Origin of the sequence: Vibrio sp. 1F263 (assembly GCF_041439035.1) — a bacterium.
In the GTDB taxonomy this organism is placed as follows: Bacteria; Pseudomonadota; Gammaproteobacteria; order Enterobacterales; family Vibrionaceae; genus Vibrio; species Vibrio tasmaniensis_A.
In genome coordinates, this window is the sequence record NZ_JBGONI010000019.1 from 34,799 (window position 1) to 85,596 (window position 50,798).

Here is a 50,798-nt window from a genome sequence, read left to right on the forward strand (position 1 = left end):
AGAGCCAGAGCCAGAGCCAGAGCCAGAGCCAGAGCCAGAGCCAGAGCCAGAGCCACAATTAACGACAAGTCATTATTCAAGCTACGCCGAAATACGCGCTGCAGAATTTGAAGTGCCGAATCTTGAGGATGTTCAGAAACTTCTGAGTCGTTTAGAAGCGACTAATGTTGTCGATGAGCTGAATCTAGATGAGTTGATGGATCGGAACACACAGCAAATTGCTCAGCAGGCAGACATGCAAATGTTTGACGCTGCAGTAGAGTCTGTTCAAGTGTCTGTAGATCCTGAAATTCAAGATTGGGATCTTCCAGAACCTGATTTATCAATTGCTGTAGAGCCACCTGTTGAATCGCAGCAAATTGAAGAGTTACAAGCTGAATCGCTGGAGACGGAGCAAGTAGAAGTTAAGGCTACTGAACCCGATCTTGAATCTCCTCAAATTGAGCCATTTACCGAACTTGAAACTCAAGCTGGTGGAGCCGGTCAGTTTACATCATGGGAAACGACGGCTAGAACTGAAGATTTTCAAGTGCTGTATTTTGATGTGAACGGTGTGACGTTTGCTGTGCCACTTGATGAGCTCGGGGGTATTCATCGCCTTGAAGAGTTAAGTCATATTATTGGCAAACCTGCTTGGTATTTGGGGTTGCAAACTAATCGAGATAGTAAGCTAGACGTGGTTGATACCGCCAAATGGGTGATGCCTGAAAAGCTATTATGTGATGATTATAAAGAAAATTATCAATATATAGTCATGCTTGGCGAAAGCTTGTGGGGGCTTGCGAGCACAGAGCTTAAAGGTACCGAGCTGCTTAATACAGATAAAGTACGCTGGCGAGAAACGGCAGGGAAACGGCCATGGCTCGCTGGTATGGTAAAAGAAAAAATGTGTGCTTTGATCCATGTTGAAGCATTAACCGCCATGCTAAATGCAGGGCTAGACGTAAAAGCATTGGGCTAGTACTACGATTGGTACAATATAAGCATCAAGTTAACAACAGTGGTCGGTAACGACGGCAAGAGGATTATCTATGTCTCATATGAGTGAAGTTGAAGTAAGAAAAGATCAAACAAATGATGAAGTACTTCAATGGGTGACATTTCAACTAGAAGAAGAAACTTACGGCATCAATGTAATGCAAGTACGTGAAGTATTGCGTTACAGCGAGATTGCTCCAGTACCGGGTGCTCCAGACTACGTTTTAGGTATTATCAACCTGCGTGGTAACGTTGTTACTGTTATTGACACTCGTTCTCGTTTTGGTTTGATGCAAGGTGAAATCACTGATAACACACGCATTATTGTTATTGAGTCTGAGCGTCAAGTTATTGGCATTTTAGTAGATAGCGTTGCTGAAGTTGTTTACCTGCGTTCTTCTGAAATCGACACGACACCAAGTGTTGGTACTGATGAAAGTGCTAAGTTCATCCAAGGTGTTAGTAACCGTGATGGCAAGCTTCTTATCTTAGTCGATCTGAACAAGCTGTTAAGTGAAGACGAATGGGATGAGATGGCTCACCTGTAATGTTTGAAGCGCTTCCTTTAAACCCTATTGCTCTGATAGTCGGAGTTGGGGTTTTTACGTTATTCATCGTGATTTTGATTAGCAAAGTAAAAAGTGCAATTCAAAAGCAGATCGATACGTCACGCCTGCAAGTTCGTAACTTGGACAAAGAGCTTCAAAAATCGAGTAAGCAATTACTTGAAGTTCGCTCTGTTGTGGTTGGCCTTGGTCAGAAAGTGACGGAACAGCAAGATCTGATAAAACACTTGAATGAACGTATTGTTGAGTTGGAACATGCGGACACCGATGGGCGTTTGTATACACGTGCAACTAAAATGGTTCAGCTTGGTGCTGGGATAAACGAACTGATCGAAGAGTGTGAATTACCTAAGGCAGAAGCTGAGCTGATGATGTCTCTGCAGAATAAGCTCGCAGGTAAGGAAAAAATCCCTTCGTTAAGAAGTAACCCTTCATCGTATGATGAACAACCTGCATCCTCTCGTGATCGCAGAGACCCGACTCGACGTCGTTAAATTTAGCGCTTACTGCGTAATGAGCAATTGATGTTCATCACGCACACCTCTTAAAAGAAGCTTCGGCTTCTTTTTTTGTGCCTGTTATACCTATATAGAACGATGTTTATAAGTATTTGTATCTAATGCAATATCTTGTTTGTTGATGAAAATGTGTAAATTGTGATGCGGTGGTAACAGTTTCTTACGGAGTTTGTTCTTTCGAAAACGCCTAGTCCTGTTTTGTCACCTTATTGGTGTGCTACTATAGCCCTCTCATTACTCGACTAAATTTACCTATGCTAGAAGTCTCAAATTTAACTGCTATTCGTGACGACAGGGTTCTGTTTGAATCGTTGTCTTTTCAATTGAAACCCGGTGAGCTGGTTCAAGTTGAAGGTCGTAACGGTACTGGGAAAACGACACTCCTTAGGATTATCACCGGCTTAGGTGATCGTGATGAAGGCACTATCTCTTGGGATGGTGAGTCCATTGAAACGAGTCGAGATGTGTATCACCAAAATTTGCTTTTTCTTGGTCACCAAACTGGCGTAAAACGCGAGCTTAGTGCCTATGAAAACCTGAGCTTCTATCAATCGATTCACAGCAGTGGAACGAGTAAGGAAGAACTTTACAATGCATTGGCTCAAGTCGGCCTTGCTGGACGAGAAGATGTGCCTGCAGGTCAACTTTCGGCGGGTCAACAGCGCCGTGTAGCATTGGCTCGTCTGTGGTTAAGTAAGCAAATGTTATGGATTCTAGACGAACCGCTGACTGCAATAGACAAGCAGGGTGTTAAGGTTTTGGAGTCTCTTTTTTCTCAGCATGCAGATAACGGTGGCATTGTGTTATTAACCACACACCAAGATATGTTTGCTGATAGCCCGAAACTAAGAAAAATAAAGTTGGGTGAGTAATATGATCTCTTCAATGACAACGATCATCCGACGTGAGCTATTGATCGCATTTCGTCGCCAAGCCGATATCTTTAACCCTCTGTGGTTTTTTATTATTGTCATCACCCTTTTCCCATTGAGTATCGGCCCTGAGCCAAACCTACTTGCACGTATTGCTGCAGGTATTGTTTGGGTAGCGGCTTTGCTTTCTGCATTGCTCTCTTTAGAGCGTTTGTTTCGTGATGATTTTCAAGATGGCGCGCTTGAGCAGATGATGTTGATGCCCATCCCGTTGCAGTTGGTAGTCTTGTCCAAGGTCATAGCGCACTGGTTATTGACAGGGTTACCATTAATATTGATCAGTCCGTTGTTGGCGGTACTGCTGTCCTTGGATTTCGATACTTGGTTATCGGTAGTCTTAACGTTATCGGTCGGTACGCCTGCATTAAGCTTTATTGGTGCGATTGGTGTGGCTTTAACGGTTGGGTTACAAAAAGGTGGTGTGCTGTTAAGTCTGCTTATTTTGCCGTTGTATATCCCAATTCTTATATTTGCTACATCAGCGATTGATGCCGCAGCGTTAGGCGTTGCGTATAACGGACAATTAGCGGTGTTAGGGGCAATGTTAATGGGCGCGATGACGCTCACCCCATTTGCCATCAGTGCAGCACTGAGAGTGAGTGTTAACTAGTTAATGACCTGGTTAAGATTAACTACGCACTCACCAGCACTTTGCATGTTCAAAGTGAACTATTTAAAGCCTTCAAACTCCTAGAGTCACTGAAAGAAGCTGTAAGCCAAATAAATTATAATAATTATAGCTGTGATAGCTGTAAGCAATATGAAGTAAGAGTGAGATTACAACATGTGGAAATGGCTCCATCCCTACGCCAAAGCAGAAACCTCTTATCAGCTTGCTGGTAAACTTCTGCCATGGTTTTCGATCCTAGCGCTATTGTGTCTATCCGCCGGTACTGTATGGGGGCTTGCATTTGCCCCTTCTGATTACCAGCAAGGCGATAGCTTCCGAATTATCTATATCCATGTTCCGTCTGCAATTTGGTCTATGGGTGTATACATGTCGATGGCAATTGCCGCCTTTATCGGTTTGGTATGGCAGGTAAGGCTGTCAGACATGGCTGCGTTGGCTATGGCGCCTATCGGTGCTGTATTTACCTTTATTGCGTTACTAACTGGCGCTGTTTGGGGTAAACCAATGTGGGGTGCTTGGTGGGTTTGGGATGCACGTTTAACCTCAGAGCTGATTCTTCTATTCCTATATTTAGGTGTTATTGCACTGCACCATGCGTTTGATGACCAAAAAACCGCAGCAAAAGCAGCCGGTATTTTGGCCATCGTTGGTGTCATCAACCTACCTATCATTCACTTTTCAGTAGAGTGGTGGAACACACTCCACCAAGGCGCAACAATTACTAAGTTTGATAAGCCTTCTATTTCAAGTGACATGCTATGGCCGCTTCTTCTTAACATCTTCGGTTTTGCCTTTTTCTTTGGTGCTGTGACTATGGTTCGTTTTAGAAACGAAATCATCAGTAAAGAGAGTCACCGTCCATGGGTTCGCAAGCTAGCGGCTAATAAAGCGTAGTAGGGTAGGTAATTATGTATTTTGAATCTCTGAGTGATTTCTTTGCCATGGGTGGCTACGCCTCATATGTATGGAGTGCATTTGGAATCACATTCCTCGCGATGATCATTTTACTGGTCGTAAGCGTTCGTCGTGGTAAGCAATTATTAAATGAAGTACAAGCTAAGATTGACCGTCAAGCTCGTATTGATGCAGCAAAAAATATGGAGAACACTCTATGAACCCAAGACGCAAAAAGAGGCTAGGCATTATCTTAGCGATCTTTTTTGGTATTAGTGCAACTGTTGGATTGATGGTTTATGCACTTAACCAGAACATGGATCTGTTCTACACGCCAACTGAGCTCGTCAACGGCAAAGATGGTAAAAAACCTGAAGTGGGTCAACGCTTACGTATTGGTGGCATGGTTGTAGTCGGCTCTGTAAGCCGTGACAATGAATCATTGCGTGTAAGCTTCGATTTGGCTGATGTAGGCCCTAAAGTGACGATTCTATATGATGGCATCCTTCCTGATCTTTTCCGTGAAGGCCAAGGTATTGTTGCTCAAGGTGTCCTTAAGGATGCAACGACAATTGAAGCGTTTGAGGTGTTGGCAAAGCACGATGAAGAATATATGCCTTCTGAAGTTGCTGAAGCAATGAAGAAAACTCATGAGCCTTTGCAATACACGACTGAACAAAAAGAAGGAAATGCTCAATGATAGCCGAGATCGGCCATTTTGCGATGATCCTGTCTTTGGGACTTGCACTGCTGCTAAGCGTGCTCCCACTGTATGGAGCCGCTCGAAATAACACATTATTGATGAACAGTGCACGACCGCTGTCGTGGGGTATGTTCGGATTCCTAGCGATTTCGTTCTTTATCTTGTGTTACGCGTTCTACACAAATGATTTTACGATTCAATACGTAGCAAGTAACTCGAATAGCCAACTGCCTTGGTACTACCGAATTACCGCGGTTTGGGGGGCTCATGAAGGCTCACTACTGCTTTGGGTTCTAATCCAAGCGGGTTGGACGGTAGCAGTTGCAACGTTTAGTCGTGGTATGCCTCAAGAGTCTGTGGCTCGCGTACTGGCGATTATGGGTTTAATTACTGTCGGCTTCTTGCTGTTCATTATCGTAACGTCTAACCCGTTTTTACGTACATTGCCTTTCTTCCCTGTTGATGGCCGTGACTTGAACCCACTACTGCAAGATCCGGGTTTGATTATTCACCCGCCAATGCTTTACATGGGTTATGTAGGTTTCTCGGTAGCGTTCTCTTTTGCAATCGCTTCTCTAATGAGCGGTCGTTTAGATACGGCATGGGCTCGTTGGTCTCGTCCTTGGACAATCGCTGCTTGGTTATTCCTAACAGTAGGTATCGCACTTGGTTCATGGTGGGCTTACTACGAACTTGGCTGGGGTGGCTGGTGGTTCTGGGATCCAGTAGAAAACGCTTCATTCATGCCTTGGTTAGCTGGTACTGCTCTAATGCACTCACTAGCGGTAACCGAAAAGCGTGGCACATTTAAAGCTTGGACAGTCTTGCTGGCTATCTCTGCATTCTCACTAAGCTTACTAGGTACATTCTTAGTTCGTTCGGGCATCTTGGTATCGGTTCACGCATTCGCGTCGGATCCTGCCCGTGGTATGTTTATTCTAGGTTTCTTAGTGTTCGTTATCGGTGGTTCACTGTTGTTGTTTGCTGTTAAAGGCGCATCGGTTCGTGTACGTGGTAACTTCGATTTGGTTTCTCGTGAAAACGCGCTACTCGGCAACAACATCCTATTGATTGCTGCACTTGTGGTTGTGTTAGTTGGTACCTTGCTGCCATTAGTTCATAAACAGTTAGGCTTGGGCTCGGTATCTATCGGTGCACCATTCTTTGATATGTTGTTCTTCTGGTTAATGATCCCGTTCTCGTTCTTACTTGGTATCGGTCCTCTGATCCGTTGGAAACGTGACAACCTATCTAAGCTCGTTAAACCTATGCTGATCTCAGGTGTATTCTCACTGGGCTTAAGTGCGCTAATGGTTACGATTTTGGCTGACCGTTTCAGCGGTACCGCTTTTGCTGGTTGGGTAATGGCATTCTGGATTATCTTCATGCATGGCTTTGAGCTTCATGAACGTGCGACACACCGTCATACATTCCTGAAAGGCCTGACTAAGCTACCTCGTAGCCACTGGGCGATGATGTGTGGTCACATTGGTTTGGCCGTGACAGTGATTGGTATTGCGATGGTGCAAAACTACAGCATCGAACGTGACGTACGCTTAGCACCAGGTGAAAGCTACCAACTTGAAGAGTACAGCTTCCTGTTTACAGGAGTTCGTGACAAAGATGGCCCTAACTACGATGGTTACATTGCTGACTTTGAAATTACCAAAGAAGGCAAATACATCAACACGCTTCACGCTGAAAAACGTTTCTACACAACCGCTAAGTCGATGATGACAGAAGCGGCGATTGATCGTGGCGTAACGCGCGACCTTTACATCGCAATGGGTGAGCGTTTAGACGACAATAAATCTTGGGCTGTGCGTATCTACTACAAACCATTTGTACGTTGGATCTGGGCTGGTTCTCTGATTATGTCGATTGGTGGTGTTATTGCTATCAGTGACCGTCGTTACCGCTTCCGTAAGCCAACGAAAAAGTCTACTAAAGAGCAGGAGGCATAATTCGAATGAACAAGAAGATTTTATTCATTCCATTGATTGCGTTCATGGTTCTAGCTGGAATCTTTGCGACTCAATTGATGCGTAACCAGTCGGGTGATGACCCGACTAAACTTGAATCGGTATTGATTGGTAAGCCAGTACCTGAGTTCGGTTTAGAAGACTTAGAGCAACCGGGTAAGTTCCATGATCAAGCTATCTTTAAAGGTGAGCCACTGCTTCTAAATGTGTGGGCGACTTGGTGTCCTACTTGTTATGCAGAGCACTCTTACTTGAATAAGTTAGCGGGTCAAGGCGTTAAGATTATTGGCCTTAACTACAAAGATGATCGCAATAAAGCGGTAGGTTGGTTAAAAGAGCTGGGCAATCCATACTTGATCAGCCTGTTCGATGGTAACGGCATGCTAGGTCTTGACCTTGGTGTGTATGGCGCTCCAGAGACTTTCCTCATTGATGCTAACGGCGTAGTTCGTTATCGCCATGTTGGTGACGTGAACCCAACTAACTGGGCATCGACGCTTGAGCCGATGTACCAAGAGTTGTTGGAGGAAGCGAAATGATTAAGAAGACACTGATTGCTCTATTCGCTACATTTGCTATTTCGGCGACTGTTTCTGCTGCGCCTATCGAATTTCATGAATTTGATACCGTTGATCAAGAGCAGCAGTTCAAAGAGCTAAGCAACACGCTGCGTTGCCCTAAATGTCAGAACAACACCATTGGTGATTCGAACGCAGAGCTTGCGGTTGATTTACGCCAAAAAGTGTATGAAATGACAAAAGATGGCAAGTCGAAGCAAGACATCATTGATTACATGATTGCTCGCTACGGTAACTTTGTTACTTACAACCCACCACTCACATTAGCCACATCAATCCTTTGGGTTGGTCCGTTTGCGGTAGTCGTGTTTGGTTTCGGTTTGATCATTTTACGAAGCCGAAAGTCAAAGTCGAAAGCAGTAGAGTCAGATAAAGACTGGGATGCAGACAAAGAAGCTCGTTTAAAAGCGTTACTCGATGAAGAGAACGACGGAGATAAGAAGTAATGACTCTATTTTGGATTTCTACCATTATCCTTTCGCTAGCAGCTATTTTCTTAATTGTTCTGCCCTTCATAAATAAGAAGGCGAACAATGATGAAATGCTTCGCGACGAGTTGAACAAAGCATTCTATAAAGATCGTCTCGTTGAGCTCGAAGTAGAAGCAGAAGAAGGCCTTGTTGATAACCAACAAGAGCTGATCGCTGATTTGAAACAGTCTCTACTTGATGATGTACCTGCGCAGAAAGAGATGAAGAAGACCCAAATCTCAACATTGGGCGTCGTAGTACCATCTATTGTCCTAGTCGTGGTTGTTACATATGGTATGTACTTTCAGTTTGGTGCTCTGGATAAAGTCCAACACTGGCAAGAAGTGAGTTCAAACCTTCCTGAGTTGTCTAAAAAGCTAATGTCATCGGAAGGTGGTGCATTAACGGATGATGAACTAGAAGATTTGACTCTGGCACTTCGTACTCGTCTGCACTATCAACCAAAAGATTCGACAGGTTGGTTACTATTAGGTCGTATTGCATTGGCTAACCGCGACGCGGAAACTGCGAAAGATTCGATGCAAAGAGCTTACAAGCTTGAGCCAAAGAATGAAGATGTTCAGCTAGGTTATGCACAAGCATTGATGCTTTCACCTGATGATGCGGATCAAAACCAAGCTCGTTTAATTTTGAGCCGTTTGATTCAAAACGACTATGTTGATCTTCGTGTGTTCTCGTTGCTAGCGTTTGATGCGTTTGAGCGTCAAGACTACCCAGGTGCTGTTAAGTACTGGAGCATCATGCAACAGATGATTGGTCCACAAGACAGTCGCTATGAAATGTTGTCGCGCAGTATTGAAAGTGCACAGAAGAAAATGGGCAATGCTATGGGCGTTGACCAAGGTAAAACTGTTGCTGTAACGCTTGAATTATCTGGTGATGTGAATGCTGCCCCTAGTTCAGTGTTAGTTGTATCAGTGCACAGAGCTGACGGCTCACCAATGCCGATTGCTGCGGCTCGTTATCCGCTAGGAACTTTCCCTCGTACTGTCGTTCTTGATGATGGCAACAGCATGTTGGAAGGGCAGAAGCTGTCCAGCCTTGAAACTCTAATGGTTAGAGCTAGGCTTGATACAGATGGTAACGTTTCAACTCGAGACGGTGATTGGTACGGTGAAAGTGAAGTGGTTGAACTGGGTGCCCCAGTTACCATTGATATCAATAAGCAATATTAATCATTACTTTGCATAGGTGTTAGCTATTCCGATTTATTAAAAAACGGTATAGACTTACGCAACCAATTGAGGCCAGCGATTGCTGGCCTTTTTTATTATTCCTTATGGAAAAGGTGATATGTCTATCAGTGTTTTAAGACTTTCGAGTTTACTCTTCATCGCAAGCTTAACGGTAGGTTGTTCGAGCGTACCAGATGAAAGCAATGGCGGTGATAATTTCGAAACCTCTGAATATGTCGAAGAGTCCCATCCGAACGACCCTTTTGAAGGTTTCAACCGAGCGATGTGGGATATCAACTACGAGTATCTCGACCCTTATTTGGTTCGACCTGTTTCTCTTGCCTATGTTGACTATACCCCTGTACCAATTCGCTCTGGTATTTCCAATTTTTTAGCCAACTTAGATGAGCCATCAAGTATGCTCAATAATCTCATTATGGGTAATGGTGGGAAAGCGCTTGATCATTTCAATCGTTTTTGGATTAACTCTACCTTTGGTCTTCTTGGTCTGATTGATATTGCTAGCGAAGCGGGGATCACCAAATATGACGAAAAGTCGTTTTCTGATGCGATTGGTCATTATGGGGTAGGGAATGGACCGTATTTTATGCTGCCGGGATATGGCCCTGTGACGACCCGACAAGTAACAGAGCAAGTGGATAGCTTATATGTACCTTTGTCTCTGTTTACCTTTTGGGCAAAGTTAGGGAAGTGGGCCTTTGAAGGTATGGAAACACGTGCTCAGTTGGCCTCGCAAGAAGCCTTATTAGATGACTCTCCAGATCCATATGCTCTGACTCGTGATATTTACATCCAACGTCAAGATTTTAAAGCTGAGATCGAGCCAGAAGAGGTTGATCTTGAGGAGGAAGATTTCATTGATGAGTATCTCGAAGATTACTAAATACAAAGCTTAGATAAGCAGATAAGAAAAAGGCTCGATGTTAATTCAACATCGAGCCTTTTTAATGCTTTCTACTTTTCTACTTTTCTACCTTTCGGTAAGAAGGTAAGTAGGTAATTAGGTAACCAGTCTAGAAGCGGTAGTTAGCTTGGATACCGACTAACCAGATGCTGCCTGTCACTTCGCCTTCGAAGCTACCACCAAAGTAATCTGCTTTTGGATCTTTTTCATGCATTTTCGCGTCTTTCGCTAGAATGTAAGTGAAGCCAGCATCCAGAGTTAGCTGCTCAGACCATTGGTAGCCCGCACCAATACTTAACCAAGTGCGGTCTGTTTCTGGGATCGTCGCAGTACGGTGTTCTTCGCTTACCGCTGAAGTATCGTAGGCAATACCAGAACGCAGTGCTAGTTTAGGTGTCATTTGGTAAGTCGTACCGATTGCAAAACGGTAGTTGTCTTCCCAGTTCTCTTGCTTGATCTCTACGCTTTTCTCGCCAGGGAAATCAGCAACAAGTTCTTTAAAGCTGCTCCAGTTCGTCCAGTTAATACTTGCGTGAACCGCTACAGTGTCTGTCAGCTGGTGGAAGCTAGCAAGTTCAGCTGTTGCCGGAAGAGCGAGGTCCATTGAACCACTTTTGTGTGCTTCTGGTTTTGTTGGGTTGAAACCAAAGCCTTTCGCATAGCCTTCTAAAGTCAGGTCAACTTCTGATTTGTAGGTAAAGCCAAGGCGGTTGTCTTCATTAATGTCCCAAGCGGTACCAACTTGCCAACCCCATGCTGTATCATCACCTTCCATGTATTTCAGAGTTGTTCCCACAGGTAAAGTAGAAGCAGCAGTCGCACCAAAGCTACCTTCAGCCATGATGTAACGTACACCACCACCAATAGAAACACTCTCTAGCACTTGGTATGCAGCATTCAGGTTCAGCTCCATAGTAGTCACACTTGCTTCGTTACCATGGTTTGCACCGCCGAAGTCTTTACCTAGGTCCGTTGCCATACCGTAGTTTGTGCCTGCAGCAAAACCCAACGCAAATTTTTCGTTGTACTTATGAGAAGCATAAAAGTTTGGAATAAAAGCACTGTGCGCGAAGTCACTAGAGTTTGATGCTGTTGTACCACTGCGAGTTGTAGAAGTCCCTTCAATATCAATATTTGGGTCAACGTAGATACCACCAACAGAAACCTGTGTGCCTTCTAGGTAAGTCAGCATAGCAGGGTTACGCCATTGCGCGTCTGCACCGTCAGCCATTGCTGCTTCACCAGCGTAAGCACGGCCTAAGCCTGTTGCTGAGTATTCTGCTAGTTGAAAACCTGCCGCGTTAGTTACGGTAGAAGTCGAAAGTAATCCAACTGCCACTGCAGCAGATAGAAGAGTTTTATTCATTTTCATTATTATGTTCACTGAATCATAAGTATTTAGTGGCGTGATTCTACTTTTAGAGTTATTACTTTAAAAATGAAATTCGAATAAAACAGTGTTTTAGGGATTAAATGAGCAAATGTGTTTAATTATTAGAGAAATCATCTAAATGTTTCGGCTGTGTTGCGAAGTTTGAGCGTACACCTGTAGCTGTATATTTGCTCTGCAGGCTACAGTTGTAAGCTTAAATTTAGGTTGGTCAGTGGTTTAGGAAAACAAAAAAGGGTCGCACAATGCGACCCTTTGGGATTATAGCTAACTTTATATTAGAAGCTGCGGCTGTACTGAAGACCTAATAGGATTGCATCAGCATGTGTCGTCGCTGTTAGTGGTGTACCTGAAGAGGTTTCTGAAACCTTCACATCGTCACCTAACAAGTATGTAAAGCCGAAGTCTACGTTTGAAGCGGTATCAATGTGGTAAGTGAAACCAGCAGAGAACCACTGACGGTCTGAATCCGGAACAGAGATAGATGTCAGTTCGTCTTGCGCACTGGTGTCATACATGTAACCGGTACGTAGTGTCCACGTATCGTTTAGGTAGTAAGTACCACCAATTGCGTAGTGCCAACCATCTTGCCATTTGTATTCTTTATTGTAGCTACCATTTGCCCCACCAACTGGTGATGTTGCTAGATCTAAGTTTCTAAATTCGATCTGGTCGAAGTCACCCCAGCCGATCCATTGTACAGAGTAGTGAACTGCGAACTTAGTATCTTCAATTTTGTGGAAACCAGAGAATTCAGCGATGTCTGGTAGTGGTAGCGTGATTTCTTGGCCCTTGTCATCTTTAGCGGTGATTTCAGGGCTATAACGGTACGCTATACCAAAACGGTTGTTTTCATCTAGCTCATAAACAGTACCAACGTTAAAGCCAACAGCCCAACCATCAGCTTTGTCGACGTTTAATAAAGAGGTGCCTGCCGGTGGAATTCCCTTAGATGGATTTCCTTTACCAAAACCAGCACCAGCGGTACGTTTCATCGTACCTTGACCATAAATAAGGTCTAAACCTGCACCGAAGCTCCATTGGTCGTCTAGTCGGTAAGAACCTGCAAGACCAAAGTTGACGCTCTTAACATCCGTTAAGCCACCGTATTCAGCTGCCGGGTAGTTGTCGTCAAACTCTGTTTTAGTACCGAAGTTTGAGTAGGCATTGATACCCCAAGCAAATTTATCATTTACTGGAACGATTAAGTGGATGTTAGGCGCGATAGATGTATCACCTACATCATCAGTATTATTTACTGGCACTTGACCACCAACGTAGTTAACGTCGTTGACTTCAATCATTGAAGTGATGCTTTCAAAACCAAGAGATAGCTCAGTTTTATCAAATAGTGCCATTGCTGCAGGGTTACGTGCCATTACTGACGCGTTATCTGCGATTACTGCATCACCAGCAAAAGCACGGCCGATGCCGGTTGCTGATTGTGCGTTAAGTTGGAAACCTGCTGCCATCGCTTGCGAAGATGCCAGTGTGATTGTTACTGCTAAAAGAGACTTTTTAAACAGACGCGTGTTGTTGGTAGTCATTCATTTATTCCTTTATATATCCGCCTCTACAGGGCGATTAATTTGAGCAATTGCTCAATGTTGGCTGATCCTATTCGGAAGTATACGATATACAAATCCGACCATTGGAAATTTTGAGGGTAAAATTATGGAAATGACGCCTATCTGGCACGAAAATGGAGAGAAATGCTGTTTTTTAGAGTTTTAACTCTAGAGGTATTGGTGTGGTGAATGGCTTTGCGATTTATTGATAAGTAAAGCCCAGCAATATCAGTGATATACTTGCTGGGCCTTTTGTTACGGGGCTTTGAGAGCAAATTAGCTCATTGGTTTGATCATTTTTGTCAGCTTTTCGGCGATTTTAGAGACATCCTCGCCATCTTCCCCTACAAGGATCAAACTGCTGCCATCGATCGGTGTTACCGAGCCTGACATGCCTTTTTCATCAAAGTCGATAGACTTGTCAGTCGGAATGCCAGTTAAAAACAGCGTGACTTTGCCTTTTTCGCCTTGGAAAACCATGTGCATTGCGTTGGATTTGCCAAAACCACAGTGGTTCAGGTAATAGACGTGGTAAGGGAAGGCTTCATCAAACTGAAAAGCAAACGGGTTCATTTTTGCGTTGATTTGTTGAGATGATACATTTTCATCAAGTGCACTAACGAAGCTCTTTTCATCAACAACATGTTTCATTGCAGTATCCGCCAAGCTTGCTTGAGCTGGAGATACCAACGCGTTGCCCCAGTTGACTTGACCAACCAATAAACCTGCAACGAATGCCACAGAAGCAGCCATTGCCATCGCTCGTCGAGCAAACGTAGGCCTTACTACTTTGCTCTCTTCGCTTGAGGTCTGATTGAATAGGATACGATCTGCCAGATCGTCTGGCACATCCACATTCAATGCTGAATGGATTTGCTTATCAAGTGATAGTACATCGTCTAAGAAATTACTATTGGCTTCACTATTCGCTGCTGCATCAATAATGTCTTGTGTACGTTGCTTAGGTTCCGACAATACACGACGACGAAATTCCAAATCATCCATTATGTTGCCCCCTTTCTGCCTCTTCTGTATCCAGCATCTCTTTCAACTGATTTCGAGCTCTGAATAAACGTGTCATCACCGTATTTTTGTTAAGATCGAGAATATCGGCGATCTCATCACCACTAAAACCACCAATCACTTGTAAGAAGAGGGGTTCACGGTATTCGATTTCAAGTTTCATGATCTGCGCTTGCAACCATTGGTGTTGATGATGTGGGTCATCACTGATGCTAGCATCGTTACCATGATCGTCGATATCAACCAGATCAAATTGTTTGCGTTCAAAACGTCGAGCATTCTCGCGGCGCAAGATAGTAATCAGCCATGACTTTGCGGCTTTTTCATCTTGTAGGCTATCGAGTGACTTCCATGCACGAAGGCAAGTTTCTTGAACTAAATCTTCGGCAATGCTTTTGTCTTTGCATAGCCAATAGGCATAGCGAAAGAGGTCACGATGATAGGCGCGCACGAGTGCTTCGTATTTTCTTTGTTTGTCCATATCAGAGTTGACCGGACGCTTGGCTGTTTTCTTTCCAAACATTTTTATTATTGACACACGAGCCTCCATAATTGCTCTGCGTATAGCTGTCTTCTATACGTTGTGCTTCGTTATATATGCTGTTTCGTTTTTAGGGCTAACGTCGGCAGGAAGTCGTAAAATCACATTAAAATTGATCTACTTCAAAATTTAAGCCCTCGAAAACGCTATAGTACACCTTGTCGTCTAGTTAGTCATTCGTGGCTAGCATGTTGAGCAAGACGACACTTCCTTTTGAAGGCTGACTTTACTTTCTCCTAATCAGGAAACTGATTATTTCAATTGGCGTTAAGTTAATTGCTTTATATACATTCCGACCACACAGTTTTGTGTGGTTTTTTTTTGCCTTAAGAAAAACATCCCTTACATAGCGATAACAGCTTTGCTTGCAATAGTTTAGTATCTTACGACAACCTTTCCCTCAAAAAAGTTCGCCTGAATGTTCAGTTAGATTTTCAAGCAGTGGGATACTCGTATCACGTTTATTTAAACGCCTGTTTGATTTAATTAACAACTTGTTTACAATGCTTCAGGTCAGACCTCTTAACCTTAAGGAGAAACCATGGGCAAACAGGAAGTCAAAACGCGTTCTGGAGAACGTGTTGCCGTTGTCGCTGGACTACGAACCCCATTCGCTCGTCAGAGCACAGAATTTAGCCAAGTGCCTGCGGTTGACCTAGGCAAAATGGTGGTGAGCGAAATGCTTGCAAGAACTGATGTCGATCCTGCGCTTATCGAACAAGTCGTGTTCGGCCAAGTAGTGCAAATGCCAGAAGCACCGAACATTGCACGTGAAATCGTGTTGGGTACAGGTATGGACATTAATACTGATGCCTACAGTGTGACGCGAGCATGTGCGACTAGCTTCCAAGCTGCAGTCAACGTGACCGAGAGCATTATGGCTGGCACGATTGATGTTGGTATTGCGGGCGGCGCGGATTCTTCTTCTGTATTGCCAATCGGTGTTTCGAAAAAGTTAGCGGCGAATTTATTAGCACTGAGTAAAACGAAAACCATAGGTCAAAAACTGAAGATTCTTAAAACATTTTCAGTCAAAGATTTGATGCCAGTACCACCAGCAGTCGCAGAATACTCGACAGGTTTGTCTATGGGACAAACTGCTGAGCAGATGGCTAAGACACATAGTATTACTCGCGAAGCTCAAGATGCACTTGCTCACCGTTCTCACTCTTTGGCTTCTCAAGCATGGAAAGAAGGCAAGATTAAAGACGAAGTGATGACGGCATTCCCCGCGCCTTATAAAAAGTACTTAGCAGAAGACAACAACATTCGCCACGACTCGACGGTTGAAGGTTACGCTAAATTGCGCCCTGCATTCGACAGACAATACGGCAGTGTAACGGCAGCCAATGCCACGCCTCTCACCGATGGCGGTGCCGCAGTGATGTTGATGCGCGAAGGAAAAGCGAAAGAGCTAGGCTTAGAAGTGCTTGGTTACATTCGTGGTTACGCGTTCTCAGCGATTGGTGTTGAAACGGATATGCTGATGGGGCCGACGTACGCGACCTCTCAAGTATTGAAGAACACAGGACTAGAATTATCAGACCTAACACTTATCGAGATGCATGAAGCGTTTGCAGCTCAAGTTCTGGCTAACGTCAAAATGTTCGCAAGCGATGAATTTGCTCAGAAGAATCTTGGCCGTGACAAAGCGATCGGTGAGATTGATATGGAGAAGTTCAACGTGTTGGGTAGCTCAATTGCTTACGGACACCCGTTTGCAGCGACTGGCGCGCGTATGATGACTCAGACACTGCGTGAACTTAAACGTCGTGGTGGTGGCCTAGCATTGAATACTGCTTGTGCGGCTGGTGGCTTAGGTGCAGCAATGATCTTGGAGGTGGAATAATGTCTACGACTCTTGATGTGAAAAAAGAAAAGAAAGCAGTCAAAAAAACGGATTCAAAGCCAGTGACTGTATCTAAAAGTGATAAGACGGTTTCAAACGATGAAGCCGTAAAACCGGCGACCGCGTTTTCTTTAACTATCGATGACCAAGATATTGCATGGCTTGCGATCGATGTACCAAACGAAAAAATGAACACGCTACAAGCGGCGTTTGCCGAAGAAATGAAAGCAATCTTCGAGCAGTTGAAGGAAAAGCAAAGCCGAGTTAAAGGCTTAATCGTTCATTCATTGAAGCCAGATAATTTTATTGCTGGCGCTGATGTTCGAATGCTTGATGCCTGCAAAACGGCTGATGAAGCACAATCTCTCGCTCGTCAGGGGCAAGAGATGTTCCAAGCGCTTTCTGATTTACCTTATCCTGTTGTCGCAGCGATTCACGGCCCATGTTTAGGTGGTGGCTTAGAGCTGGCACTATCGTGTGATTACCGCGTATGTACAGACTCAGACAAGACTCGTCTTGGCTTGCCAGAAGTTCAGCTTGGTCTGTTACCCGGCTCTGGTGGTACGCAACGTCTTCCTCGTCTTATCGGTTTACTGCCTTCTCTTGACCTTATTCTTACGGGTAAGCAACTGCGCGCTAAAAAAGCGAAATCGCTAGGTGTCGTGGATGCTTGTGTGCCAGAAACTATCTTGCTGGAAGTTGCTAAGAGCTTTGTTGAAAAGAACTCAGGCGGGAAAAAAGGTAAGCGCTTGGCGTCTAAAAGCCAAGCTTCGGCCAAAGAAAAACTAATTTCACGTACGGGTCTTGGTCGCAAGGTTATTTTTGAACAGGCTTCAAAGAAGACCAATCAGAAAACACGCGGCAATTACCCAGCCGCTGATGCGATTCTTGATGTGATTCGTTATGGCTTAGAGAACGGCTTTGATAAAGGTCTTCAGTACGAAGCGAAGCGTTTCTCTGAATTGGTGATGACCGCAGAATCCAAAGCCCTTCGTTCGATTTTCTTTGCAACGACTGAAATGAAAAAAGAGCACGGCGCAGACGCAGAACCGAAAGCGGTTAAGCGTGTTGGTGTATTGGGCGGTGGTCTTATGGGCGCTGGTATCAGCCACGTCAGTGTTGCTAAAGCGAAAGTCCCGGTTCGTATTAAAGATGTGTCTAATGAAGGTGTGCTCAATGCGCTTAACTACAACTACAAGTTGTTCGATAAGCAGCGTAAACGTCGTATTCTGAGCCGAGCTGGCCTTGAAAGTAAGATGCTTCAGCTTTCTGGTGGCATCGACTTTACAAGCTTTAACCATACTGATGTTGTGATTGAAGCGGTATTTGAAGATCTCGACCTTAAGCAATCAATGGTTGCAGACATTGAAGCCAATGCCAAGTCAGAGACTATCTTTGCGACGAATACATCTTCATTGCCAATCCACAAAATTGCAGAGAAGGCGCAGCGACCAGAAAACGTGGTCGGTCTTCACTACTTCAGCCCGGCAGAAAAAATGCCACTAGTAGAAGTCATCCCTCATGAAACAACGTCAGAAGAGACGATTTCGACGGTGGTTGCATTAGCGAAGAAGCAAGGTAAAACGCCGATTGTTGTTAAAGACACGGCAGGTTTCTACGTGAACCGTATCCTTGCTCCGTACATGAATGAAGCGGCGCATCTGTTATTGGCAAATGAGCCGATTGAAAAGCTCGACAGCACATTGTTGGATTTCGGTTTCCCGGTAGGCCCAATTACTTTGTTAGACGAGGTGGGTGTTGATATCGGTGCGAAGATCATCCCGATTCTGGTCAATGAATTAGGCGAACGTTTCCAAGGCCCTGATGTGTTCGACATTCTTTTGAATGACAACCGTAAAGGCCGTAAGACAGGCAAAGGTTTCTACACTTACAAAGGTAAAAAGAAGGAAGTCGATAAGTCAGTTTACAAGCTGCTTAAGCTGCAACCTGAACCTAAGCTAAGCGACAACGATATCGCAATGCGCTGTGTACTGCCTATGCTCAACGAAGCGGTTCGTTGTTTGGATGATGGCATTATCCGTAGCCCGCGAGATGGCGATATTGGTGCTATTTTCGGTATCGGCTTCCCGCCATTCCTAGGTGGTCCGTTCCGTTATATGGATCAACTCGGTATTAAGTCACTGGTAGAGATGATGAACGATTTCGCTAAAAAGTACGGTGATCGTTTCGCGCCATGTGATGGCCTACTGACACGTGCAGGGTTGGATGAGTCTTTCTACAAGTAACTCTTTCTATTAGTAACTTTCTAGCACTTTGATTATAAAGCCCGTATCAAGCAATTGATGCGGGCTTCATTTTTATGGGAGTATGCAAAAGAAGGAGATTCCCGACTCAGTCGTTTCTCCTTTTTTGGAATGACGATTGAGATGTAACAAGTAAGCTATTGTGTTGATTCGGAAGGTGGTCAACACACCTCAATCAAAACTACCGTCATCTCCTAAAGCGACGAAGGAGCGTAATAGGAGATCTGCTCTTGTGCCGCATTCAATAAAAAAGGTTGATGCTTTCACATCAACCTTCTGATCTTTTTACTAACAACGACTAACCAAGCTCACAGTCTTTAGGACGCAACTGAAACTCATCAATTGAGCCTATCTCAACACCTACCGACAACTTCTCTTCTTCATTATGAGCGTTGCCGTGCGCATGCATAATCAGACGATTCGCTGTACGAGGTTTAAGTTGGCTAACCACAAAGCGCATCATGTCTGAGCGAGTTAGACCTTTGAGCTCTTCTAAGACACGCTCTCTCTGATTGAATTCCAAATCCTTATTGCCTATCGCAACCCATAAGCGTTGAGCACGACCACGCAAGGTGGTATCTGGCGTTGAAATTTGATTCCAAAGACCGCGTTTACTGCTGTGCCATTGATAGTCGTTAAGCTCTAGCAATACCATGTAAAAGGCATTGAGGAACTCGTCTATGGAAGCCAACAGATCTGCTGGGGCTGCATTAGGCGATTGCACATACAACACAATACCTGGGTGTCGGTTCAACGGCATATTACCAGTGCCAACCATATAGCCTAGCTGCTGCTTAGTACGAATCTCGTGGAAGAAAGTGGCTGACATCAAGTGGTTTGCCAATGAATACAGTGCAATATTTGTAGGTGATATATCTGAACATTGGTAGTAAACCACGATGGCTGAATCATCTTGATTACAGACCACTTCGCGTTGGAAACTACCATTATCACCCAGCATGATTAAAGGGCGTAGTGACTCTTCGTAAGACTGATCTTGAACACGCAATGCATCTTTTAGCGTTTCAGCCATCTTGTTCGCATCGGCTTTTTTCCAGTCACCATACACAAACATTTCGACATGCAGTTCAGCCAAAATAGCTTGAACAAAAGAAGAAAGCTCGTCGACTTCTATTGTTTCCAGCGCTTCAATTAAAACGGAATAGGGCGGGTTATTTGGCTGTAAGATTCCCGTCATCGCATTGAATAGCTGAGAAATAGGACGGTCTTGCGATGCGTTATTCCAGTTTCTGAGCAATTGATGCTTAATCGTTTCGAATCGTGTTGAACTAAAGTCGCGTGCTTGGAAACGTTCAAGAATCATATTGAGCAGCTGTGGCTGTTTCTCGCTAAATCCAGACAGAGTAAGTGTGACACCACCTTGATGGGTATACATGTTGTAGCCCATGCCAGCAATCTCAGCTTGATACGTATCTTTTTCAAGCGAGTCTAAGAACATTTCTACACACAAGCGCGTTTTAACGATGTTTCTCGGGGTGGCAACTGAGTGTGGGCTATCTATAGCGATATATACCACACCTTTTGGCACTCGAAATTGATGGTCTTGAAGGTGCCATAACTTAAAGCCGTCCAGCTCTTCTAACAGTTGTGGGTGCTTAGCGTCACCTTCGAGTTCAGCAGGGTCTAAGTCGTAGCAAATAAATGGGTTTTTGCTTGGGAGCTCAAACTGCCAGCCGGGGTTAATGCATGTAAAGCATTGAACTTGCTCAGCGCTAAATGGTGTGAGCGAATAGGGCGTAAAGTACCATTTCGCTTCTCTGTCATATTCGAACCCTTGAGCAACAATGGTGACCCGCATGTTGTCGACGGTTAAGTAAGGAAGCAGAGAACGTTGTAACTCTTCGTCGAAATGCGACATTTTGTAATCGCCATACACCACATCTTGCTCTTGGTAATGCTGCATGTTGATAACGAGATGGCTGACGACATCAAGTGGTCTTGAGGGCTCTTGAAAGCGGAAGGCTGATTCCAGAACAGCCCGTTTTTCGAGGTAACGCCACTCTTCAATACCTTGTTGTTCAATCAACTTAATGTACTGGAACACCGCTTGGATGATGTTATCGGTTTTGGTTAAACCTTCGATGGTTAATGAGCAACTGACTGTGAAATCACGATAGTTACTGCCACTTGCGCCGCCACCTGCGGAGAGGGAAGTAATCCAGCCTTTCTCTTTGAGTTGCATCATCAAACTGCCTTCGCCTTCGTAACCGATAAGGTGTGCAAAGAACGATAATGGTTTAATACCGTAGTGTTCATCCATGCTTGGCATTGGGAAGGTTAAGATAAGTTTGCGCACTTCTTTGATCGGTTTAACGTGTACTTGTACCCCCGTGCTTAATTCGCCAACAATCGGTACTTCAACCTTCTTGCCTTGTAGTTGGTGGTTGGTAATCGAGCTAAAACGCTCCTCAACCCAACTTTGCATCTCGTCTAATGATTGATTACCAGACAGCGTCAGTGTCATTAAGTCTGAAGAGTACTGCTGCTGGTGGAAAGCCAAGATCTCTTGTCGAATCGTCTCGCCGTTTCGGTCACCCAACGTATCGATATTACCGACAGAAAACTTCGAGAATGGGTGACAGTGATTTACCAATTCTTTGGTCACTTGGTACAAGCGTCGCGAGTCGTCGTTGAGTTTCATTTTATACTCTGAATCAACGGCTTGGCGTTCTTTGTCTAAGGCTTCTTCGTTGAACAGGGGGGCGGTAAAAAATTGGCTGAAGCGATCGAGTGCATTTTCAAAGGTATTCAATTCAACATCAAAAAAGAAGCAGGTGTGTTCGGTTCCTGTCCAAGCGTTGTTGCTACCGCCATGCTGGCTGATAAAACTTTGGAACTCTCCGACCTTTGGATACTTTTCAGTTCCCAAAAATAGCATATGCTCTAAGTAGTGAGCTAAACCCTCTCGGTCTGTAGGGTCATCAAAATGCCCGACATTAACGGCGAGTGCGGCTGCAGCTTTTTGAGCGTTCTGATCGTGAACTAACAGTACTCTCAACCCGTTATCCAATGTTATGTAACGGTATTGATGTTCATCATTAGGGCTTAAATGCACAGATGCATCTCCAGAGCAGGTGGTTTTTAAATTATGTACGCGATGATTTAAGGTGCAAACCTCGCGATCATATTTTGGGATATGAAGTGCTTTTTGGCGACTTCTAAATCACTTTTATCGATTTTTATCAGTGATTTATTTTCTTTTAATAAGATTGTTAAGAAAGTCGAACTCTTTAGCAAGTGACTTGATATAATTATTTATATAGACTGCGGTTTCTCTAGTTTGAGAGCCAAACGCTAAGTAGCGTATCGCTGATATGGGATATATCGACTTTCGAAATGTTACGTAGACAGGACTGAACATGAAAATATTCATAATGCGCCACGGTGAAGCAGAACATTTTGCTAACTCGGATGCAGAACGTGCGTTAACGAAGCGCGGTAAAATGGCGTCTCTTGCGGTAGCTCAAGCTGCAAATGAGCAAGGGTTTAGCCAGTTCGATAAAGTGCTTGTGAGCCCATACTTGAGGGCACAAGAAACGTGGTTAGAAATCTCTCAAGCGTTTTCTGGAAAGAAAGTAGAAACCTGTGATGATATTACGCCTTACGGAATGTCTGACGATGTGTTTGATTTGACCATAGCAATGGCTGAAGTAGAAAAGCTAGAGACCATTTTATTTGTTTCTCATTTACCTCTAGTGGGCTATTTAACGGCTGAATTTGCGACGGGCATGGCGCCACCTATGTTCCCAACCTCAGGGCTAGCGTGTATTGAATTCGACCTTGAAAAACAAAAAGGCGAGTTGCTTTGGAACATTAATCCATAGCTGAGACCGTTTTCTCAAGATAAATTTAAGGGCACCTCATGATTATTGAGATGCCCTTTGTTGTTTCTAACGGATTATTTCGACCAAACGACAAGGTGCTGGACGTACTTTTTAGAATAAAGAGCAAGTCGATGGCTATTTATCTGGGATAGCAAGTAAAACCAGTAGCGCCCCATGGCCACCGAACTCTAAAGGTGCTTGGTGAAAAGCCATCACATCTGGGTGCTGTGCTAACCACAAAGGCACTTTCTGTTTAAGGATGTGTTTACCAATGCCGTGCTGTACACAGGCACAAGCTACGCTCTCTTTAACGCAGTGCGCAATCATCGCGCCAAGTTCACGTTTGGCTTCTTGCTGCGTCATACCGTGCATATCAAGATATACATCCGGTACATAGACACCACGACGTAAGCGCTTCACCTCATATTTAGAGACATCATCGCGCGCATAACGTGTAGGCCCCTCTTCGCTAAGATGCGGAATGAACTCATCCGAGAAATAAAACTCGCTATCACTGGCTTGTCTTGCCGTTCGAGTAATTTCTTTTTGCTTGGCATTTCTTTTTGGCTGCTGGACTATGGTATCCTGTTGCAACTTTTTAACGCCCTTTACTGCATCGTTGAACAGGGCGAAATCGTCATCGAAGTCGGTGTCTTTTTTGCTCATCAGGTTATGAATTCTAATTAGAAACGTAATTAGCAGTATTGTAGCGCTTTTCGGAGACAATTTTGGATAAGATTTTTGTAGAAGAAGCGGTATCAGAACTACACACGCTTCAAGATGTGATTCGTTGGACTGTTAGTCGCTTTAACGCAGCGGGCCTATTTTATGGTCACGGCACTGATAACGCGTGGGATGAGGCGGTACAACTAATTTTACCTACTCTTTATCTACCGATTGATGTTCCTTCGCATGTGATGAACTCTCGTCTAACAAGTAGCGAACGTCTGCGTATTGTTGAGCGCGTAATCAAGCGTATCAATGAGCGTACACCAACGGCTTACTTAACCAATAAAGCTTGGTTCTGTGGCCTTGAGTTCTTCGTTGATGAGCGCGTTCTTGTGCCTCGCTCTCCAATTGGTGAGCTGATCGAAGCTCAATTCCAACCTTGGTTAATTGAAGAGCCAACTCGCATCATGGATATGTGTACAGGTAGTGGTTGTATTGCTATTGCTTGTGCTCATGCATTCCCTGACGCAGAAGTAGATGCGATTGATATCTCTACAGATGCATTGCAAGTTGCAGAGCAGAACGTTCAAGATCACGGCATGGAGCAGCAAGTGTTTCCAATTCGTTCAGATCTTTTCCGTGACTTGCCAAAAGAGAAATACAACCTGATTGTATCGAATCCACCTTACGTGGACGAAGAAGATATGAACAGCCTGCCAGATGAGTTTACTCACGAGCCAGAACTTGGCCTAGCAGCGGGTACTGACGGTCTGAAATTGGTTCGTCGCATCTTAGCTAACGCACCTGACTACCTAACTGACGACGGTATTCTTATCTGTGAAGTGGGCAACTCAATGGTTCACATGATGGATCAGTACCCAGAGATTCCATTCACTTGGATTGAATTCTCGAACGGTGGTCATGGCGTATTCATGATCACTCGTGAGCAGCTTGTTGCTTGCGCGGATGAGTTCTCTATCTACAAAGACTAGGTTACTGTTAGTCGTTAGCTTAGGAATTTAGCTTAGAGATTAGGCTGGAAACTTAAGGTTAGAACCTGATAAGACGTTCTATTTGAAACGTTTGAATTTAAACGCCATGCAGCAATGCATGGCGTTTTTTATTGCCGAAATTTAAGGGATAAGTAAACAGCACAGAGTGAATGTGCTCAATATTTAGTTGCTTAATATGAATAGCTATTACATATTGGTGCTCAATATTTAGTCGTTTTAGTGAGTTAAGGAGAATTCGCGATGACCTTTGATACATGGATTTATTATTTGCTAGCGGTGTTGATCTTAACGGCATCACCAGGGCCAAGCTCTTTGTTGTGCATGACTAAGGGTGTGCAATCTGGCTTTAAGTTATCGATATTTACCGCCTTGGGTAGCGTGACTGCCATTACCGGAATCCTTACGTTATCTTTTACCGGTTTAGGGGTGATCATTGCTTCGTCAGAAGTGGTGTTTAATATCATTAAGTGGACGGGGGCTGCTTACCTTATTTATCTCGGTTGGAAGTCGTTACGATCGAGTCAGCAAGATTACGACAAGTTATCGAATCAACAAGCCGGCTCTCAACCTGTTAAAGAAAGCGCTGCACAGCATTATGTCAGTGGCTTTATTGTTGGTGCGAGTAACCCAAAAGCTATCCTGTTTTTTACCGCACTTTTTCCTCAGTTTATTGACCCATCGATAGCGCTATTTCCTCAATTTTTGGTGTTCGCTTTGACCTTCGTTGTGATGGAATTGTCTTGGTTACTGGTTTATGCCTACCTAGGTGCGAAATCATCAAATTGGTTGTTTGCTAAAGGTAGAGCCAAGGTTTTTAATCGTGTGACTGGTGGTGTCTTTATCGGTGCTGGGGCGCTGCTTTCTACTACAAGCAGAGCGTAATTTTCAATTTATCAAAGGCCTGAATAGTTACAGAAAATTATTCAGGCTGTAATAAAAGGTTAATATTAATGTGCTTGCTGATATCGGCATAAAGTCGATATATTGGTGTTACACCATCACATTCTCAGGAGAGATATATGCAGCATCAAGAAATGATTCAACACAGTAATTTTGGCGTAATCAGTCGTACTTGGATTTTCTCTACCCTTTCTCTTCTGGGTATTCTTGCTCTAATGTAGTCAGCTTCATGGCTCTATATTTTCAGTTTTATTATGAATATACTTTTCAAAAAGTCTTCAAAGTTAGAACTCTTACACTCGTAAATGTGGCTCTTCTCATCAGGCTAGCCACTTAACCTTTTCTTAGCTGTACCTTCCTCTCAGTAACCTTTTCTCTGAATAATCTCTTTGTCTGATTAGCCCCCTTTATCTCAATAGACTCACTGCATTACCTGATCTGAAGTTGTTATCAAACTGTGATAATCTTAAGTTATCTTTTATCTACAGTGTATCTCTCATGTCTGTCTGGGATTCTATTTCATTTAACAATCGATTTACGGCATTACCTCGATTGTTCTATACCCCAATTCAACCTACACCGCTAAACAATGTTCAATGGCTCGCATGGAACCATAACCTTGCGGATGAACTCGGCTTTCCGTCATTTGAGGGCGCCTCAGAGGAATTGCTTGAGACGTTGTCGGGCAATGTTGAACCTGAGCAATTCTCGCCAGTAGCAATGAAATACGCAGGCCATCAGTTTGGCTCTTATAACCCCGATTTAGGTGATGGAAGAGGGCTGTTATTAGCTCAAGTTGTCGCGAAAAGTGGTGAAACGTTCGACTTACACCTTAAAGGTGCGGGTAAAACGCCCTATTCTCGTATGGGCGATGGTCGTGCTGTTATTCGATCAACCGTTCGTGAGTACTTATGTAGCGAAGCGATGGCAGGGCTTAATATTCCAACCACTCGCGCATTGGCGATGATGACTAGCGACACACCCGTTTATCGAGAGAAGCAAGAGTGGGGCGCATTGCTGGTGCGTGCTGCTGAGTCACATATTCGTTTCGGTCACTTTGAACATCTGTTCTATACCAATCAGTTGGCTGAGCATAAGTTGCTGGCCGACAAAGTCATTGAATGGCACTTCCCGAAATGCCTCGATGAAGAGAAACCCTACGCTGCTATGTTTAATCAGATTGTTGATCGTACTGCAGAAATGGTCGCGCTGTGGCAAGCGAATGGTTTTGCTCATGGGGTGATGAACACCGATAACATGTCTATCATAGGGCAAACCTTCGATTATGGCCCGTTCGCCTTCTTAGATGAATATGATCCTCGCTTGATCTGTAATCACTCCGACTATCAAGGTCGTTATGCCTTTAATCAGCAGCCTAGAATTGGATTATGGAATTTGTCGGCACTGGCTCATTCTCTTTCGCCGCTGGTGGATAAAGCCGATTTAGAGGCCGCGTTAGAACAGTACGAACCACAAATGAACGGTTATTTCAGTCAGCTGATGCGCCGTAAGTTAGGATTGCTTTCGAAACACGAAGGTGACAGTCGCTTGTTTGAATCTATGTTCGAACTGATGTCACAAAACAAAGTCGACTACCCAAGATTCTTTAGAACGTTGTCGAACCTAGATACATTGCCGCCGCAAGACGTGATTGATTTGGTTATCGACCGCGAGGCCGCAAAGCTATGGGTGAATAACTACTTGCAACGCTGTGAATTGGAAGAGAGTTCAGTGGCCGATCGCTGTGAAAAAATGCGACAAGTAAACCCGAAATACATCCTCAGAAACTACCTAGCCCAGCTTGCGATAGATAAAGCTGAGCGCGGTGATAGCAGCGATATTGATGCACTAATGGTGGTGCTGGCAGACCCTTATGCGGAACATCCTGACTACGAACATCTTGCTGCCTTGCCGCCTGAGTGGGGCAAAGCAATGGAAATCAGCTGTTCCTCTTAACCTCCTATGATTCTTTGAGTCGCTAAGTACAGGTAGAGGTCACTAAGATGTGATCTTTATCTGTTTGTTCGTCTAACTTTACAAACATGTCAATAATCAAATAATCGGCCAGCCTATACACTATGTGAATAAGTTGTAAATTTAATAGGTTTGGGCGATGCCAACAAATACTCGAATTCTCGTGGTGGATGATGATCAAGAAATCTGCGAGCTGCTGGAAGAGTACCTCACAAAATCGGGTTTCGATGTTTCTTCGGTGGGAGATGGTGTTGAACTCGAAACTCATCTGCAAAACAATGGTTATCCAGACCTGATTCTGCTTGATGTGATGCTACCCGGTGACGACGGTTTTACCTTGTGTCAGCGAGTCCGAAAACAATCCAATGTGCCTATCATTATGTTGACAGCGGTATCGGATGAAACCGATCAGATTATCGGCTTAGAAATTGGTGCAGATGATTACATCGCGAAGCCGTTTAGCCCTCGTCAGTTAATGGCTCGAATCAAAGCGCTATTACGCCGTGTTCAAGTGGTGGACGACAAGCCAAGTGATGCACTGCCAAAGCAGATTATTTTTGGTGATTGGACGCTCGATACGCTCGCGCACCGAATCTATCACAACGAAAACTCAGAAGAGATGGACTTGTCGGGCAGTGACTTTTCTTTGTTGATGTTGTTCTTAACTCGTCCTAACGAAGTTCTCGACCGTGACACAATATCTTTCGCTACCAGAGGCCGTGAAGCGCTGCCTTTTGAACGTGGCATTGACGTACAGCTTAGCCGCCTGAGAAGCCGACTGGGCGACAGTGGTAAATATCCTCACTACATCAAAACCATGCGCGGTAATGGCTACATTCTTGCTGTGCCGGTTCAGTATGAACACTAAGCATGACCTACTGTTAATCAAGTAACGCAAATAAAGTATTTCCAATGAAGTATTCTGGATGAAATATCTCGTATGAACTGGATGAGTTGGTTGAAACCAAATTCGTTAGTCGCAAGAACCTTATTGTTGACGCTGTTAGCCGTGGTAATAGCTCAGGGCATCGCAACGTCTATATGGTATAGCGAATCAAAACACAAAGAGCTGGAAGGGATTCGTTCTGCTTCGTCGAGTATGGCGAACATGTTTGCTTCAACGGTGACTTTTTTTCAATCTCTACCCGTTAAATATCGTCATATCGTGTTGGATCAAATCCGCAATATGGGTGGTACGCGTTTCTTTGTTTCTTTCAATAAAGAGGCTTTGATTGTCGAACCGATCCCGGATACCCGACTAAAAACCGCATCGATAGAAGCGATAGAAAGTGTTTTAAGTAGCAAGCTCAATAAAGTCGAATCAGTTCGGGTGGATTTCTCTCGCCCTGAACATCTTCGCTTGCTTAAAAATGACATCTACTTGAGCGATCTCCCGCGATCGTGGGCACATCATACTTTAACGTTAGAGCCTCTTAATCCGCCAATTCTGGTGGTTCAAATAGAATTAACCAGCCACGAATGGGTTTATATCGCTGCGTTGTTGCCAGCGCCATATGTAAAACTCGACGATACGATTCTCGGTCGTGAGCAAGTAATTTTCTTAGTTTCCTCGACACTCATTCTATTGGTTTTGACTTATTTGATGATTCGTCGTCAAGTACGTCCTCTTAAAAAGTTAGCAAGAGCGGCTAATGAGATGAGCATGGATATTCAGCAGCCTCCGCTAAACGAAGAAGGGGCGACTGAACTGGTCACCGCAACCCGAGCCTTTAATCGCATGCAGCAACGGATTCGTCGCTATGTTGCCGACCGAGAGCACCTTTTTTCTGCGATCTCCCATGACTTAAAGACACCAATAACACGTCTAAGATTGCGTGCAGAGTTGTTGGAGAGTGAAGTAAAGAAAGACAAATTCAATAAAGATCTCGATGAGCTCGAGATGATGGTCAAAGGTGCTTTGCAAGCGGTAAGAGACACCGATCTACACGAGAATAATGCCATTATTGACCTCAACGAAATGGTACTTTCTGTTATTGAATCTCATAACCAGTATCAGACAAAAGTTGAGTTTGAGCCGGTCGTCATTGAGCCATTAGTCGCGAAACCACTGGCGATTAAGCGTGTACTGACCAACTTAATTGACAACGCGGTTAAGTATGGTTCATCAGCTGTCGTGGAAGTTAGTGGTGATGAGCTTTGGGTTGTCGTGACTATTCAAGACCGTGGGAATGGCATTCCTGAAGACAAGTTAGAGATGGTTTTTGAACCCTATTTTAGGCTAGCAACGGATGATCAAGGACACGGACTTGGCCTCGGGATCTGCCGAAATATCCTGCACGGACACGGTGGAGATCTCATTATTCGCAACTCCTCTCAAGGTGGCTTGGAAGTCAAAGTCTATATCCCAACAGGCTTAGAAGTGTAGTGTAACAATCCTGTTACATTGGGCTTACCTTTTGTTTCAATCTTACCAGTCAGAATAAGTAGACTCTTTAATGAACCGGACGTCGAGTCCGCTAAACATGGAAGATAATAATGAAAATCAATAAAACCCTACTTACTCTATCTCTTCTTGCTGCCTCAACATTTTCTCAAGCTGGTGAAGTGGAAGTGCTCCACTGGTGGACTGCCGGTGGCGAAGCGAAATCCGCTGCCGTACTGAAAGAGATGATTGAACAACAAGGCCATACTTGGAAAGACTTCGCAGTTGCTGGTGGCGGCGGTGAAAGTGCGATGACTGTTTTGAAAACGCGAGCAGTATCGGGCAATCCACCTTCTGCAGCGCAGATTAAAGGTCATGATATTCAGGAGTGGGGTGGTTTAGGTTTTCTAACGTCTCTCGATGCGACTGCTAAACAAGAACAATGGGATGAACTACTACCAGAAGTAGTGACTAAAGTGATGAAGTGGGATGGTGAATATGTGGCAGTTCCTGTCAACGTTCACCGTGTTAACTGGCTTTGGGCAAACCCTGTTGTTTTAGAAAAATCGGGTGTGACAGTTCCAACGACATTAGATGAGTTCTTTGTTGCTGCAGACAAGATTAAAGCGGCTGGCTTCATTCCACTGGCTCACGGTGGTCAACCTTGGCAAGATGCGACCGTATTCGAAGCCGTAGCACTTGATGTATTAGGCAGTGAAGATTACAACAAAGCGTTCGTTGATCTTGATATGGACGTATTATCTGGCGACAAAATGGTGGAAGTGTTCACCAAGTTCAAAAAGATGCGTGATTACATCGACAGCAACTCTCCAGGTCGTGATTGGAACGTCGCAACTTCAATGGTTATTAATGGCGAAGCCGCGATGCAGATCATGGGTGACTGGGCGAAAGGTGAATTTACTGCGGCAGGCAAAGTGCCAGGTAAAGACTACATTTGTGCACCAGCACCGGGTACTGACGGCCAATTTACCTTCAATATCGATAGCTTTGCGTTCTTCGAGTTAAGTGACAAAGAGAACCAAAAAGCGCAGCAAGACCTAGCAAAAACCATTCTTACCAAGGATTTCCAAGAAGTCTTCAACCTTAACAAAGGTTCTATCCCTGTACGTCTAGATATGGACATGTCTAAATTCGACCAATGTGCGTTGGATTCAATGGCTACCTTCAAAGCGAGTGCTGAATCGGGCGATCTTGTTCCGAGTATGGCTCACGGCCTAGCAACAACAAGCTATGCTCAAGGCGCTATCTATGACGTAGTGACCAACTTCTTCAACGAGAAAGATGCCGATCCTAAACAAGCGGCAGCTAAGTTAGCAAAAGCAGTGAAAGCGGCTATCTAATCTAACTTGATAAGTGACACACAACGCACGTGAGTGACGGGCTGTGTTGCTTTATCGAACCCCCAGGGTGGGTAGGCTCGTAGGGAGCCTATCTGCTCTTCACTCCCAATTCTGATATGCGTGATGCTGATGTGGTGCCGAAAGGTAAGCCATTGGCTCGATTGTGCAACAAGGATAAGTTATGGAGCATGTTTTGACTGAGTCGACTCCAAAACCCACAAGGAGCCAGCCTGCACCGAAACCGAGTTTTGCTGACAGGTTGCAACATTGGTTACCTAAAATTGTACTGGCGCCGACTGCGTTAGTGACCGTGGTGTGTATCTACGGCTATATATTTTGGACGGCAGCGCTGTCGTTCACCAACTCTCGATTTCTACCTAGCTTTAACTTCGTTGGTTTAACCCAATATGAAAAGCTGATGGATAACGATCGCTGGATCACCTCAATTACCAACCTCGGTGTGTTTGGTTTTCTATTCATGGCGATTGCCATCTTGCTTGGTGTTGGTTTAGCGGTATTGCTTGACCAGAATATCCGTCAAGAAGGGGCGATTCGTACCATCTATCTCTACCCAATGGCGTTGTCATTCATTGTGACGGGTACGGCGTGGAAATGGATTCTTAATCCGGGTCTTGGCATTGAAAAACTGATGCAAGATTGGGGATTTACTGACTTCAAATTTGATTGGCTAGTCGACTCCGAAATGTCGGTGTATACCTTGGTTATCGCGGCACTTTGGCAGTCTTCAGGGTTTGTGATGGCGATGTTCTTAGCAGGTCTGCGTGGCATCGATTCTTCAATCATTAAAGCGGCGCAAATTGATGGGGCAAGCTTACCTACCATCTATCTCAAAATCATTCTGCCTTGTTTGCGCCCAGTGGTCTTCAGTGCGGTGATCATTACGTCGCACATTGCGATTAAGAGCTTCGACCTTGTGACCGCAATGACGGCAGGTGGCCCCGGTTATTCATCGGATCTTCCTGCGCTATTTATGTACGCACACTCCTTTACTCGCGGACAAATTGGCCTTGGTGCTGCCAGTGCCATGATGATGCTTGCTGGTATCTTAGCGATTCTCGTGCCTTATCTTTACTCTGAACTTAGGGAGAAAAAGTCATGATGAATAACATCAATTTTGCTCGAATCTTTATTTATTCAGCACTGCTTTTCTTCTGTTTAGTGTACCTAATGCCATTGTTCGTCATGGCGCTGACGTCATTCAAAACCTTGCCTGATATCAAGGCGGGTAACTTGATGAGCTTGCCGAAAGAGTGGGTGTTCGATGCTTGGTATAAAGCGTGGGATACCGCCTGTACGGGCGTGAAATGTGAAGGCATCAAAGGCTACTTCTGGAACTCGTTCCAAATGGTGATTCCTGCGGTTGCGATTTCAACATTGTTGGGTGCATTCAATGGCTATGTCGTGACGAAATGGCAGTTCAGAGGATCGAACCTGTTCTTCAGCTTGTTGTTGTTTGGCTGCTTTATTCCATTCCAAGTGGTGTTGCTTCCAATGGCAACCATGTTAGGAAAAATGGGTTTGGCTAACACAACTATCGGCTTGGTGATTGTGCACGTTATCTACGGCATGGCGTTTACCACACTGTTTTTCCGTAACTTCTACATCTCGATTCCTGATGAATTGATCAAGGCGGCAAAGCTCGATGGTGCTGGCTTCTTTACGATTTTCTTCAAGATCTTATTACCGATCTCGACACCAATCATCATGGTGACGGTGATCTGGCAGTTCACCGCGATTTGGAATGACTTCTTGTTCGGAGTGGTCTATTCCGGCTCAGAGACTCAGCCGATCACCGTGGCATTAAACAACCTAGTCAATACCAGCACTGGCGTTAAAGAATATAACGTCGACATGGCTGCCGCGATCATCGCTGCACTGCCAACGCTGTTGGTGTATGTCTTCGCAGGAAAATATTTTGTTCGTGGCCTAACGGCAGGATCAGTAAAAGGATAATTACCCATGGCAACATTAGATTTAAAACAGATCCGTAAAACCTATCGCAACGCGGACAACGAAACGTTAAAGGGCATCGACATCAGTATCGATTCGGGGGAATTTTTGATACTTGTCGGCCCTTCGGGGTGTGGAAAGTCCACCCTAATGAACACCATTGCTGGGCTCGAAAATATTAGTTCGGGTGAAATCGTGATTGATGGTGTTGACGTGGCTCAGGTTGAACCTAAAGACCGCGACATTGCGATGGTATTCCAGTCTTACGCGCTTTATCCCAATATGACGGTACGCGGCAATATCGCTTTCGGTTTGAAGATTCGTAAGATGCCGCAACAAGAGATCGATGCAGAGGTAAACCGAGTAGCGGAAATGCTGCAAATCGAACAGTTGCTTGATCGTAAACCGTCGCAGCTTTCTGGTGGTCAGCGTCAACGTGTCGCGATGGGACGCGCTCTAGCTCGTCGTCCTAAGCTGTATCTATTTGATGAGCCGCTTTCAAACCTGGATGCCAAGTTACGTGTTGAGATGCGTCATCAGATAAAGCGTCTGCACCAGAAGCTGAATACCACGATTGTTTATGTAACCCATGATCAGATCGAAGCGATGACTCTCGCTGATCGCATCGCAGTAATGAAAGACGGTGAACTGCAGCAGTTAGGCACACCACAAGAGATCTACACCAAGCCAAACAATATGTTCGTAGCGGGCTTTATGGGCTCACCATCAATGAACTTCATTAAAACCATGGTGGACTTGGATGAGGAACAGAATCCGATCATCAAAGTAACTGGCACGGCAGAGCAAGAACACCACATTCGATTGCCACAGAGCATGCGTGACCAAGATGGCAAAGAATTGGTGATAGGGCTGCGTCCTGAGCACATTACCGAGCAGCAGGGTGACGATGTTTCTGCCTCTACAAAGCTAGACTTACAGCTAGAGGTATTGGAACCGACAGGGCCAGATACTATTGCGATGGTTAAAGTGAATGACCAAGAAGTCGCGTGTCGCTTATCGCCAGAATTTGAAGTGTCCGTTGGGCAAATGGCACCACTGCATTTTGACTTATCAAAGGCGGTATTCTTCGATGCTCAAACCGAAGCGAGAATCGACTTCTAACTTCTAGTTGCTGAGTTAGTTTAACAATCAAAGTTCATGTCTAAATCAAAGGCAGTATCACCAACTACTAATAAGTAACGTGATGCTGCCTTTTTCGTTGTCTATACTTGCTTTTTATCCCTTATAAAAACAGAGGGATAAACGATATATATGCTTCTACTGCAATAATATCTTGATTTAGTATCCCTTAGCTCTATAAAGCTGACGTAGAAACGCGTAGGATCACACTACTTTAGATCAAATACTAGGTTGCACTTTGGTGCATAGACAGAATAAAACATGAAACTAACAGCAAAACCAGCGGCGAATAACGCTTTACTTATTTCTATTACGACACCGGATTTTAAAGGTGACGAAGCAAAAGAGTCTCTTGCCGAACTTGCTCGCTTAGTGACAACCCTAGGGTTTAAAGTCGTCGGTACGCAATCGCAACACCACAGTTCATCTCAAAGACAGAATGTGTTGGGTGCAGGTAAGCTCGCCGAAATTGCACATCTAACTGGTTACCAAGGCTCTATTGAAGAAGCTGAAGATGAAGACTTTCTTGATGAGTCGGGTTTGTTTGATTCTGAAATCGATGAGCTAGATTTTGATGATCTTCCAACGGGCAATTTCCAATACGGTGCCGCTGATGTTGTGGTATTTGACTGTGATTTAAGTCCATCTCAAATGCGTACTGTTGAGGCGAGTTTGGGTGTGGAAGTATTTGACCGTACTGGCATCATCATCGAAATCTTTAGCCGCCACGCTCGTACTCGTACTGCTCGTCTGCAAGTTGATATTGCTCGTTTAAACTACTTAGTGCCACGTCTTCGTGAAACGGCTGAGGGCGATAAAGAGCGTCAAATGGGTCAGGGCGCCGGTGAAACTTCACTAGAGCTAGACCGTCGTAACGTACGTGACCAAATTGCTGCGCTTAAGCGTGAGCTAGTAAGCGTACAAGATGAAATGAAGACCCGACGCACAAGGCGCGCGGAGCTTTTCACTGTTGCTTTAGTTGGCTACACCAATGCCGGTAAGTCTTCGATGATGCGTGCAATGACCGCAACCGAAGTGGTGGGTGAAGATAAACTGTTCGCAACGCTAGATACGACGGTTCGTGCGCTTCAGCCGATTACTCAACCGCGTATTCTGGTTTCAGATACAGTGGGTTTCATCAAGAAATTGCCACACGATCTGGTTGCATCATTCCACTCAACGCTAGCAGAAGCGCACGATGCTTCATTGTTGCTTTATGTGGTTGATGCTTCTGATGTTTCATTCCGCGCACAACTTGATGTGGTACACGACGTATTAGCACAAGTGGGTGTTGAAGGCAGCGAAAAACTATTAGTGCTGAATAAGTGCGATAGATTGACTGAAGAACAGCAATTAGAGCTGATCGAAGAATTCCCAGATGCGATGCTAACGTCGACTCGTGATCCGCTAGATATTACGAAACTGCACAAGTACATCGTTGGTGTTGCTGAAGAAGGTATGATCGAAGAAGAGATCACTATCCCTTATTCTGGACAAGGCATTATCGGCGAGATTCGCTCAAACATGAGTGTGGTTAAAGAAGAGTACGATTACGAGTGTATTAAGTTGACTGTTCGCTCTAGTGAAATTGATTTAGCTCGACTGAAAAAGCGTATGCAGAATTCTTAATCTTTTATAGCGTTTAGACACAAGTTCAAATACCAAAAAAGAGAGCCTAGGCTCTCTTTTTTATTGAATCGTGATAAGCACAGCTCGAGCTCTGCTTATCGGTCTTCTTCTGGAAGTTTGACGTTCAGTTCTAATACTGAGATGTCGTCATCTTTGTGTTCGAAAGTCAGATCAACCATTGATGGATCGACGTCAACGTACTTCGCAATACACTTCAAGATGTCTTCTTTTAGTTGCGGCAGATAAGACGGTGCTGGGTCGTCATGGCTGCGTCGCTCGGCAACAATGATCTGCAAACGCTCTTTAGCTAGGTTTGCGGTTGTCTTTTTTTGTGGTCTAAAAAACTCTAGTAATGACATTGCGAATTAGCCCCCGAACAGTCTTTTGAAGATGCCTTTCTTCTGTTCCGTTAAGAAACGGAAGTCCACTTGGCTACCCAGTAGTCGCTCTACAGTATCATTGTAAGCCATACCTGCATCGGTTGCTTCGTCAAAAATAACTGGAACACCTTTGTTCGACGCGTTCAGTACTGCTTGGCTCTCTGGGATGACACCCAGTAGAGAGATGTGAAGAATCTCTTCAACGTCTTCAACACTTAGCATCTCACCTTGAGTTACACGTGCTGGGTTGTAGCGAGTCAGTAAAAGGTGCGTTTTCACTGGTTCTAAGCCATCTTCTGAACGACGAGACTTAGAATCAAGAATACCGAGAATACGGTCTGAATCGCGTACAGAAGAAACTTCTGGGTTAGTCGTAACAATCGCTTCATCAGCAAAGTAAAGCGCCATCAGAGCGCCTTGCTCGATACCTGCAGGAGAATCACAGATGATGAAATCAAAGCCCATTTCATCTAGTTCATCAAATACACGACGAACACCATCTTTTGTTAGTGCATCTTTATCACGAGTTTGAGAAGCCGGAAGAATGAATAGATTCTCTGTGCGCTTGTCTTTGATCATCGCTTGGTTCAGTGTCGCTTCGCCATTGATAACGTTAACGAAGTCGTACACAACACGACGCTCACAACCCATGATTAAATCTAGGTTACGCAGACCGATATCAAAGTCGATAACTGCGGTTTTCTTCCCTTTTAAAGCTAAGCCTGAGGCAATAGCTGCACTGGAGGTCGTTTTGCCTACCCCGCCTTTACCTGACGTTACAACGATAATGCGTGCCATTTTGTTTTCCTTTTTATTTCTCTTATATTGCGAGGACATCAACGTGTAATACATCGTTTGCCATACTGAACATGGTTTTCTTCTGCCAGTACTCGCTTTCAATTTGATCGCTGAGCCAGTAATTTCCAGCAATGGAAACCAGCTCGGCTTGTAAATCGTTACAAATTATTTTTGCTTCAGTTTGACCACTCGCGCCTGCAATCGCACGACCGCGTAAAGTACCATGGATATGGATGCTGCCATCGGCTATGACTTCTGCGCCAGCACTCACATGGCTGAGGATCAATAGATCGCCATCTTTTGCATACACTTGCTGACCAGAACGAATAGGCGTTCTCACCACTTTTATCGGAGCCATCTTCGCTGGAGCTTGAGAAGGCGATTTACTGGCTGTCATCACTGCAAAACCAGCTTCTTTCGCTAGGTTCTGCATACGTTTATCCGAACAACCAGCCACACCTACTGGGATCATGCCCGCTTGAGATATACCCTCTTTCAGTTGCACAAAATCGATATCACCCGCGACTTTGCTAATATTGATAACAACAGGCGCAGCAGCGAAAAAAGTGGGAGCTTGGTTTACTTTTTCTTGAAGAAAAGACACCGCATTTTCGACTTGATCATCGGATAAGTGCAAAACAGATAGCGTAAAACTGCTACCTTTTAGATCTGGATTACTAGACATCGAAAACTACAGGACCTCAATAGCGGATTGGTACAATTTCTTTATCAATAAAATAAAGGGCGTTGCCTGAAACTTGGTTTATCATGTTATATTCCCAAACCAAGCACAGCAAGTAATCTTGTTGTCAAATGAACGTTTTGTTCCCAATATTTCCCTTAACATAAACTATTGATCTCGTAAGTGAGAGTTTTGTAGTCATAAACAATAAAAAGGTTTGTCATGCTGTGTTCTATATATAAAAGTTCAAAGAAAGAAGGAACATACCTTTATATCCCTAAGAAGGATGATTTCTCACAAGTTCCTGACGCATTGATGCAAATGTTTGGTAAACCTAGTTTTGTAATGGTAATTAAAATGGATGGCCGTAAACTGGCGCAAGTGAACATCGATAAAGTGAGAGAATCACTGAACACCGATGGTTTCTTTTTGCAGGTTCCGCCACCACCGGTTAATGAACTTGAACTTCATAAAGAGCGTAAAGCTCAGCAAAACGTTCAAGACGAAGAGTGATAGCTACCTTAATTCAGGGAGGAGTGATCGTTGAGTAAATTTTCGAAAACCATATTGGCTGTGTCGGCCTTACTATTGGGTAATAGCCTGACGATTGGTTCAGTTCAGGCTGAAGAGCTGAGCTTTGAGCAATATGTAGAGAAACTAAAGCAACAAGGCCGTGCAGAAGGCATCTCTGAAACGATCATTGATCAGGCCTTTGATGGTGTGACGTTTAAGCCAAGAGCGGTGAAAGCCGATAAGAATCAACCTGAGAAAAAACTGACTCTGGATGAATACATTCCACGCGCGGTTCCAGATTGGAAAGTGAAGCAGGCGAGATCGCTCTATAAGAAGCATTATTCAGCGTTGAAGCGCATTGGTGATGAATATGGTGTTCAACCAAGATTCATTGTCGCGCTATGGGGTGTTGAGAGTAACTTTGGTAAGTTCACGGGTAACTACAGTGTTATTGATGCTCTCACGACTATGGCCTATGAAGGACGTAGAGAAGCCTTCTTCCGTAGTGAAGCGATGGCGGCGTTGAAGATTCTTGATCAAGGTCATATTGCACCACAAGAGATGAAAGGATCCTGGGCTGGTGCGATGGGGCAGCCTCAGTTTATGCCAAGCTCATTCTTAGCTTATGCCGCTGACGGTAACGGCGACGGCAAGAAAGATATTTGGGGTACTGAAGAGGATGTATTTGCTTCAGCGGCGAATTATCTCAGCCAATCGGGTTGGGATGACAAATATACTTGGGGCCGTCAGGTTCACGTACCGTCGACTGTGTCTATTGAAATGCAAGGCCGAGGCGAAGACAAAGCGAAATACTTAAAAGAGTGGTCTGAGCTCGGTATTAAGCGCTTTGACGATCGCCCACTACCAACGCTTGATGAAGATATTAAAGCTTGGCTAATTATGCCAGACGATGAAACTGGCCGTTCTTACCTCATTTACAACAACTACAATGTGTTAATGAAGTGGAATCGTTCTTACTACTTTGCTTTGGCAGTTAGCCACTTAGCAGACAGAATTAAGTTTGATTAATCGACCTAATTTGATTAACAGATTTAGGTCGCTTTGAATAGCATTTGGCCTACCATAGGCAGAACGAACTAAAGGACTCTTCGGAGTCCTTTTTCTTTTATATTTCAGAGATTTTTAAAGGTGGCCTTGTGCTAACAGATAGAGCCGCACAGATGGTGATATTCCATGCGTTAATCAAGCATGAAGGCTTTACCAGTGCAGCAAAAAGTTTGAATGTGTCGGTGTCTCACATCAGTAAGCAAGTTGCTTTGCTCGAGGATTCGATAGGTATCAAGCTGGTGCAACGAACCACACGCAGCCTGACACTAACTGAAGCAGGGGAAGTGTTCTATCAACATTGTGAGCAGCTGTTCAATACGGTGAAAGCGGCTCAAATGGATATGGATAGCCAGCGTGACGACATTTCTGGAATATTCCGCATAGGCTTGTCTCAGTCATTTGGCACACTGCATATCATTCCAGCGATTGATCAGCTCAGACAGCTCTATCCGCAGCTGAGAATTGAAGTGCATTTGTTCGATTACAAAGTGGATATGATTGAGGAGCGCTTGGATCTTTGGATCACCAATAATGAAGACCTGCCAGAAGGTTATATAGCGCAGCGTTTAGCCGACAGCCAATTTGTGGTAGCCGCATCACCGGATTATCTGATTAAAGCTGGTACTCCTCATGTGCCATCTGATCTGATTGACCATAACTGTCTTATCTATCGCAGCCGTGAACGAGACTACACGTCATGGGCGTTTGATAACGGGCAAGAAAACCTCAGTGTCAAAGTGGCGGGCGATTACTCGGTGGATTTGGCTGAGGCGGTACGAGACGCAGCTGTATCTGGGTGGGGTGTTGCTTATTTGGCGACTTATTTAGTCAAAGAGGAGTTTAGAACAGGCAAGTTAATCCAAGTATTACCAGAATGGAGAGCCAGTCAGTTGATGCCATTCTATGCCGTCTATCCGAGTCGAAAGAACATGCCAAAGAAGCTTTCAGCAGTGATTGAGTTCATCAAACAGCATGTTGGTTCGCCGACGTATTGGGACAAAAACCTCAAAACTTGCGTTGAGCTGCATCGTTAATTGTTTCCTAATTCATAAATATAATTTCCATATGGAAAAAGTATGCTTTTTGAACAAGTTAATCCATTAAAATTCAATGCTTTAATCTAATCTTGGGCAAGTTGCTGATAATCCCAACATCACATTAACAACCGCACCTTGCCGCAAACGATTTCCTCTATACAATGCGTCGCCTTTCCTACCTACAACTTTTAGGTTGACGCATATGGCTTCCCTACTTGGAATTATCACTATTTTAGTAGCCGCTTGGTTACTATCTACGGACAGAAAAAATATCCCGCTAAGAACTGTCTCTTTGGCTTTCTTACTGCAAATCTCATTCGCGCTATTGGTTCTTTATGTGCCAATGGGTAAAGAAGCGCTGAATGCAGCTACTGGTGCGGTGTCTAGCTTGATCAACTACGGTCAAGAGGGGATTAACTTCCTATTCGGTGGCCTAACGAATAACGGATTTGTTTTCGCTATTAATGTTCTCGGCATCATTATCTTTTTCTCTGCATTGATTTCAGGTTTGTATCACATCGGCTTTATGCCAAAGGTGATCAACATAATCGGCGGTGCTTTGCAGAAGTTTCTAGGCACAGGTCGTGCGGAGTCACTGTCTGCAACGGCAAACATTTTTGTTGGCATGATCGAAGCGCCATTGGTGGTTAAGCCTTACCTAAAACATATGACGGACTCACAACTGTTTGCTGTGATGGTATGTGGTTTGGCTTCTGTTGCTGGCGGCACGCTAGTGGGTTATGCATCGCTGGGTGTTGACCTAAACTATCTGATCGCTGCGGCATTCATGTCGGCACCAGCCGGTCTATTGATGGCTAAAATCTTAGTACCAGGCAGCCCAGAGGATGTTCAAGAAGATATTGAGTCTGGTGTAGAGATTCCACGAGCAACAAACGTAGTTGAGGCAATGGCAGATGGGGCTATGTCTGGACTTCGTATTGCCGTTGCGGTGGGTGCGACACTTCTAGCCTTTATCAGTGTGATTGCGATGCTGAATGGCTTGTTAGGTATTGTTGGTGGCTGGTTTGGCGTAAACCTAAGCTTCGAACTTATCCTAGGTTATGTGTTCGCACCCGTTGCATGGCTGATCGGTGTACCGTGGTCTGAAGCTGTGGTTGCAGGTTCGCTGATCGGTAATAAGATTGTTGTGAACGAATTTGTAGCTTTCATCCAGTTAATGGACGTAAAAGATGCACTGAGTGAGCACTCAAAAGCGATCGTTACTTTTGCACTATGTGGTTTTGCTAACATCTCTACCATGGCGATTCTGATTGGCGGTTTGGGTAGCTTAGTTCCAGAGCGTCGCTCTTTCATCTCACAATATGGCTTCAAAGCGATTTGTGCGGGTGTGCTTGCCAACTTAATGAGCGCTGCGATCGCTGGCGTGGTGCTTTCTCTGTAGCTAGATAATAAGTACAGAGTGGATGAGTCAGTCACTTTATTTCCCCTATAGTAAAGTGACTGATTAATCACACTAATATTCGGTTAGCACGAAAAAGAGAGCCTATAGTTTAATGACATAGGCTTTCTTGTTTCAGCAAATAGGTTTGTATCACAAGGTGTGGTGCAAATTTTTTAGGGGCACAAATGGATTTGTCGATTACTTCATCCTTGGCGTTAATTGGACTGCTGTCCTTAACGTGTCAATTGTTAGGCTGGCGCTTACGTCTTCCTGCTATTCTTCCTCTTCTTATTGTCGGCCTACTTTTAGGTCCCGGTCTTAACATCCTTAATCCCGATGCCATTTTTGGTGACGTGCTATTTCCGCTGATTTCATTAGGTGTCGCTATTATTCTGTTTGAAGGTGCATTGACCCTGAATTTCAAGGAAATAAGAGGTCATGGTCGTATGGTGACGCACCTCGTGAGTTTCGGCATGCTGATTACTTGGGCGTGTATTGTTGTTGGTGCTTATTACTTTGTGGACTTCAGTTGGCCATTAGCCGCGCTGTTTGCTGCCTTAGTGGTGGTGACGGGTCCAACCGTTATTGTTCCCATGCTGCGCAGCATTCAGCCCAAATCTTCGTTAGGCAGCATCTTGCGCTGGGAAGGGATAGTGATAGATCCGATTGGCGCTCTGTTTGCCGTTCTCGTTTACGAATACATTGTTTCTTCAGCCGATCCTACAAGCCATGTACTGTCGGCTTTGGGGCTGACTCTAGCCATCGGTTTAGGCTTAGGGATCATCGGTGGCTATTTGATTGCCAAGATGCTGAAAGGGCATTGGGTTCCGCACTATTTGCGTAACGTGGCAGTCTTGACGTTGATGTTGGCGGCATTCTCTTTTTCTAATGATCTGAGTGAAGAGTCTGGCCTATTAACCGTGACCATCATGGGTATCTGGCTCGCCAACGTGAAAGGCTTGGATCTTGAAGATATTATTGAGTTCAAAGAGACCCTAACCGTGTTACTCATTTCTGCCTTGTTTATCTTACTGGCGAGTCGACTTGATTCTGGGACTTTCCTTTCGATAGGTTGGGGCGGTATTGGCTTATTAGCGGTCGTCATGCTGGTGGCTCGTCCTTTGAGCGTGTGGATCAGCGGGATCGGCACGGATCTTACTTCAGCAGATAAATGGTTTTTGAGCTGGATGGCACCTCGCGGGATCGTTGCTGCCGCAGTTTCTTCTCTGTTTGCTATCAAACTTCAAGAGAAGCAATTGATTGAAGGGGCTGATCTACTGGTGCCAATGGTGTTCTTGGTCATCATCGGTACGGTTGTGATTCAAAGCCTTACCGCAAGTTGGTGGGCGAGAAGGTTGGGTGTGACTCAAGAGAAAGCGCAAGGGGTTATCTTCTTTGGCGCGACTCATTTTGCAAGACAGTTTGCCAAGGTGCTGGCGACACACAACATCAACAGTGTACTTGCCGATACCAACTGGGAAAGCATTCGTTTGGCGCGTATGGATAACCTGAGTGTCTATTTTGGTAATCCAGCCTCAAGCCACGCGGAAAATAATCTGGAATTGGACGGGATAGGGCGCGCGATGATCGTCTCGCCTTATCGTCAAACCAATCCATTAGTCAGCATGCATTATCAAGATGAGTTTGGTGAAAATAAGGTGTTTGAGCTTGAATCGACAGAAACTAAACACGAAAGGCATTCAGTGAGCCGAGATGGTAACAGAAGCCTGTTTTCGGAAGGAATTACCTATTCCAAGCTTAACTCCTTGATGGCTCAAGGCAGCCAAATTAAGAGCACGGGATTGACCGATGCGTTTGACCTTAATGAGTTTAACGCGCTGTATCCTAAAGCGATTCCACTCGGTGTGATTACTGGTGGTGATTTCCGTTTAGTAACACAAGGTTCTGATTTGGAAAAACTCATATCAACGGAGTGTGCGATCATTAGTTTATTGCCGCCTTCTGAACAGACGGAAAAAATCGAGATACCAGATAAGTAGCAACGAGCACTGCATCAGAAGCGAGTTGCCCTGATTCAAAAAAGCCGCAACGTTCATCACGTTGCGGCTTTCTAATTCTGCTCTAGCTTGTTTTACTCTAGGGCGAGGCAATTCATGCCAACGGTATTACTATCGAAGCTGTCATTGCGGACTATTTCGAGTGAAACTGCTCACAAGCGATCATTGTGTTCTCAATTAGGCTTGCTACAGTCATTGGACCAACACCACCCGGAACTGGTGTGATGAAGCTTGCGCTCTCTTTCGCGACATCGTATTCAACGTCGCCAACGAGTTTGCCAGATTCCAAACGGTTGATGCCTACATCGACCACAACAGCCCCTTTCTTAATCCAAGCACCAGGAATGAAGTTAGGCTTACCAACTGCTACCACAACAACATCTGCTTGACGTACATGACCCTCAAGGTCTTTGGTGAAGCGGTGACATGTTGTCGTCGTACAACCGGCTAGAAGAAGCTCTAACGTCATTGGGCGACCTACGATGTTTGATGCGCCAACCACAACCGCGTGTTTGCCACGTAAGTCGATGTTATAACGGTCAAGCAGCGTAATGATGCCTTTAGGCGTACAAGAGCGAAGCTTAGGCATACGCTGAGCCAAACGACCTACGTTGTATGGGTGGAAGCCATCAACGTCTTTTTCCGGCGTGATGCGCTCAAGAACTTGAGTGCTATCAATACCAGCTGGTAGAGGAAGTTGAACAAGAATACCGTCAATCTCCGGGTCTTCGTTCAGTTGGTCTACCAGTGTTAATAATTCGTCTTCTGTCGCAGTGGCTGGCAAGTCGTAAGATTTAGATACGAAGCCAACTTCTTCACATGCTTTACGTTTACTTCCTACGTAAACCTGAGAAGCAGGGTCTTCACCCACTAAAACAACCGCTAGGCCCGGAGCGCGTAATCCAGCTTGAGTGCGAGCTTTTACACGAGCCGCAACTTCAGAGCGAACCGTTTGAGAAATTAGCTTTCCATCAATATTTTGAGCAGTCATGAATTTCCTTAGTATTGATATTCAAGTTAGTGGCTGATGTTTTTGGCGCATTATTCCAGAAAATCTTTTTGATTACCATCAAGCAAACGTTTGCTTTGTTCTATTTTCCAACACTTATAATCTCATTGCCCTTTTTTTACTCACTTGGATCAGAATGTTACACAAAGCCGTTGCTTTACTGATTCGAATTCGTATAATCCTTTCCTGTAGCGCGCCCTTAGCTCAGCTGGATAGAGCACCTCCCTTCTAAGGAGGTGGTCGAAGGTTCGAATCCTTCAGGGCGTACCACTATTTAAAGAAACCCGATAACTCTCTGAGTTGTCGGGTTTTTTGCTTTCTCACCATAATAAAAACAATCATCTCCGATCGCCACTCATTTCCCCTCGTTATTCATTTCATTCGGCTGATGTAATAGAAAGTTAAAATTGTTGGTTTTTTGGGGTTTACATCATTTGGTAATAAAGCCAATATGAATTCACGAAGAATAGACAAGTAAAGCTGTTAGCCCGTAGGTTTAGGAATCAAACCTTCTGCTCAATGGCTGATTTAGAGGAAGTAATGGCAGGAAACAGTATCGGACAACATTTCCGCGTGACTACGTTCGGAGAAAGTCACGGTATCGCACTAGGATGTATCGTAGATGGATGCCCACCAGGATTAGAAATTACCGAAGCAGACCTTCAAAGAGATTTGGATCGTCGTCGCCCAGGTACTTCTCGTTATACAACGGCTCGCCGTGAAGCGGATGAAGTGAAAATCTTATCAGGTGTATTTGAAGGCCAAACTACGGGTACTTCTATTGGTCTATTGATTGAAAATACAGACCAACGCTCTAAAGACTATTCCGAAATTAAAGACAAGTTCCGCCCTGGCCACGCTGATTATACCTACCATCAAAAGTACGGTGTGCGTGATTACCGAGGTGGCGGTCGCTCTTCTGCTCGTGAAACTGCAATGCGTGTTGCGGCAGGTGCGATTGCGAAGAAATACCTTAAGCAAGAATTTGGTGTTGAAATCCAAGCTTATCTTTCTCAAATGGGTGATATCTCAATTGATAAAGTGGATTGGAACGAGATCGAAAACAACGCTTTCTTCTGCCCTGATGCCGACAAAGTGCCTGAATTTGACCAACTGATTCGTGACTTGCTAAAAGAAGGCAACTCGATCGGTGCGAAGATTCAAGTGGTTGCGACTAAAGTGCCTGTAGGCCTTGGTGAGCCAATCTTTGATCGTCTAGATGCAGACATCGCGCACGCTCTAATGAGCATCAATGCGGTGAAAGGTGTTGAGATTGGTGATGGCTTCGATGTCGTCAACCAACGCGGTAGTGAACACCGTGATCCATTAACTCCAGAAGGCTTCAGTAGCAACCACGCTGGCGGTATCTTAGGCGGTATTTCTACTGGCCAAGATATTGTGGCAAGTATTGCACTTAAGCCAACATCAAGCATTACTGTACCTGGTGACACCATCACTAAAGACGGTGAAGCAACACAGCTAATCACTAAAGGTCGTCACGACCCATGTGTTGGTATTCGTGCAGTGCCTATCGCAGAAGCGATGTTAGCGATTGTATTGCTTGATCACTTGCTGCGTCATCGTGGTCAAAACTTTGGTGTGACAACAGAAACGCCAAAAATCTAGTTCTGCTTCGTTTTATTCAGAACCGATTTGAAACTGATTTGAGAGAAATCAAAAAGGGTTGCTTCGTAATGAAGCAACCCTTTTTATATTCTGCGTCATTGAAAATATATTATCTAATGCACAGAGCTTTCCGGATCAAGCTGGAACGAAGGCAAGCGCCATTTGAATCTCACTGCTGCCATGCGCAGTAAATAGCCTACAACCAATGTCACGATCGTCGCGGTCACATCGTTTATGCCTAGTTCAAGAAGACCTAAGTACAAGCCTGAAGCGACAAGGGCGACAGATGCGTACAACTCTTCATGCAAGACTAGTGGCGTTTGACGACAGATAAGATCGCGCAGCAGGCCACCAAACACGCCAGTCACTAATGCAGACACCATACAAATCATTGGGTGCAGACCCATGGTCATCGCTACTTTAGTACCAATGATACTAAATACGATAAGCCCCAACGCATCCAAACGAATGAACAAGCCTTTTAGCTTGATTACCCATTTGGCTAATCCCGTTGTGATAACACCAGCAATACAAGTGATCGCCAGATACTGGGGGTTTTCAACCCAGCCTAAAGGGTAATGGCCGAGTAAAATATCTCTTACTGTACCTCCGCCAATTGCCGTTGCACTCGCAACCAGCATTACACCAAACCAATCCATTTTTTGTTTGCCAGCACTGAGAGCACCGGTCATGGCTTCTGCCGTGATGCCAATGATATACAAAACACTTAGTAGCATTGCTGTAGCTCTATAATTTAGGTCTATAAATTGGAGTCTTATAGGCCATAGGGATATAAAAATGAAGCGCGAGTGTAGTAGTAAAAACGCTGATTGACGAATGAATATTTGTACCGTGAATAGGCATTTCAGATTAGCTAAACTAATCATTCACCTCAAAGTGGTGTAATCTGGGATCAGCAATCGATTGTCATCGTAAAGTATTATGATGAACCTAATGTCATTGCCAGTGATAGGGCTTTACCGAGCGCTTAAAAAAACGCAAAATGCCCCAGTTCTTTTTACTTAAATTTGATCTTATGACACACCAATACCCAGACATCATCGACATTTTCAATCAAACCTTTTTCGAGAGCTTCAATACTAAGCTAGAACTGGGAGCGGACGAGCCTATTTACCTGCCAGCCGATGAGGAGATTCCTCATCACCGTATCGTTTTTGCTCGTGGCTTTTATGCTTCAGCACTTCACGAGATAGCGCACTGGTGTGTGGCTGGTCCTGAGCGTCGTTTATTGGAAGATTTTGGTTACTGGTATGAGCCTGATGGCCGAACAGAGTCGGTTCAAGCTGAGTTTGAAAAAGTGGAAATTCGCCCACAAGCGTATGAATGGATCATTGCGACCAGCGCAGGCTTTCCTTTTAATGTTAGCTGTGACAATCTACACGGCGATTTTGAGCCAGATCGTTTGGCCTTTATGAACAAAGTACACAGCGAAGTCATGGGTATCTTTGAAGCTGGTCTGCCGCCTCGCGTGAAAATGCTCTCTGAAGCATTACGCAGCTTCTACGATGTAGAACCTTTATGTACTAGCCAATTTATTGTGAAATAAGAGAATATTATGATTATCGAATTTGAAGAAAAACTACTTGAATTAATTGATGCTCGCATTGAAAACGCATCAGATGATGAACTGTTTGCTGGTGGTTACTTACGTGGTCATATTTCTCTTTCAGTAGCTTCATGTGAAGAAGACGGTATTGAAGACGTAGCAGAAGTTAAATTGCGTATTGAGAAGAGCCTAGAAGACGCACGTTCTGAATTGACGCCAGCCGATCGTACGATCGTTAATGACCTTTGGGTTGAGCTGCAAAACCAAGCTTAATTTTAGTCGTTTAGCATTATTCGTCTACCGTAATTCGCTCACAACTCTCCCTCCTCATTTTTGAGCGAACCAATAATTTGAGACTCATTCGAATTTTTTGAATGAGTCCGTTCAATCCTTGTGATGGTTCCATTTTCTGACTACGTTATTCTAATCCCACTTAACGGAATCACAGAAAAGGTCACATCATGAAAGTTATCGCATTTGGCGCAAGCACCAGCTCTACCTCTATCAACAAAACTCTAGCAACTTACGCAGCTAACTTGATTGAAGGTGCTGAAGTCAAAGTTCTAAACATCAACGATTACAACGTTCCTATGTTCAGTGAAGACACTGAAAAAGAGATTGGTCAAGCGGAAGGTGCTCAAGCATTCTTACGTGACCTAGCAGAAGCTGACGCATTTGTTATCTCTTTCGCTGAGCACAACGGCCACTACCCAGCGGCGTACAAAAACCTATTTGACTGGGCGACACGCATTGAGCGTTCAGTATTTGGCGAGAAACCTGCGGTTTACTTAGCGACATCACCAGGCCCTGGTGGCGCACAAACGGTACTAGGTGCAGCAACGGGTTCAGCACCATACTTTGGCGGCAACGTAAAAGCGTCAGTTTCGGTACCAAGCTTCTACAATAACTTCGATTTTGAATCTGGTTCTATCAGCAACGAAGAGATTGCTCAACAGATCAAAGACGCGGTTGCTAAGCTGTAAATACTGCTTCGTTTAGAGCATCAGTTTAGAGCAACACGAACATCAAAAAGCCCGAGGGACATAATGTCGCTCGGGCTTTCTAGCTTTTAGCCTTTAGTTTTAGATATTTCTGATATTCAGAAACTTCAGATGTTCAGAATAGCTGAACTAGAAACTATGAATTTGATTTAGAGTGCTTGTCTGCAACCCATCCAGCCGTTAATGCCTTACCTTTACGCAGTCTGCGTACCCACATTCGACTTGGGTGAATCGCCTCAAGCACATCAACAGGCAAGGGCAGCGGATCGCCACAGATCTGTGATGCTAACACTTCGGCCAATAATGGTGCAGAGCTCAAGCCACGTGAGCCTAGCCCGATAAAGCAGTATAGGTTAGGGAAGCTTGTTACCGTTTCAACATCCTCAACCGAGTCACGCTGCGGGTTGAAGTTGTGCAGGTCTTGGTACTGCTCCTTAATGGCTTCAAAGTCACCAACGTTTCCGACAAACGGAAGGTGGTCACGGCTTACGCTTCGGATACCTTGGCGCGCTAAGTTGTCACTGGTGTCGACATCTTTTGTCCATGCTTGGTCTGGTAACGACCCATGTAGGCGCTCGCCATTGTGCTGCTGAACCTCAATATCAAATTCTTGGTCGATATTGGTTTTGTCGTAGTTCGCACCAATACAGTGATGCCCATTGTTTGGGTTCTGTGGCGTCAAATAACCATCAAAACACAACACCGTTTTTAGTTGACTGAGGTTTTCTGTGCTCGGGATATGGCTCACTTGCCCTTTAACTGGCGTCAGAGGTACGGGGCGAGTTTGTTCAAACTGAGTGAATTTGTGTCCGTTCGCGACAACTACTTGGTCGTGCTTGGTTTGAATCTCACCTTGAGGTGTCTCAAGTGTCAGCAACCATTGCTGTTCTGTTTCTAACCATTCAAGTTGCGTTACTTGATGTTGATAGTGCGCGCTCACTTGGTTGGTCTCTTCTAACCTGCCAATCAAACCTTGAGTCAGTTGGAGAGGGCTTAACCAACCTCCCAGTGGAAAGTAAACACTCTCTTTATTAACCGGTAGGCCAATCTTTTCATTCGCTTGTTCTGGCGATAAACGCTGAATCAGATCTGTGTGGAAATTGCCTTCTAACATGCGATTGAGCTTTTTAGTGGAACCTTCATCCCACATCAGAATATTCACGCCACACCAACTGTAGTCAAACTCAATAGATTGTGCCGCCTGATTAATAAACTGACGAGCAAACAGTAACCCTGGACCAAACACGCGAGACACGTTCGATGTCGCTTCGCTGAGTAGCGGATAAATGGCACCTTGATTGTTGCCAGAGGCATTGCCCGCTGCTTGTGGGTGTTCACAATAAAGGGTGATGTTTTTACCACGTCGGCTTAGCGTTTTGGCTAATGCAGCACTGGCGACACCACCACCAATGATCGCAATGTCTTGTGATTCACTGTGCTCTGAAAGGCCATACCAAGGTTTAATGTTGGTGTGAGCGTGCTTCTCATCAAGTCGCCCGGCAATCATTTCCCGCTTAGTACCAAAGCCTTTAACTTTTTTCATCGCAAAGCCAGCTTCGATTAAACCGCGGCGAACAAAACCGGCAGCGGTAAACGTTGCACAGCTGCAATCTTGTTTTGCCAGTTTGGCCATGCCGTTGAATAGGTTTTGATTCCACATTTCAGGGTTTTTGCTTGGAGCAAAGCCATCTAAGAACCACGCATCGACTAAACCTTTGCGAGGGGTCGGCACGTTTGGCATACAATCCTGGCTCTTCTCCGCTTAGATGAGCTTGATTTCTGGGTAAAAGGTAGAGTGAGTTTC

General features: G+C 44.6%; 46 protein-coding genes, 1 tRNA gene and 1 pseudogene. 36 read left to right on the forward strand and 12 right to left on the reverse strand.

The genetic code is table 11. The features are described from left to right. From ACED25_RS13350 to ACED25_RS13410, 13 genes are all read left to right on the forward strand, one after another. Positions 1-961, forward strand: a 961-nt coding sequence (locus ACED25_RS13350) for a chemotaxis protein CheW (protein ID WP_371692852.1), incomplete at its 5' end; no start/stop codon positions are given. A 70-nt stretch (positions 962-1,031) separates the two neighbouring features. Further along, entirely contained in the window at positions 1,032-1,526 is a 495-nt protein-coding gene (locus ACED25_RS13355; protein ID WP_009848530.1) for a chemotaxis protein CheW, read from the forward strand. Beyond that, entirely contained in the window at positions 1,526-2,038 is a 513-nt protein-coding gene (locus tag ACED25_RS13360; protein ID WP_009848529.1) for a DUF2802 domain-containing protein, read from the forward strand. Before ACED25_RS13355 ends, ACED25_RS13360 begins: the two co-directional genes overlap by 1 nt. Before the next feature lie 278 nt (positions 2,039-2,316). Beyond that, positions 2,317-2,934 carry a cytochrome c biogenesis heme-transporting ATPase CcmA gene (ccmA, locus tag ACED25_RS13365; RefSeq protein WP_012603450.1) on the forward strand — a complete coding sequence of 206 codons (618 nt, stop codon included), beginning with the start codon at positions 2,317-2,319 and terminating at the stop codon, positions 2,932-2,934. 1 nt (position 2,935) lies between these two features. Then, a complete protein-coding gene (ccmB, locus tag ACED25_RS13370; protein ID WP_009848527.1) occupies positions 2,936-3,604 on the forward strand; it encodes a heme exporter protein CcmB in 669 nt (222 codons plus the stop codon). 174 nt (positions 3,605-3,778) lie between these two features. Then, entirely contained in the window at positions 3,779-4,519 is a 741-nt protein-coding gene (locus tag ACED25_RS13375; RefSeq protein ID WP_009848526.1) for a heme ABC transporter permease, read from the forward strand. A 14-nt stretch (positions 4,520-4,533) separates the two neighbouring features. Continuing rightward, entirely contained in the window at positions 4,534-4,740 is a 207-nt protein-coding gene (ccmD, locus tag ACED25_RS13380) for a heme exporter protein CcmD (RefSeq protein WP_009848525.1), read from the forward strand. Next, positions 4,737-5,219, forward strand: a complete 483-nt coding sequence (gene ccmE / locus ACED25_RS13385) for a cytochrome c maturation protein CcmE (RefSeq protein ID WP_009848524.1) — start codon at positions 4,737-4,739, stop codon at positions 5,217-5,219. The genes ccmD and ccmE overlap by 4 nt, the downstream gene beginning before the upstream one ends. After that, positions 5,216-7,186 carry a heme lyase CcmF/NrfE family subunit gene (locus ACED25_RS13390; RefSeq protein ID WP_009848523.1) on the forward strand — a complete coding sequence of 657 codons (1,971 nt, stop codon included), beginning with the start codon at positions 5,216-5,218 and terminating at the stop codon, positions 7,184-7,186. The genes ccmE and ACED25_RS13390 overlap by 4 nt, the downstream gene beginning before the upstream one ends. A gap of 5 nt (positions 7,187-7,191) precedes the next feature. Next, positions 7,192-7,743, forward strand: a complete 552-nt coding sequence (locus ACED25_RS13395) for a DsbE family thiol:disulfide interchange protein (RefSeq protein ID WP_009848522.1) — start codon at positions 7,192-7,194, stop codon at positions 7,741-7,743. After that, on the forward strand, positions 7,740-8,228 hold the full coding sequence (locus ACED25_RS13400; RefSeq protein ID WP_009848521.1) for a cytochrome c-type biogenesis protein: 489 nt from the start codon (positions 7,740-7,742) through the stop codon (positions 8,226-8,228). The genes ACED25_RS13395 and ACED25_RS13400 overlap by 4 nt, the downstream gene beginning before the upstream one ends. Next, positions 8,228-9,448: a c-type cytochrome biogenesis protein CcmI gene (ccmI, locus tag ACED25_RS13405; RefSeq protein ID WP_012603452.1), complete on the forward strand. Its 1,221-nt coding sequence runs from the start codon at positions 8,228-8,230 to the stop codon at positions 9,446-9,448. Before ACED25_RS13400 ends, ccmI begins: the two co-directional genes overlap by 1 nt. A gap of 118 nt (positions 9,449-9,566) precedes the next feature. Further along, on the forward strand, positions 9,567-10,352 hold the full coding sequence (locus ACED25_RS13410; RefSeq protein WP_012603453.1) for a VacJ family lipoprotein: 786 nt from the start codon (positions 9,567-9,569) through the stop codon (positions 10,350-10,352). A 130-nt stretch (positions 10,353-10,482) separates the two neighbouring features. Here ACED25_RS13410 and ACED25_RS13415 read toward each other — a convergent pair whose 3' ends face one another. The 4 genes from ACED25_RS13415 to ACED25_RS13430 all read right to left on the reverse strand — a co-directional run bounded on the left by ACED25_RS13415 (position 10,483) and on the right by ACED25_RS13430 (position 14,877). Further along, on the reverse strand, positions 10,483-11,745 hold the full coding sequence (locus ACED25_RS13415) for an outer membrane protein transport protein (RefSeq protein ID WP_029225615.1): 1,263 nt from the start codon (positions 11,743-11,745) through the stop codon (positions 10,483-10,485). A gap of 296 nt (positions 11,746-12,041) precedes the next feature. Beyond that, positions 12,042-13,310: an outer membrane protein transport protein gene (locus tag ACED25_RS13420; RefSeq protein ID WP_371695445.1), complete on the reverse strand. Its 1,269-nt coding sequence runs from the start codon at positions 13,308-13,310 to the stop codon at positions 12,042-12,044. A gap of 297 nt (positions 13,311-13,607) precedes the next feature. Beyond that, on the reverse strand, positions 13,608-14,336 hold the full coding sequence (locus ACED25_RS13425; RefSeq protein WP_017104011.1) for a DUF3379 domain-containing protein: 729 nt from the start codon (positions 14,334-14,336) through the stop codon (positions 13,608-13,610). Next, entirely contained in the window at positions 14,329-14,877 is a 549-nt protein-coding gene (locus tag ACED25_RS13430) for a sigma-70 family RNA polymerase sigma factor (RefSeq protein WP_009848515.1), read from the reverse strand. Before ACED25_RS13430 ends, ACED25_RS13425 begins: the two co-directional genes overlap by 8 nt. A 559-nt stretch (positions 14,878-15,436) precedes the next feature. Between ACED25_RS13430 and fadI the strand changes: the two genes are divergently transcribed. Further along, positions 15,437-16,744, forward strand: coding sequence for an acetyl-CoA C-acyltransferase FadI (fadI, locus tag ACED25_RS13435; protein ID WP_371695446.1), 1,308 nt, complete (start codon positions 15,437-15,439; stop codon positions 16,742-16,744). Continuing rightward, positions 16,744-18,990: a fatty acid oxidation complex subunit alpha FadJ gene (gene fadJ, locus ACED25_RS13440; RefSeq protein WP_371695447.1), complete on the forward strand. Its 2,247-nt coding sequence runs from the start codon at positions 16,744-16,746 to the stop codon at positions 18,988-18,990. Before fadI ends, fadJ begins: the two co-directional genes overlap by 1 nt. A gap of 316 nt (positions 18,991-19,306) precedes the next feature. Here the strand turns inward: fadJ and ACED25_RS13445 are convergent, their stop codons facing one another. Then, the gene (locus ACED25_RS13445) at positions 19,307-22,084 is read right to left on the reverse strand and encodes an insulinase family protein (protein ID WP_371695448.1); all 2,778 of its coding nucleotides are present in this window, start codon (positions 22,082-22,084) and stop codon (positions 19,307-19,309) included. Positions 22,085-22,388: 304 nt separating this feature from the next. Here ACED25_RS13445 and sixA point away from each other — a divergent pair, with 304 nt between their 5' ends. Beyond that, complete coding sequence (gene sixA / locus ACED25_RS13450; protein ID WP_012603460.1) at positions 22,389-22,853, forward strand: phosphohistidine phosphatase SixA; 465 nt, start codon at positions 22,389-22,391, stop codon at positions 22,851-22,853. A 135-nt stretch (positions 22,854-22,988) separates the two neighbouring features. Here sixA and smrB read toward each other — a convergent pair whose 3' ends face one another. Next, on the reverse strand, positions 22,989-23,519 hold the full coding sequence (smrB, locus tag ACED25_RS13455) for an endonuclease SmrB (RefSeq protein WP_009848510.1): 531 nt from the start codon (positions 23,517-23,519) through the stop codon (positions 22,989-22,991). Positions 23,520-23,581: 62 nt separating this feature from the next. On the opposite strand from smrB, the gene prmB reads away from it, so the two are divergent. From prmB to hflX, 10 genes are all read left to right on the forward strand, one after another. Next, positions 23,582-24,514, forward strand: coding sequence for a 50S ribosomal protein L3 N(5)-glutamine methyltransferase (gene prmB / locus ACED25_RS13460; RefSeq protein ID WP_009848509.1), 933 nt, complete (start codon positions 23,582-23,584; stop codon positions 24,512-24,514). Between the two features lie 261 nt (positions 24,515-24,775). Further along, positions 24,776-25,417: a LysE family translocator gene (locus ACED25_RS13465; RefSeq protein WP_009848508.1), complete on the forward strand. Its 642-nt coding sequence runs from the start codon at positions 24,776-24,778 to the stop codon at positions 25,415-25,417. A 516-nt stretch (positions 25,418-25,933) separates the two neighbouring features. Next, entirely contained in the window at positions 25,934-27,391 is a 1,458-nt protein-coding gene (locus tag ACED25_RS13470; RefSeq protein ID WP_371695449.1) for a protein adenylyltransferase SelO, read from the forward strand. A gap of 157 nt (positions 27,392-27,548) precedes the next feature. Then, a complete protein-coding gene (locus tag ACED25_RS13475) occupies positions 27,549-28,277 on the forward strand; it encodes a response regulator (protein WP_017104017.1) in 729 nt (242 codons plus the stop codon). Between the two features lie 72 nt (positions 28,278-28,349). Then, positions 28,350-29,795: an ATP-binding protein gene (locus ACED25_RS13480; protein ID WP_017104018.1), complete on the forward strand. Its 1,446-nt coding sequence runs from the start codon at positions 28,350-28,352 to the stop codon at positions 29,793-29,795. 110 nt (positions 29,796-29,905) lie between these two features. Then, positions 29,906-31,153: an ABC transporter substrate-binding protein gene (locus ACED25_RS13485; protein WP_012603467.1), complete on the forward strand. Its 1,248-nt coding sequence runs from the start codon at positions 29,906-29,908 to the stop codon at positions 31,151-31,153. Between the two features lie 181 nt (positions 31,154-31,334). Beyond that, a complete protein-coding gene (locus tag ACED25_RS13490; RefSeq protein WP_009848503.1) occupies positions 31,335-32,273 on the forward strand; it encodes a carbohydrate ABC transporter permease in 939 nt (312 codons plus the stop codon). After that, positions 32,270-33,127 carry a carbohydrate ABC transporter permease gene (locus ACED25_RS13495; protein WP_009848502.1) on the forward strand — a complete coding sequence of 286 codons (858 nt, stop codon included), beginning with the start codon at positions 32,270-32,272 and terminating at the stop codon, positions 33,125-33,127. Before ACED25_RS13490 ends, ACED25_RS13495 begins: the two co-directional genes overlap by 4 nt. A gap of 6 nt (positions 33,128-33,133) precedes the next feature. After that, on the forward strand, positions 33,134-34,246 hold the full coding sequence (locus ACED25_RS13500) for an ABC transporter ATP-binding protein (protein WP_102515594.1): 1,113 nt from the start codon (positions 33,134-33,136) through the stop codon (positions 34,244-34,246). Between the two features lie 279 nt (positions 34,247-34,525). Next, complete coding sequence (gene hflX / locus ACED25_RS13505; protein WP_012603471.1) at positions 34,526-35,893, forward strand: GTPase HflX; 1,368 nt, start codon at positions 34,526-34,528, stop codon at positions 35,891-35,893. Between the two features lie 95 nt (positions 35,894-35,988). Here hflX and minE read toward each other — a convergent pair whose 3' ends face one another. The 3 genes from minE to minC are packed head-to-tail and all read right to left on the reverse strand — an operon-like array spanning position 35,989 to position 37,756. Next, positions 35,989-36,252 (reverse strand): cell division topological specificity factor MinE, encoded by a 264-nt coding sequence (gene minE, locus ACED25_RS13510; RefSeq protein WP_009848499.1) that lies wholly within the window; start codon positions 36,250-36,252, stop codon positions 35,989-35,991. 6 nt (positions 36,253-36,258) lie between these two features. After that, entirely contained in the window at positions 36,259-37,071 is an 813-nt protein-coding gene (gene minD, locus ACED25_RS13515; protein ID WP_009848498.1) for a septum site-determining protein MinD, read from the reverse strand. A 22-nt stretch (positions 37,072-37,093) separates the two neighbouring features. After that, complete coding sequence (minC, locus tag ACED25_RS13520; protein WP_009848497.1) at positions 37,094-37,756, reverse strand: septum site-determining protein MinC; 663 nt, start codon at positions 37,754-37,756, stop codon at positions 37,094-37,096. A 219-nt stretch (positions 37,757-37,975) separates the two neighbouring features. Here minC and ACED25_RS13525 point away from each other — a divergent pair, with 219 nt between their 5' ends. The 5 genes from ACED25_RS13525 (at position 37,976) to ACED25_RS13545 (ending at position 43,773) form a co-directional block, all read left to right on the forward strand. Continuing rightward, on the forward strand, positions 37,976-38,266 hold the full coding sequence (locus ACED25_RS13525) for a YcgL domain-containing protein (RefSeq protein ID WP_009848496.1): 291 nt from the start codon (positions 37,976-37,978) through the stop codon (positions 38,264-38,266). 30 nt (positions 38,267-38,296) lie between these two features. Beyond that, the gene (locus tag ACED25_RS13530; RefSeq protein ID WP_009848495.1) at positions 38,297-39,295 is read left to right on the forward strand and encodes a lytic transglycosylase domain-containing protein; all 999 of its coding nucleotides are present in this window, start codon (positions 38,297-38,299) and stop codon (positions 39,293-39,295) included. Positions 39,296-39,447: 152 nt separating this feature from the next. Beyond that, positions 39,448-40,368, forward strand: coding sequence for a LysR family transcriptional regulator (locus tag ACED25_RS13535; RefSeq protein ID WP_009848494.1), 921 nt, complete (start codon positions 39,448-39,450; stop codon positions 40,366-40,368). A gap of 205 nt (positions 40,369-40,573) precedes the next feature. Further along, the gene (locus ACED25_RS13540; RefSeq protein WP_102249267.1) at positions 40,574-41,773 is read left to right on the forward strand and encodes a NupC/NupG family nucleoside CNT transporter; all 1,200 of its coding nucleotides are present in this window, start codon (positions 40,574-40,576) and stop codon (positions 41,771-41,773) included. Positions 41,774-41,958: 185 nt separating this feature from the next. After that, entirely contained in the window at positions 41,959-43,773 is a 1,815-nt protein-coding gene (locus tag ACED25_RS13545; protein ID WP_371695450.1) for a cation:proton antiporter, read from the forward strand. A 151-nt stretch (positions 43,774-43,924) separates the two neighbouring features. On the opposite strand, the gene folD is transcribed toward ACED25_RS13545, so the two are convergent. Beyond that, positions 43,925-44,782, reverse strand: a complete 858-nt coding sequence (gene folD / locus ACED25_RS13550) for a bifunctional methylenetetrahydrofolate dehydrogenase/methenyltetrahydrofolate cyclohydrolase FolD (protein ID WP_012603477.1) — start codon at positions 44,780-44,782, stop codon at positions 43,925-43,927. Positions 44,783-44,993: 211 nt separating this feature from the next. Here folD and ACED25_RS13555 point away from each other — a divergent pair. Both ACED25_RS13555 and aroC read left to right on the forward strand, forming a co-directional pair. Further along, positions 44,994-45,070: transfer RNA gene (locus ACED25_RS13555), tRNA-Arg, on the forward strand. Positions 45,071-45,340: 270 nt separating this feature from the next. Continuing rightward, positions 45,341-46,426, forward strand: a complete 1,086-nt coding sequence (gene aroC / locus ACED25_RS13560; RefSeq protein ID WP_004734182.1) for a chorismate synthase — start codon at positions 45,341-45,343, stop codon at positions 46,424-46,426. Between the two features lie 113 nt (positions 46,427-46,539). Here the strand turns inward: aroC and ACED25_RS13565 are convergent, their stop codons facing one another. Continuing rightward, a complete protein-coding gene (locus ACED25_RS13565) occupies positions 46,540-47,163 on the reverse strand; it encodes a trimeric intracellular cation channel family protein (RefSeq protein WP_004734183.1) in 624 nt (207 codons plus the stop codon). 299 nt (positions 47,164-47,462) lie between these two features. Between ACED25_RS13565 and ACED25_RS13570 the strand changes: the two genes are divergently transcribed. The 3 genes from ACED25_RS13570 (at position 47,463) to ACED25_RS13580 (ending at position 48,976) form a co-directional block, all read left to right on the forward strand. Further along, on the forward strand, positions 47,463-47,993 hold the full coding sequence (locus ACED25_RS13570; protein WP_029225616.1) for an elongation factor P hydroxylase: 531 nt from the start codon (positions 47,463-47,465) through the stop codon (positions 47,991-47,993). A 9-nt stretch (positions 47,994-48,002) separates the two neighbouring features. Then, positions 48,003-48,266 (forward strand): YfcL family protein, encoded by a 264-nt coding sequence (locus ACED25_RS13575; RefSeq protein WP_009848738.1) that lies wholly within the window; start codon positions 48,003-48,005, stop codon positions 48,264-48,266. Between the two features lie 188 nt (positions 48,267-48,454). After that, on the forward strand, positions 48,455-48,976 hold the full coding sequence (locus tag ACED25_RS13580) for an NADPH-dependent FMN reductase (protein WP_371695451.1): 522 nt from the start codon (positions 48,455-48,457) through the stop codon (positions 48,974-48,976). A gap of 154 nt (positions 48,977-49,130) precedes the next feature. Here ACED25_RS13580 and mnmC read toward each other — a convergent pair. After that, positions 49,131-50,744: pseudogene (mnmC, locus tag ACED25_RS13585) on the reverse strand (FAD-dependent 5-carboxymethylaminomethyl-2-thiouridine(34) oxidoreductase MnmC); the annotation flags it as partial. Positions 50,745-50,798 lie beyond the last annotated feature (54 nt).

What these genes read in the sequence shown, in the direction of transcription:
- ACED25_RS13490 (WP_009848503.1), top strand. Translation starts at nt 31,335, where the DNA reads ATGGAGCATGTTTTGACTGAGTCGACTCCAAAACCCACAAGGAGCCAG.
- ACED25_RS13535 (WP_009848494.1), top strand. Translation starts at nt 39,448, where the DNA reads ATGGTGATATTCCATGCGTTAATCAAGCATGAAGGCTTTACCAGTGCA.
- minE (WP_009848499.1), bottom strand. Translation starts at nt 36,252, where the DNA reads ATGTCATTACTAGAGTTTTTTAGACCACAAAAAAAGACAACCGCAAAC.
- ACED25_RS13395 (WP_009848522.1), top strand. Translation starts at nt 7,192, where the DNA reads ATGAACAAGAAGATTTTATTCATTCCATTGATTGCGTTCATGGTTCTA.
- aroC (WP_004734182.1), top strand. Translation starts at nt 45,341, where the DNA reads ATGGCAGGAAACAGTATCGGACAACATTTCCGCGTGACTACGTTCGGA.
- ACED25_RS13480 (WP_017104018.1), top strand. Translation starts at nt 28,350, where the DNA reads ATGAACTGGATGAGTTGGTTGAAACCAAATTCGTTAGTCGCAAGAACC.
- ACED25_RS13420 (WP_371695445.1), bottom strand. Translation starts at nt 13,310, where the DNA reads ATGACTACCAACAACACGCGTCTGTTTAAAAAGTCTCTTTTAGCAGTA.
- ACED25_RS13355 (WP_009848530.1), top strand. Translation starts at nt 1,032, where the DNA reads ATGTCTCATATGAGTGAAGTTGAAGTAAGAAAAGATCAAACAAATGAT.
- ccmB (WP_009848527.1), top strand. Translation starts at nt 2,936, where the DNA reads ATGATCTCTTCAATGACAACGATCATCCGACGTGAGCTATTGATCGCA.
- folD (WP_012603477.1), bottom strand. Translation starts at nt 44,782, where the DNA reads ATGACTGCTCAAAATATTGATGGAAAGCTAATTTCTCAAACGGTTCGC.
- ACED25_RS13475 (WP_017104017.1), top strand. Translation starts at nt 27,549, where the DNA reads ATGCCAACAAATACTCGAATTCTCGTGGTGGATGATGATCAAGAAATC.
- ACED25_RS13495 (WP_009848502.1), top strand. Translation starts at nt 32,270, where the DNA reads ATGATGAATAACATCAATTTTGCTCGAATCTTTATTTATTCAGCACTG.
- ACED25_RS13430 (WP_009848515.1), bottom strand. Translation starts at nt 14,877, where the DNA reads ATGTTTGGAAAGAAAACAGCCAAGCGTCCGGTCAACTCTGATATGGAC.
- fadI (WP_371695446.1), top strand. Translation starts at nt 15,437, where the DNA reads ATGGGCAAACAGGAAGTCAAAACGCGTTCTGGAGAACGTGTTGCCGTT.
- minD (WP_009848498.1), bottom strand. Translation starts at nt 37,071, where the DNA reads ATGGCACGCATTATCGTTGTAACGTCAGGTAAAGGCGGGGTAGGCAAA.
- ACED25_RS13570 (WP_029225616.1), top strand. Translation starts at nt 47,463, where the DNA reads ATGACACACCAATACCCAGACATCATCGACATTTTCAATCAAACCTTT.
- ccmD (WP_009848525.1), top strand. Translation starts at nt 4,534, where the DNA reads ATGTATTTTGAATCTCTGAGTGATTTCTTTGCCATGGGTGGCTACGCC.
- ACED25_RS13485 (WP_012603467.1), top strand. Translation starts at nt 29,906, where the DNA reads ATGAAAATCAATAAAACCCTACTTACTCTATCTCTTCTTGCTGCCTCA.
- ACED25_RS13575 (WP_009848738.1), top strand. Translation starts at nt 48,003, where the DNA reads ATGATTATCGAATTTGAAGAAAAACTACTTGAATTAATTGATGCTCGC.
- ccmI (WP_012603452.1), top strand. Translation starts at nt 8,228, where the DNA reads ATGACTCTATTTTGGATTTCTACCATTATCCTTTCGCTAGCAGCTATT.
- ACED25_RS13500 (WP_102515594.1), top strand. Translation starts at nt 33,134, where the DNA reads ATGGCAACATTAGATTTAAAACAGATCCGTAAAACCTATCGCAACGCG.
- ACED25_RS13470 (WP_371695449.1), top strand. Translation starts at nt 25,934, where the DNA reads ATGTCTGTCTGGGATTCTATTTCATTTAACAATCGATTTACGGCATTA.
- ACED25_RS13465 (WP_009848508.1), top strand. Translation starts at nt 24,776, where the DNA reads ATGACCTTTGATACATGGATTTATTATTTGCTAGCGGTGTTGATCTTA.
- hflX (WP_012603471.1), top strand. Translation starts at nt 34,526, where the DNA reads ATGAAACTAACAGCAAAACCAGCGGCGAATAACGCTTTACTTATTTCT.
- ccmA (WP_012603450.1), top strand. Translation starts at nt 2,317, where the DNA reads ATGCTAGAAGTCTCAAATTTAACTGCTATTCGTGACGACAGGGTTCTG.
- ACED25_RS13545 (WP_371695450.1), top strand. Translation starts at nt 41,959, where the DNA reads ATGGATTTGTCGATTACTTCATCCTTGGCGTTAATTGGACTGCTGTCC.
- ACED25_RS13400 (WP_009848521.1), top strand. Translation starts at nt 7,740, where the DNA reads ATGATTAAGAAGACACTGATTGCTCTATTCGCTACATTTGCTATTTCG.
- ACED25_RS13390 (WP_009848523.1), top strand. Translation starts at nt 5,216, where the DNA reads ATGATAGCCGAGATCGGCCATTTTGCGATGATCCTGTCTTTGGGACTT.
- ACED25_RS13375 (WP_009848526.1), top strand. Translation starts at nt 3,779, where the DNA reads ATGTGGAAATGGCTCCATCCCTACGCCAAAGCAGAAACCTCTTATCAG.
- sixA (WP_012603460.1), top strand. Translation starts at nt 22,389, where the DNA reads ATGAAAATATTCATAATGCGCCACGGTGAAGCAGAACATTTTGCTAAC.
- ACED25_RS13415 (WP_029225615.1), bottom strand. Translation starts at nt 11,745, where the DNA reads ATGAAAATGAATAAAACTCTTCTATCTGCTGCAGTGGCAGTTGGATTA.
- ACED25_RS13360 (WP_009848529.1), top strand. Translation starts at nt 1,526, where the DNA reads ATGTTTGAAGCGCTTCCTTTAAACCCTATTGCTCTGATAGTCGGAGTT.
- ACED25_RS13410 (WP_012603453.1), top strand. Translation starts at nt 9,567, where the DNA reads ATGTCTATCAGTGTTTTAAGACTTTCGAGTTTACTCTTCATCGCAAGC.
- ACED25_RS13525 (WP_009848496.1), top strand. Translation starts at nt 37,976, where the DNA reads ATGCTGTGTTCTATATATAAAAGTTCAAAGAAAGAAGGAACATACCTT.
- smrB (WP_009848510.1), bottom strand. Translation starts at nt 23,519, where the DNA reads ATGAGCAAAAAAGACACCGACTTCGATGACGATTTCGCCCTGTTCAAC.
- ACED25_RS13425 (WP_017104011.1), bottom strand. Translation starts at nt 14,336, where the DNA reads ATGGATGATTTGGAATTTCGTCGTCGTGTATTGTCGGAACCTAAGCAA.
- ccmE (WP_009848524.1), top strand. Translation starts at nt 4,737, where the DNA reads ATGAACCCAAGACGCAAAAAGAGGCTAGGCATTATCTTAGCGATCTTT.
- ACED25_RS13565 (WP_004734183.1), bottom strand. Translation starts at nt 47,163, where the DNA reads ATGCTACTAAGTGTTTTGTATATCATTGGCATCACGGCAGAAGCCATG.
- ACED25_RS13540 (WP_102249267.1), top strand. Translation starts at nt 40,574, where the DNA reads ATGGCTTCCCTACTTGGAATTATCACTATTTTAGTAGCCGCTTGGTTA.
- ACED25_RS13580 (WP_371695451.1), top strand. Translation starts at nt 48,455, where the DNA reads ATGAAAGTTATCGCATTTGGCGCAAGCACCAGCTCTACCTCTATCAAC.
- minC (WP_009848497.1), bottom strand. Translation starts at nt 37,756, where the DNA reads ATGTCTAGTAATCCAGATCTAAAAGGTAGCAGTTTTACGCTATCTGTT.
- fadJ (WP_371695447.1), top strand. Translation starts at nt 16,744, where the DNA reads ATGTCTACGACTCTTGATGTGAAAAAAGAAAAGAAAGCAGTCAAAAAA.